This is a genomic window from Pseudarthrobacter sp. SORGH_AS 212, from assembly GCF_030818145.1.
Lineage (GTDB): Bacteria > Actinomycetota > Actinomycetes > Actinomycetales > Micrococcaceae > Arthrobacter.
Genome location: NZ_JAUTAA010000001.1, coordinates 56,776 through 114,446, shown reverse-complemented (window position 1 = coordinate 114,446; position 57,671 = coordinate 56,776). Strand labels below are relative to the sequence as shown.

Here is a 57,671-nt window from a genome sequence, read left to right as displayed (position 1 = left end):
CTGGCTTTGTCGGAAGAACCAAGACCGAGGAAGGCGATGCCTGCCTCGATTCCAATGCCGGCACCTGCCAGCAGTGCGGCTTGAATGATGGTGGGCGTGATGACTACAGGAAGGATGTGGCGGACCATGATGCGGATATCGCTCAAGCCGGAGACCCGGGCTGCGTCCACGTACAACTCTTCCCGCACCGCCCGGACCGAGCCGCGGATGAGCAGGAACACCGAGGGGGCGATCAATATGCCGAAGACCACCAGTGCAAGTGAGGTGCTGCGTCCTACACGGGCCAAAACCACAAGGAGCACAACTATTGCCGGCAGTGACAGCAGGGCGCCGCTGATCCACATGCTGACGCCGTCGATCCAGCCCTGGCGGTAACCCGCCAGGAGCCCGGTCGGTACTCCAATCAGCAGGCTCACCGCAATGACAATCGCGGCACTGGAAAGGCTGGTTTGGGCGCCGTAGACGAGGTTCGCCAGCACGTCGCGGCCCACTCCATCTGCGCCCAGCGGATGTTCAGCCGTGAAAGGCGGTGCGAGGACATCGGCGAGGCGGGTGGCAGTGGGGTCGTAAGAGGAGATCAAGGGTGCGAGGACCGCCACCACAACGAGCAACGCGAGGAACACGAGCGAGATCACTGCCGCCGGTTCACGAAGGAACTTCTTGATCAGTTTGTCGCCTTGGGGTGCGGAGCTAACCACTTCAAGCGACTTGCGGGTGCCGGTGACAAGGTTATCGGTCATGAGACACGAACTTTCGGATTGATCCAGCCTTGCGCCAGATCGACGAGGAGATTCACGACGACGACGAGCACCACCGTGACAAGGACGATTCCGAGCACCACGGGCAGGTCGCCACGGCCGGCTGAGGTATTGGCCTGGGTGCCGATTCCGGGGATATTGAAGACTTTCTCAACGATCACTGAGCTGGAGATGGCCACGATGAACATCAGGGATACCGTTGTGAGGCTTGGTCCGGCGGCGCTGCGCAAGGCATGCTTCACCACGACGCTTCGCTCGGGGAGGCCACGGCTGCGCAGTGTTCGAACAAAGTCCTGCTGCATCACATCGATCATGGACCCCCGGACCTGCAAAGCGATGGAGGCCAGGGAGCCTAATGCCAACGCAATGACCGGGAGTGAGATGGATGCGAGCCACTTGCCGGGAGAAGCCGCGAAAGCAGTGAATCCGGTAGCCGGAAACATGCGCAGTTGGACTGCGAAAACCAAAGCCAGGACCAGGGCTACCAGGAAGCCGGGAATTGCCTGGACCAGGGTGGATACCACCTGCAGGCCACGGTCGAGTCGTCCTCGCCGCAAGGCAGCTGTCACACCGATCAAGGTTCCAAAACAGGCAGCGAGGATCAGTGATCCGATCACCATGGAAAGGGTGGGCGGAAGGGTTTGGGAGAGTAGTTCTCCTACTGGCTGGTTGGTGAACCAGGACCGGCCCAAATCTCCACGAACGGCTGATCCGAGCCACTGGAAGTATTGGGTGATCAACGGTTCATCAAGGCCCAGTTGTTGGCGCTTGGTTTCCACCTGTTCGGCTGAGGCTACGGGACCCAGAACCTGACGGACGGGGTCTTGCCCCGTGAGGTTCAGGAGGAAGAACGTCGCAGTGGAGATAACGAACATGAGCACCAGTCCTGAGGCCAGGCGGCGAAGGATAAACATCAACATGGCAGCTCCTTGGGCTTCGGGAAGATGACGGATGGGTAGGGGAGGCCGGCCCTGGGATGGACCGGCCGCCCATCTACTTCTGCGCGGGAGCCAGGCCCCAGAGAGGCGGCAGAGTGGAGTAGCGCTGCGGAGTAACAGTGATGTCGGCGCTGCTGGCGAAGACGTTGTCAGACTGGATGTAGGGAGCGAACCAGGCTTGATCCACCAGATAGGTGTTCAGCTGACGGAACGTTTCGGTTTGGGCCTCACCGGTTTCGCCTTGGGCCTTGTTGATCAGGTCAACCACAGTGGGGTCGGAGACGTGGAACGGGTTCCAGAGTGATTCGGGAGTGAGCGCGATCTGGGCGAAATCCCAGGGGCGCGGGCTGTTGAGTCCGAAAATCGCTGCGGGATACTTTCCTGCCAACAGATCCGAGATGAAGGTCTGGCCGTTCACCGGCTGGTACTGCGGTGTAATGCCGATAGCCGTCAGGGCTTCAGTCACGGCCGCTTGCTGGTCCGGATAGATGGGTGATACATCCGGCATGGGCAGGATGAAGCCGTTTGCATAACCGGCGTCGGAGAGAAGCTTCTTCGCGCCGTCCACATCGAAGGGGTACTTCTTGTCCAGCTCAGGGATGTAGGCGTCGCTGGTGGAACTGAAGACCTGGCTGGTGGCCTTACCCTTACCGCCGAAGACTTGCGCGTGGATGGCATCGCGATCCAATGCCATGTTGATTGCCTGGCGTACCTTGGGCTCGGCGAGCGCAGGAACCAGGGAACCCTTGCGGTCGAACAAGTAGAGGCCGCTGGTGGTGTAGGCGGGGTTGGACTGGATGTTCAGGCCTGCGGACTTAAGGCTGTTTGAATCCTTGTCGGTGACCACTGCGAAGTCTGTTTCACCGGCCCGCAATGCGTTGAGGATTGCGTTGTTGTCGTTGAAGACCGTGACTTCGACGGTGTCGAACGGGAAGTCTTTGGCGTTCCAGTAGTCCGGATTTCTGGTGTAGGCGTACTTGATGCCGGTCTGGGACTTTGCGGCATCAAGGATATAGGGGCCGGAACCTACGGGAGTGGTGTCCAGTTCCGGGGTTCCCAAGGCCTTCGGGCTGGCAAGGACGCCGGCGGTTCCCCCCAAGTTCGGCACAAGGGACGGGTCCGGAGCGGAGAGCGTTACCGTGAGATTGGTGGCGTCGGTGACAGCTACCTCTGTGATGAAGCGCAGTTGCCCGCCGGCTTCACCAGTACCCTTGCGGGCGGAATCAAGATTGGCTTTCACCGCGGCGGCATCCAGGGGCGTCCCATCGGTAAATTTGACGCCTTCCCTGATCGTGAGCGAAAGCTTGGTCCGGGCGTCGTCGTAAGACCATTTGGTCACGATATTCTCGGCGGGTTCGCCCTCGTTGGTGTTCCGGAAGAGGGAATCGTAGACCGGCTGAAGGAACTGGGTGGTGGGGCCGGTACCGAAATTGCCGGGTGCGAAAGACTCAGGTGTTCCGATAGCTGCGATATCCAATTCCGTGGAGGCGGCGGAACCGCCAGGGGAGGATCCGTTGCAGGCGGTAAGCGCCATGACGGCTGTGACGGCGGCGATGCCGACTAATTTGCGCATGTTTCTCCTAGACAAGGCGTCGAATGCTCAGCTTCGAGTGATCCGACTGTTCTCCGGCGACAACGCTACGGAGATGGATAAGTACTGCGATGAATGGTGGCTTACATGCCTTTGAAAGGCGCCTGGCTTCACAGGAAATCCTTTGGATTCCTTGAATGCATTACTGGCGCAGGGCCGCGGGATGCAGGTGGTGTGCTCCATCTCGGTCTCCCTCGCCATTGAGGTTTATGGTGCTGGTTGAGCGTTTTGTGGCGCCTGTTACAACGATAATCCGGTGACCGGAAGAAGTCAACAACTTCTTCCGGTCTTCGGAATATCAGGCCGAAACACCTTCTTTGGTTTGACTCAGGGGTTGCATCAGCCGCTCCAGGAGCCCGGGAAGGTTGTCTTTGGAGAAGAGCTCGCCCAGAACAAGCTGGGCGGCACCGACGACGCCGCCTACCTGCTCGTCAAGGGCAGATAACTCCACGAGCAGGTCCGGTGCGCCCGTGGAGGGCAGCCGTTCAAGGACGGCTTGCTGTATGGGCTTGAGCACGATGTCTTTGGCACGGGCAATGCCACCGCCGACTACCAGCATGTGAGGAGCGAAGAAACTGACCAAGGTTGCCAGGCTGCTTCCAAGGAGTGCCGCTGTTCGGTGGAGCAGCTCCTTCGCGGCGGCGTCTTGGTGCTCAGCGGCCAGTGTCACGTCGTAGGCGCGGACACGTCCGGTCTCCTTGAGGACTTGTGCGAGGTAGGGGCTGCGTCCCGTTTCAGCCAACATCAAGCCGTCCCGCTCAATCGCCCATCCACTGGTGACCGCCTCAAGGCAGCCTGTGCGCCCGCACCTGCAGGCAACCACTCCGGCCTCCGGGACGGCCACATGGCCAATGGAACCCGCCAGGCCGTGGGAGCCCCGGTAGAGCCTGCCATCGGCGATGAGGGCAGCTCCAACCCCGGCGCCGGCCCCGAAATAGAGCAAGTGCTTTGCCTTGGCAGCCCGCGGATTGCTCTCTATTTCAGCGAGCGCCAGAAGATTAACGCGATTGTCCACCCATGCCGGAACCGGCCAGCGAGCCGCGAACTCTTCCCGTACGGGGTAGTCCTCCCAACCCGGCATGACCGGTACGCCAACGGGAGTGCCGGTATCGAAATTGACCGGACCGGAGAGCCCCACGCCGATCCCCAGCAGGTTGTTGCCCCCTTGCTCCCTGATGACGTCATCGACGATCCCATTGACCTGGCCCAGGATCCGCTCGGGCCCTTCGCTGATCTCGCACAGCTCCCGGTGGCGGGTGCCCAGCAGGGAGCCGGCCAGATCGGAAGCACTGACCACCATTTCATTGGACGCAATGTCCACGCCTATAACGTAGCCGGCCTGGGCGTTGAGGGACAGCAGCTTGGCGGTCCGCCCGCCCGTAGAGGGAGCGCGGCCGGGGGAATGGATAAGCCCGATTTGTTCGAGTTCTGCAACCCGCTCGGCAACAACACTGCGCCCCAGCCCTACGTGATCGGTCAGGCTGGCCTGCGTAATGCCGTCCTGCCAACGGATTGTTTCCAGTACGGACGCGAGTCCGGTATACCGCTCTGTGGCCATTGAATCTCTTCCTGGGTGCTCGCGCCCACTGCGTCAGCGCTGTGGTGATGGATCCTGTCCGTTTTGTGGAACCATCCGGGCACTCACAGGTGCCATCATGCTCCAACTCCACGTCACCAAACAAGAAAAGTCTAGCAACTTTTGCCGGTCATCGGATAAACTCTTCCAAATTCCCACCTAGCAAGGAGATTTTATGCGACGGCCCACGAGCACGAATGACGACGGCGTCCAGTACCGCGACCTGAACGGCAACGGAGTGATGGACCCCTACGAAGATCCGCGCCTGGACTCCGCGAGCCGCGCGAAGGATCTGCTCGAACGCTTGTCGATAGAAGAAAAAGTCGGGCTGCTATTCAACACGGTGATGGTTGTTGGCGAGCCGGGTGACCACGATACTGCGAGTCCGTTCGGGCCGGAGACTCCTCGTGACTTTGTAGTAGGCCAGTCTATTAACCACTTCAATATTGGCCGCTTCCCTTCGGCAGAGCACATGGCGCGTTGGCAGAACTGCATGCAGGAACTCGCCGAGCTTGCTCCCCACGGGATTCCCATCACCTTTGCCACCGATCCCCGCCATGGTTTCGCGCAGAACGATGGCATGGTCTTCGCAACCGGCTCGTTCTCACAGTGGCCCGAGCCCATGGGCCTCGCAGCCATCGGCAATCCTGCGTTAGTGAGTGAATTCGCCGAGACCGCAAGGAGCGAGTATGTCGCCGTCGGACTTCGTGCAGCTATTCACCCGCAGATCGACTTGGCCTCTGATCCGCGCTGGGCGCGTCAATTGCAGAGCTTCAGTTCAAACTCAGCGGTGACGTCAGAGTACGGGTCGCTGTTGATCGAAGGTCTACAGGGCCAGAAGCTGTCATCCACGAGCGTCGCCTGCACGGCAAAGCACTTCCCGGGAGGCGGGGCGCAAGAAGACGGGGAGGATCCCCACTTCCCACAAGGCAAAGCTCAGGTTTATCCAGGGGGCAACTTCGAAGAGCACCTGGCACCGTTCCGAGCAGCTATCGCCGCCGGAACCAGCGCGATCATGCCTTACTACTCACTGGCGAAAGACCTGCTCATTGACGGCGTAGCCGTGGAGGAAGTGGGCTTCGCCTACAACAAATACCTGATCTCGACACTCCTACGCGAAGATCTTGGGTTCACTGGGGTTGTACTTACTGACTGGCAGCTCGTCACAGACCTTGAAGTCTTTGGCTTGCCCTTCCCTGCCAAGGCGTGGGGTGTGGAGCACCTCAGCCGCATTGAGCGTGTTGAGAAGCTCTTCGACGCCGGCGCAGATCAATTCGGGGGCGAGTCCTGCACGGATTTGGTCCTTGAGTTGCTGGCCAGCGGACGGCTCTCCCAGAAGCGCGTGGACGCGTCAGCGCTGAAAGTCTTGCAGGTCAAGTTCGAACTCGGCCTGTTCGACAATCCGTACGTCGACGAGAACGCGGTTGCAACCATTGTGGGTTCCGAGTCTTTCCGGGCTGCTGGGCACCGCGCCCAGGCGGAGGCCGTCACCGTCCTGAAAAACACTGGTGTATTGCCGCTGCGAGCGGACACCCGGGTATACGTCGAAGGCGTCAACCCGGAAGTCGTCGATGATCGGGTCACCCTTGTGGATGACAAGAAGGACGCCGACGTAGCTCTTGTGCGCCTCACTGTCCCCTACGAGCCGCGCAACGAGTATTTCCTGGACGCTATGACGCATCAGGGTAGCCTCGACTTCCCGGACGAGGAGGTCGCACGGGTGCGAGCACTTGCAGCAGAACTCCCCGTGATCCTCGACGTCTATCTTGAACGAGCAGGGATCCTGACCCCGTTCGATGAGCTCGCAGAAGCCGTCACCGTGAACTTCGGCGCTTCTGACGCTGCCTTGCTCGACGCGTTAACAGGAACTATTCCTCCCCGAGGTCGCCTGCCGATCGAGCTGCCTCGCTCCATGGCCGCCGTCGAAGCATCACATCCTGACGTCCCCAACGACACCAAAGATCCGCTCTACCGCTACGGCGCCGGCCTCAGCCTGCCGTCAACTTCGCGGAGGGAATCCAGGATGCTGACGTGACCGGGATGGACAGGAAATCGAGCGAAGTTCTCTGGAGTGAGTTCGTTGATCCACCGGATTCGGCGCGGCCGCGTGCGTGGTAGCACTGGATGGACGGCAACGTGGACCTCGAGGGCATTCGGGCGGATCTTCGTTGGCTCCACTCTGTGGGCGTCCGAGGAGTTCAAGCCTCCGACGGTGCGTTAGCTAATCCGCTTGTAGTGGAGGAAGCTGTGATTCCCGGCAGCGAGCAGTGGCGCGAAGCTATTGCCGTTGCTGTCGCGACGGCCCACGACCTCGGCTTGGACTTCACTGTTGCCACTTCTGCGGGGTGGAGCGCCTCGGGAGCACCGTGGGTTGAAAAGGCCGATGCCATGCGCAAGCTGGTGTGGTCGCAGACTGTGGTCGAAGGTGGCGAACTGACCCAGCTCAACAAGCTCCCTAACGTCGCAGGACCCTCTCAAGACATCCCCACATGGGGTGTCGAGCCGCGGGAAGGCTCAGGCGATGTCAAAGACCTCGTCGCACTGGCCATCCCTTTCCACGGCACTCACGATGCTTTGGAGCCCGCGTTGGTCCGGTCCAGTTCATCGATGTAGCCGATATGGCGCGCGTCAAAATCAATGGCGGGGACGCTGGAGTTTTCTGGACAGCTCCCTACCGGGTGTCCACCAGCGCACTGAGGTCAGGAACGAACCGGATCGAAGTAAGCGTCACCAGTCCGTGGCGCAATCGACTGATTGCTGAGGCCCGCAGCAGCACCGGGACGCTCTACCCGCCAATGACGGGTGTCTTCACCGACGATGCCGAAATCCTGCCTGCAGGTCTACTTGGGCCAATGAGCCTGGTCTACAACCACCGTCCCTGATCTCCGCTAACGAAAGACATGATGCATGAGAAATCAGATAACGCCTCCGGCTGTGAGCCTGGAAGGCCAACGCCGTGCCGACCTCGGCAATGGAACCTACCTGAACCCGGTGTTCGCCGGGGACCACCCGGACCCGGCAATCCTCCGCGACGGGGATGACTACTACCTGACCTTTTCGTCCTTTGAGTCCACGCCCGGCCTCATTATCTGGCACTCGCGTGACCTGTTGAATTGGCAACCGCTGGGGCCTGCCCTTTCCACACCCATCGGCTGCGTGTTTGCCGTCGACATGTGCAAAGTGGACGGCCGGTACTTTATCTACATACCGATCATTCCCACCGCCATCTCGCCGGACCCAACGGCGCCTGTGCTGACCTATGTCATCCACGCCGAGAGCATGGCGGGACCCTGGAGTGAGCCCATCAACCTGGGCATCGAAGGGCATATCGATCCCGGGCACGTGGTGGGAGAGGACGGCAGCCGCTACCTGTTTCTCAGCGGAGTCAGCCGTGTTCGGCTCACCGACGACGGACTGGCTACGAACGGTCCAGTGGAGCACGTCTACGACGGCTGGCGCTATCCCGAGGGCTGGGTGGTTGAAGCCTACGCACTGGAAGGGCCCAAGCTGACACGCCGTGGTGAGTGGTTCTACCTCACGACGGCGGTTGGCGGCACGTCTGGTCCGCCCACCGGTCACATGGTCACGGTCGCCCGCTCCCGCTCCGTCAATGGCCCGTGGGAGGACTGTCCCCGCAATCCCATCATCAGGACATGGAGTGCCGACGAGCCTTGGTGGAGCAAGGGCCATGCCACTTTGTTCGAGGGCCCCAACGGCCAGTGGTGGAGCATCTACCACGGCTACGAAAACGGGTTCGCCACCCTTGGCCGGCAAACGCTTTTGGAACCGATCGAGTGGGACGAGGACGGATGGCCCCGGGCAGTCGGGGGGACCCTTTCTGCGGCACTGCCCGCGCCCCTGCCAACTGTGTCTGCAACCGGCGAACAACCCCACGGATCGCCGTTGTCCGATGATTTCTCCACCGAACGCTTTGGGACACAATGGTCATTTCACGCCCCGTCCAATAACGAGTATCTTCGGGCATTCTTTGACGGCGGCCTGGTTCTGCAAGCCCAGGGGTCAGGCCCGTCAGACAGCTCGGCGCTGACGTGTATCGTCGGCGACCGGCGATACGAGATCACGGTGGAGATGGAAATCGGCGACGGCGCCCAAGGCGGGCTGCTGCTGTACTACAGCGACCGCCTGTTCTGCGGCATGGGCCACGACGGCGGCAGCATGACCAGCTACCGCGCGGGCAGGGCGATTCCGTACTGGCGTGAACCTGCGCCAGCGGCCCGGACCATGCACCTTCGAATAGTCAACGACAACCACATCGTCACCCAGTACTACAGCCTGAACGGGACGGACTGGACCAGGCATGGATTGCGTTTCAACGTGGAGGGTTACAACACAAATACGGCCGACGAACTCCTCAGCCTGCGTCCGGCACTGTTCGCAGTCGGGACAGGGGAAGTGCGGTTCACGAACTTCACTTACCGTGCCTTTTAGGCTGGGCTACAACAAGTCCAGTAGCGCTGGTGGCTCTCCGAACTTCAGGCGAGCGTCCGAACAGCAGGCCGAGCCGGACACCGGTGCCGGGCCGGAAGTTCTCCACCACGATGTCAGCGGTGGCGGCGAGCCTATTGACCGATTCCAGTCCTTGCGCGGTTTTCAGGTCAACGGCGAAGGATCCTGCTGGGATCCGGCACCACGAGCCCTTTAAGGGGCCCTTCTGCCGCTGCCGTGGACGGGTCGGAGCCGGGTTCCGCTGTTGGTGGATGGGGTTGGGTGAGAGTCATGCCTGTGTCGCCATTTCTTTGTTGCCCCCTGAGGCTTCCGACGCGGAGTTGCGCACGAGGGTGTGGATGTGGAACTTTTTCGGTTCGGTGTTGCTGAGGAAAACCCCGCAGTGGTGATCGAGTTCGAGGATGACGACCGGGCTCTGGATGCAGTCGTAGAACGGCTCGTCCTCGCTGTATCCACCGATCCATGAGAACCAGGTGTCCTGGTAGTGGGCGCTGATCTCCCCGCGACGCGCCGCTGCCGGTCCGGCGGGGAGGTATTCGATGAAATCGGCGATGATGACCAGGACGGTGTTGGCGCCATAGGAGCCAACCTCCCGAAGCGGCACGGCCAAGGGGTAGCGTGTGCCCTAGCCGACGAAGGAGTCACGATGAGCTACAAATATCGAACTGTTCGGGTTCGCGGTACCGAGCTAGTTGGAACAATTGCCAGGAAGCACGGGAGTGCGGCTGAAATTTACGAAACCTCCAAAGACCTGAGCACATCAGTCATTCCGGTGTTCTTCGAAGCAACGGGCGAGATCCGTTTCTTCGACAGGTCAGTGCTGGAGGACGTTGTGGCACCCACCACTTAATCCGCCGAGGCATGCCATATGCCAGGGCGACCACGGCGGCCGGCGTGTGGGACCTATTCCACGGCAAATGAGGGTGTGGACACTGTCCGCACTTTCGCCTTCGAAGCGGATCGCATATCGGTTGGACCGGCTCGTATTCCGCATGCTCCCGAGAGTTCCCAGCGTTGGCAAGGCCCGGAAGACAGTTCTAGTCCCAACTCGGGGACGGCATCCCATTCGTTAGAGGGGTTTTTGCTTTAGCGTGTGCGTACAAAGCTTGCGCTGAGGTGCCTCTGACGCTGTGCGTGCAGGCTTGAGCCTGGCTGCCCAGGGGCCGATTCAGGTGTGTGGGTAGCGGGGTCAAGCCCCGGGCTGCTGGGTTTGCGCCTGCTGAGGTCGGGTTAAATGTTCCTCGCTGCCCGTTTCTGTTGGGTTGGCCGGAGATGGCCTACCCCTATTCACATGCCGCGGAAACAGCACGACTTGGCATCGGCGCTATGCCGCGTCCCGGGATGCTGACGCCATGACCGCCTGAGATGGCGGTGTCCCACTCTTTGTCCTACCAAAGAGTGTGTGGACATTGACCGCATCAGTTGCGTGCGCGTTAGCTTTGATTGGAGACCATGCTGGAAGGCTGGGCGGCGGCCGGTTCTGATGAACTCTTGGGGCCGGCCCGATGTCGGGTTGAAGGCCCATCCCGGCGAAGGACGCTACCTCATTCTGATGCCTTGTGAGTCAGGGTTTTTGGGTGCCGGGCGGACGCTTGCGAGTCAAAAGTCGGTATCCCAGGGCAGCCGCAGGCCGATCGAAGCATTTTCATCCGATTGGCCGAGTTCATGTACATCCAGCCGTCGTGAGTTCCACCGGCTATTGACTCAGGCTTACGGTTCCGGTGAGACGATCATCTTGCCCTGGCGAAACACCCTATTGATATTCAAGTCGTGGTCAACGACCACGATGTCGGCCGACATCCCCGTGCGCAGGTCGCCGATATCGGCGGATCGTCCCAACGCTTCCGCCGGTACTGCGGTCGCTGACATCACGGCGTCCTGCAGCGGGACACCTGTAGCTGCCGCAGTACGAACAACGTCCAGTAATGTAGCGGTGCCCCCGGCTATCGCGCCGTTGCTGTCCAGTCGGGCTATTCCTTGCTGCACTGTAACGGCGAGGGTCCCGAGCTGGTAGTGGCCGTTCTGCAGACCGGTGGCAGCCATGGAGTCTGTGACCAGGGCGATGTTTTCTGCCCCGACTGAATCGAAAACCAGCTTCACCGTTTCGGGAGCCAGGTGCACGCCGTCCGCGATGAGTTCCAGGACTGCATTCCCGGCGTGTGCAGCGCTCAGGCTGGCGGCGACCGGGCCCGGGGAGCGGTGGTGCAGGCCGGGCATGGCGTTAAAGAGGTGCGTGACGGTGGGTCGGCGGCGAGCCGAAGACGGGGTCCGTCCAAGACCGGCGGCAGCGTGGACAAGGAATTCGGCCGCGACGGCGCGAGATGCCGCGGTGTGGCCAAGCGATGGGGTGACCCCATGGTCAGCGAGCATGGTCACCAGGTCCGTGGCGCCGGGCAGTTCGGCAGCAAGAGTCACGGACAACAGTGACGGGCCGGCTGCCGTGAGCAGGGAGGCCATCAGCACCGGGTCTGGCTCCAGCAGCAGGGCCGGGTCGTGCGCGCCGCACTGGCCGGCTGCGAGGAACGGGCCCTCCAGATGTGAGCCGGCGACGATGCCTTCGTGGGTTAGCGTGTGAAGCGTTGTGAGGTTGCGGATCAGGTTTTCCGGTGAGGCTGTTACGAGGCTGGCGACCAGGGTGGTGGTACCCCTGCTGTGCAGGTACTGGGCAGCGATCCGGGAACCCCTGGGGGACCCCTCCGAGAAGTCGGAACCGAGCGCTCCATGGCAGTGCATGTCCACCAGCCCCGGAATCAGCAAGCAATCACCTGTTTCAGCTTTGCCGGGGTTGCCGGGGAATTCTGTGGCTGGGCCCGCATAGGAGATTCGGTCACCGATGACGGCAATAACGCCATCGTCAATGTTCATGCTCCCTGTGACCACGTGGCCACGAAGTATCAAATCTTGCCTCATCCAAAGGCCTCCCACTCTCGGCGCCGGTACTTTTCGTTTTGACTGTTGCACCATTGAGCGCCCCTTGATGCCATGTATGCGCGCCGGCTGTAGCCGCGTGAACCGCGGTGAGGCGGGCTCAGGAGCACATGGAGGGGATCAGAGTCCCTGCCAGGCGGGTTTGCGCCCGTAGGTGTCTGAGTAATATTCACGGTGCGCCAACTGCGATGCCGCTGCTTCATCGACTAGAACGGAGACGTGCGGGTGCAGCTGCAACGCCGATGCCGGGCAAATGGCCGCGACCGGGCCCTCTACAGCAGCTGCGACGGCCTCCGCCTTGGCATTCCCGGTTGCCAGCAGCAGCAGGTGCCGGGCTTCGCGGATGGTTCCCAGGCCCTGTGTCAGCACGTGGTTCGGGACTTCGTCGACGTGCGTGAAGAAACGTGCGTTATCTTGCCGGGTCTGATGGGTGAGTGTCTTGATCCTGGTCCGTGAGGACAGTGATGACATGGGCTCGTTGAAGCCCAGATGTCCGTCAGTGCCAATGCCCAGGATCTGTATGTCGACGCCTCCCGCGGCAAGGATGTGGCTTTCATACTCGGAGGCTTCCGCTTCTGCGTTATCTGCCATCCCGTTGAGTCCGTGCACGCTGCCCGGGCGGAAGTCCACTTTGCCGGTAAATTCGGCGCGGATGACCGAGTGGTATGACTGTGGATGGGCGGTGGGGAGACCCACGTATTCATCGAGCAGGAAAGCCTGTGTCTGGCTGAAGCTCAGGCCGTCCTCCCGGTGCCGTTCGATGAGCTCCAGATACGTGTGCAGCGGCGTCGACCCGGTGGCCAGACCGAGCACAGTGGGGCCGCGCCGGACCTGCTGTTCGATGACATCGGCGGCCGTGCGGGCAACGACTGCGGGTGTGGCGAGGATGATGATTTCCAATGGTTTGTGTCTTTCGGTTCCATAGCTCATCAGCTGAGGGCGGGCAGTTGAAGCTTGCTGGTCTGCGCTTGGTTAGGTGACGGCCGAGATTGCGGCACCGACTGCCCCGATGGGCAATCCGGGCGGCACGAGCCGGATGCGTTGCCCCAGGGCAAGTCCGGCAAGGAACGGTGACTGCATTTCGGCGCGCACGAGTTCCTGGCGGAGCCCGCTGAGTAGCGGTTGTCCGAGGGCGTTCAGACCTCCGCCGATGTAGACGGTGGTGGGATCATAGGTGAGCCCGAGGATGCGGATTGCGGCGGCGGCGGCTTGGAAGAATCGGTTTTGGATCACCCTGGCCTGTGGATGTCCGGTGAGTGCCTTTTCGAACAGCGACACTGCCGGCCAAGGGCCCCCGCCGTCCCAATGACGGTCGATACCGGACCCCGAGGCAAGCATTTCCAGGCAGCCTGTCTGACCGCACGGGCATCTATCCGTGTGCAGGCCTATGGGCAGGTGGCCTATCTCGCCGGCCGCCCCTGAAGCGCCTCGGACCAGCGACCCGTTGCTGATAAACCCTGCAGCCAGGCCCGTCCCCAAGTTCAGAAAGGCGCTCGAAAGCCCGCTGGAGTCCGGGCCGGGGGAGAGGAGATAGTGAGAGCCGAGAGCGGCGGCGTTGACGTCGTTTTCGATATGGACTTTGAGTCCGAGCTCACGGTGCGCGAGTAGGCCGAGCTGCAGATTGCTGACGCGGACGTTCACCGCGTTTGAGACGGTCCCTGTAGCTGTGTCGACGGTTCCTGGAATTCCGATGCCCAAGTTGGCCACGGAATACCGTGACAGGCTGCTGGCGCTTCGCAGCTCTTCGATGACCTCGAACAGCGTGCGAAGCACTTCCTGGTTTCCGTGGCGGGTAGGGATGCGCCGGGTGTGCAGAACGTTGTTGTTCCCGTCGATGGCGACGGCTTCCGTTTTGGTCCCGCCGATGTCCACTCCGATTGTCATGGTTGGCAGGTCTGATGATGATGGAGCGCTTGGATGTGACATCAGGAGTCCCTACTTCCTCGGGTGGTCATCAATCCGGACCAGGTTCCGGCCACGCATGGTGTAGAGGTAGCCGTCTTCGTCATTGGTGATGTGGGATCCGCTGTACCAGCCGCCGTCGGTGTCCGCGAGCACAATTGTCACCTCGAACGTCTTGGGGTCGAAGCGGAACACGTTAGTGTCCGAAACGCCATAGATCACGCTGCGGTTGGCCACCAAGGCACCGAATCCGTAGGACAGAGGGCTGATGTCTGCCTGGTGCACGATTTTGCGCGTCGGGACATCCAGTACGAAGATGCAGCCCTTGCGGGTTAGCCCGTAGAGGTTTCGTCCCTGGATGGCCAATGCGGCGATACCGGCTCCCATCCCCGGTTCGATCCGCCAGAGCTCTTTGCCGGCAATGGGGTCGAAGGCGACGATGGTGCCTGGGCCGTCCAAGGTGGGTAGGCCCGCGCCGAGATAGGCAACGCCCTCCCGGGTGGCCACTGCACGCAGGAGCTGGCGGTTGTCGATCGGGTTGGTGAAGCACTGTTTTGCCCCGGTACCGGGGTTGTAGGTCCAGAAGGACCCGCCGCCCTCGGTGTCGGACTGGGCGGCGACCAGCATGAGCCTGTTGACGTCGTCCCAGCAAACATCCAGCGGCCGGTTCTGGGCGGCGGGAAAGTCAGCAGCCTGGTGGATCGGCTGGCCACTGGGCGGGTCGTACTTCCAGATGCCCTGGGAGTTGTACTGACCGGTGTACAGGACCCCGGCAACGACCACAGCGTCCTTTGCTTCGCCCTGGGACTGCAGGTTGACCACTTCTCCGGAGCTCAGGGAGTGGCGGGCGATCACGCCGTTGCCGCCAACGTATGCGAATCCAGACCCGACGGCGATCCCCATGACCGTCTGGGCACTCGCGGAAGCGCCGGCTTCGCCAAGGTCCGTCACGGCCATGCTTGACGTGCGGGGATCGATCTCGGCCACGAAACCGTAACCGGAGGTTGCAAGGAGTGTGTTGTTCCGTGCGTCCACACCCCAGATCTCACCCAGGGACGGGCCGCTGAGGGTCAGTTGGGAAACAGAGTTCGTGGCAGGGGAGTAGACACACAGTCCCGTTTCGTTGGCGAAGTACACCTGGTTGCCGATGCTGGTGAAGTTCTTGGCTGTCTTGCCGATGGAAGTCGCCACAGAGTAAGAGGTGGGATTGCCCAGGTCCAGTAAGGCAATTTTCGACTGTTGGGTGGAGGCAGCGGAGCTGGCCAGGAGCTTGTCGCCAAGGATTGACAGTTCACGGATGCTGGGGTCGGCGAGCATCTCTGGCGGGGTAACCTGCGTGTAGGTCTTCGCGGCACGGTCGTAGGCCCATAGGCACGCCCGGCCCGCGCTTCCGCCGCCGCCAAGGGTGCTGCCGGCACCAAAAAACACTGTGCTGTTAGTGGCGGCGACTGCCCGCGCAAGCGTCGCTCCGGTATCGGGGATTCCGAGGCTGAGGACCTGTCCCGTCGCCGGGTCGTACTCCCACAGGGCTGGTTTGCTGGAGCTTCCGCCACCCACGGCGTACAGGCGGCCGTCTGGCGCCACGCTGAGATCACGCACGTCACGGTCGCCGATGCGGCCGATCGCCGTCGCCGTCGTTGACGGCGTGGCCAGGTCCCAGCGGTAAAGGTTTGCCTGGGCGCCGCCGGCGTTCTGCAGAACACCGGCGTAGAGGTAGCGGCCGGTGGCGTCGGCTGCCAGGGCCTGGATGCTGTATCCGGTCTTCAGTTCGGTCTCGGCGACGATCTTGCCGGTGGGGACGTGGAAAGCAATGATCCGAACCGGATCGAGGTTGCGGGACCCGATATAGACGGTGTCCCCGACCAGGATTGAACTCATCAGCGAGAACTGGACCACTGCCGGTCCGAGGTCGGTGATTTCGGTGGTGCCGGCCTTCGCTGTTGCTGCGGTGGAGGGCCCGGATGCGGTCAGGCCCAATGCTGCGGCCAGGCCGGCTGCGCCGCCCGCCTGGAGGACGGAACGCCTGCTGATATGGCAGATCTGCATTGAACTTCCTTTGATGTGAAGGGGAGGTGAAGGGCAAAGGCGGGGCCGCCGTCGTACTTTTTTGCGCGCCGGAAACAGGGCCGGGGGTACCGGGCATTTTGCGGACGACGGCGGCGGGGCGGGTCAGGCGGTGAAGGCCAGGTCTTCGTCCTGGACGGGGAAGCGCAGCGGCTCACCCCGGGAAATGCGCTGGGCTTCGGCAAGGGCCGTGGCCGCCAGCCGTTCCAGCTCGGTGCCGAGGGACCCGGCGAGGTGCGGGGTGAGCAGGACGTTGGGGTTGCTGTAAAAACGCGAGTCCGGGGGCAGGACCCAGGGTGTGGTGACGTCCAGGACGGCAAAAAGTTCGCCCCGTTCCAACCGTGCCAAAAGGGCTTCCTGGTCCACCAGTTCTCCGCGGGCGGTGTTGATGAACGTGGTTCCGGTGCGCATTCGCGCAATGAGTCCGGCGTTGACCAGGTTCAGGGTGGAAGGCAGCGCGGGAGCATGCAGCGAGACAACATCGCTGGTTTCCATCAGTTCCTCCAATTCAACAGAGGCCACACCGAGGGCTTGGGCGTCCGCCTCCGTCAGGAAGGGGTCTGCCACCACCACTTCGAGTTCAAAGGGTTTGAGCAGGCGGATGACGTGCCTGCCGATTTTGGATGCACCGATGATGCCCACCCGTTTGCCGTAGTTGCCCATGTCCGGAAACAGGCCATCCGGTTCCACCGGTGCCTTCTCGCGGTGCAAGGTGCCGGCGATCTGCAGGACCCGTTTGTTGGCGAGCAGGATCATGGCCAGCGTGTATTCCGCTACGGGGATTGCGTTGGCTTCTGCTGCCGTGCTGACCTGGACACCGCGGGCCCAACAGGCACTGTCAACATGGTTTTTGACCGTGCCGCCGGCATGCAGGATGTGGCGCAGGCGCGGTGCGGCATCCAAAACGGTTGCATCCACCTTTGCGCAGTTCCAGCCGGTGAGGAGGATGTCTGTCTCGGCCAATAACGCCAGCGAACGCCGGGAGCTGAATTCCTCCATCGGGTCATGGTTCAGGAGCCGCAGGCCCGCCGGCAGGGATTCCAGGTGCCCGGCCGAGAAGATCCGGGACGCGACGCCGGGGCCCATGGCCAGGGCGACGTTCAGGGTCTCCCTGCTCATTTGACGGCTCCTGTCGTTAGTCCGGACTTCCAGAAACGCTGCAGCATGATGAAAGCCACCAGCAACGGAATGATGGAGAGCAATGATCCAGTGATCACCATGGGAACAAACTCGGGCTGGGGGACGGCATAGCCCTGCCAGATGGAGATGCCCACGCTGACCGGGAGGAGTTGCTGGTCCTGCAGCATCACCAGGGGAAGCATGAAGTTGTTCCACACGCCCACGAACTGGAATAGGGCGATGGTGATGTAGCCCGGCATCATCATGGGCAGGCCCAGGGCGAAGAAGGACCGGATGGGACCGGCGCCGTCCACCCGTGCTGCCTCCAGCGTTTCCGAGGGAACATAGGAGGAGGCGTAGACACGGGCCAGATACACGCCGAAGGGGTTGCAGAGGACCGGGATCAGGACCGCCCAGATGGTGTTGGTCATGCCCACCACCGAGGCGAGCAGATACATGGGGAGCACTGTCGCCGTATTGGGGATCAGCACACCCACCAGCACAAACCCGAACAGCGAGTCCTTCCAGCGGAAGTTGAACTTGTCGAACGCATAGCCGGCCATCACGGAGATGAGGCTGCCCAGCACGGCGCCGACGCCTGCGTAAAGGATGGAGTTCGCCATCCAGCGGAAGAACACTCCGCCGTCCTGGGCCGCCACGGCGGCGATGTTCTCGAACAGGGCAAAGTTGCCCAGGGCGTAGGCGCTGGTGCCGTACAGGTCCGCAGCGTTTTTGGTGGAGGCGAACAGGAGCCAGAGGACCGGGACCACCATGTAGAGGGCGCCCACCACCAGCAGCCCGTTGACCGTCAGTTTGCTGGCAAAACCTCCGTGGCCTGCCACGGTGTCCTGACGTTGGGCGGGTTTCCTTGGCATGGTCCTGGGCGTGTTGGTCCGGAAGGCGGGAAGGGTCTTTGTGCTCATGATTTGTTCATCCTGGAACTGAAGCGGGTGACCACCAGGGAAAGGAACGCAGCGAGTGCGGCGATGATGATCGAGGCAGCCGCAGCCTGGTTGAGGTTGTGCCGGATGAAGGCCGCGTCGTAGGCCCACATGTTGGGCACCCAGGTGCTGGTGATGGACGGGGTGGCCTTGGCAATGATGGAGGGCTCGGTGAAGAGCTGCAGGGTGCCGATGATGGTGAAGAGCATAATGACGCTCAGCGCGGGCAGGATGAGCGGGAACTTGATGCTCAGGGCGGCCCGGATTTCCCCTGCACCGTCCACCCGGGCGGCTTCCAGGATTTCCCGCGGGACGGCCTGCAGTGCGGTGAAGAGGATGATGACGTTGTAGCCCGTCCACTCCCAGACACCGATATTGACGATCGCCGGCAGGACCATGTGGGCATCGAGGAAGTTGACCTGGATCCCGCCGCCCTGGAGCGCCTGGACCACGGGGCTGATGCCCGGGGTGTACAGGTAGGCCCAGATGAGGGCGGCGATTACGCCGGGTACGGCGTGGGGCAGGAAGACGAGCAGCTGGAACAGCTTCCGTGCCCGCGCCACGGTGGCGTCAAGGAGGAGCGCGAACACAACGGCGCCGCCCACCATGCAGGGAATGTAGATCGCGCAGTACAGGCCAAGCCGGGCAATGCCGGTGACGAAGGACTCGGATTCAAGGACCTGCAGGTAGTTTTCGAAGCCAACGAAAGAGGTTTTGGCTTCCCCGAAGCCAAGTCCGGACTTCTGCTGTGCGTAGAAACTGAGCACGATGGCGTAGATGACCGGGGCCACCATGGCGATGGCAAAGACGGCAAAGAACGGGACGAGGAAGAGGGCTGCTGTCCGCCCGCCCGTGCCGGAGGCAGTACTGCGCCTGCGCTGCGGTGCAGCGGGCTGCGGAACAGCAGTAGGGGCCTGTGTGGCCATGATGATCTCCTAAACTGGCTGGGCTGCCTCCGGAGAGGCAGCCCAGGGGCGAAGCTACTGTTTGACGGAAAGTCCGGCCTGTTCCAGCCCGGCCACGGTGGCCTTCTGGGCGGTATCAAGCGCTGTGGGGACCGTGCCGCCGGTGCCGAGGTTGCCGTAGGCGTCTTTGAGCGCGGTGTTGGTGAGGTCCCAGCTGGGGCCCCACTGCCAGCCCGGGCTGACGGTGGCGTAGGCCTTTTCGAACACGTCGTAGATGTCGTTACCGAAGTAGCTGGCGTCGTAGGCCTGCTGGGCAACCGGCGTCAGGCCGGGATAGGCCAGGAAGGCTGAACCCGTGTTCCCCCGGGCCTTGATGGCTTCCTGGTTGGTGGTGAGGAACTCGACGAACTTGGCTGCAGCTGCCGGGTTCTTGCTGCTTTTGGTGACATTGAAACTGGATCCACCAAAGAAGGCGCCTGCCGGGGTGCCCCAGTTGGGCATTTCGGCGGCGATCCACTGCCCCTTTTGGCCGCTGGCCTCTGTCCGTTTCTGGATCCCGGTGGCGCTCCAGTTGGCACCGATGACGCCCACAACAGTGCTGTTGGCCAGGTCCAGGCTCCATTCGTCGCTGAAGGCCTGGCTGACCTTGACCAGTTTGTTGTCAATGAGCTTCTGCCAGTAGCCGGCCACCTTACGGGTGGCCTCGTCGTTCACCCCCACCTCCCAGCTGTCGTCAGAGGTGCCGAACCACTTCGCACCTGCCTGCCAGGCCAGCCCTGCGGTTGCCGGGACCTGGTTGGGGTTGAAGCTTGCCAGGTAGGAGTCCGGGGCAACGGTTTTCAGCTTCTTTGCTGCATCCTCGAATTCCTGCCAGGTCCTGGGAACCTCCACTCCGGCTTTGACCAGCATGTCCTGGCGGTAGTACATCACCATCGGAGCCGCGTCATACGGCAGGCCGTAGGTCTTATCGCCGAACTGGACCATGCTTCGGATCTTGCCGGCGAGTTTGTCCACGGTGGCTGACTTGTCGATCAGGCCGTCCAGGGGCTGCACCTGCCCGTTGCTGACGAACTGCGGCAGCTGGGGATATTCGATGGTGGAGACATCGGGGCCGTTACCGGCCGTGATGGCGGTGGACAGCTTGGCATAGCCGCCGCTGTCGGCGTTGGGGATCGTTTCGAAGGTGACGTTGATCTTGCTTTGGCTCGCGTTGAACGCTGCGGCCACCTTGTCCATGCCGGCCAGTGATGACCAGAAGGTGATGCTGCCTGACGGGTCGGCAGCGGGTGTGGGGGCAGTGGATGTGCCGGGCCCGGTTCCGCAGGCTGCCAGCAGCAGTGCGCTGCTGGCCAGGCTGGCGGCTCCGACGAGAAGATTGCGACGCTTCATTGTTCTCCTTTGAAATCCACGATGCGAAGGTGGGATGTGGCCGGTGCCACATGGTGTATTCCAATGAAACACGCAAAGTTGAACAAAGCCAACGAACTGAACAGTAGTGAACATTGGTGAAGATTCGCATTTTCGCCGACCAGGATCCTGCGTCCTGATCAGCTCGCCGTGGAGTCCCTGACCACCAGGGTGGGGGAGAGAATGACGCGCTGCAGGGCCAGGCTCGAAGCCCGCCTCGGGCCCAGCCGGTTCAGGCACATCTGCACCCCGTGGTACCCGACGTCGAATTTTGGCGGGGCCACCGCGCTCATGGGGACGCTGCCGAAGGAGGCGATCTCGTCGTCGTACGCCACCAGCGCCAGGTCCCCTGGAACGTGGAGCCCCCGCGCCTCGCACAGGTCAGCAAACATCAGCGCGTCTTCGTCGTTGTGGACGATCGCGGCCGTGGCACCGGCGTCGGTGAAATTGCCAACAATGCTGTCCAGCTCGTGGCGGAGCGTCTCAGGATCGGTGGCCGAGAGGGTGATGGCGCGGGTCATGGCAGGATCGTGCGGCAGGCCCGCAGCCTGCATCGCCTTGCGGTAGCCTTCGCTGACCGGTGGGGACGTGGGGCTGCTTTCGCGAACGCAGAGCGCTATTTCCCGGTGCCCCAGCGACACCAGGTGGTTGACGGCGAGTTCGGCCCCGCGGGCGTGGTCGCTGCGGACTGACTCCAGCCGGCCCTCATCCAACACCCCGTCAATGGAGCGTTCGATGATCACCACGGGCACCTCCGCTGAGGCCAGGAGGTCCAGGGTGGGGGTGCCCGCCAGCGACTCGCCGCTGGGGGTCACCAGAAGCCCGTCCACGCCGCTCTTGAGCAGCCGCTGGATTTGGCGCTGCTCCTCGGCGGCTGAGTAGTTCGAGACGCCCAGAACCAGCCGAACGCCCAGCTCCTGGGCGGCGGCCTCGGCGCCCCTGATGATCCCCGGAAAGTAATACCGGGCGGTGGGCACGATCATGCCGATGGTGGCCAGCGGGCGCTGCTTCGCCGGGATCGGGGTGTTGCGGCCGGCAGGAGCCATGGTCCTTCCCTCGCGGTTTGAGGGGGCGTTGCTTCCCTGACCCTGGTTGGCAGGACTGCGGGCCGGTCCGGCCAAGGCAACAGCCCCGCCGTGGACCCGCTGCAGCAGGCCCTGTCCTTCGAGAAAGGCAAGGTCGCGCCGCACGGTCATTCCGGAGGTCCCCAGCCGCTTGGCAAATTCTGCTGCATTCAAAGATCCCCGGAGTGCCAGCTCGCGGAGGATCTGGTTTTGCCTGTCGTCGGTTAGCACTGGTTCCCCTTTGTCTGCTGTTTACTTCTGTGCATATTGTTCAAACTGAACTACAACCAACATACGATGGACGTCAAGCAGCAGACGAACAGGGGGAAGGTGCCGGATATGACGCTGAGTCCCGGAATGTGCTCGGTGACCCTTCGCGCCCTGGACGTTGACGCCGTGGTGCACACGGCTGCTGCGGCAGGACTCACCGGAATCGAGTGGGGTTCGGATGTGCACGTTGATGACATCGGCGCCGCCGCCAAGGCCCGCAGGGCCACGCTGGCCGCCGGGCTACGCGTCATGTCCCTGGGCTCCTATTACCGCGCCGGATCCTTCGCGAACTTTGAGGACGTCCTTTCCCTCGCCGGAGCACTGGATGCACCCAGGATCCGGATCTGGGCCGGTGATCTGGGTTCTGCCGACGCGACCGCAGCCCAGTGGGACGCCGTGGTCGATGACACGCGGCGTATCGCCGGGCTCGCGGAGGCCCGGGGACGGACCGTCGCTTTCGAGTACCACGGCTCCACGTTGACGGATTCCCCTGGCAGCACCCTCGAACTTCTCCCGCCGCGTGGACCGGCCCATCGTCGGCACGTACTGGCAGCCCGCCGTAGGCCTGACCGACGATCAGGCCCTGGAATCTTTGCAGCAAGTGATCGGGCACGTGATGGGTGTGCATGCTTTCTCCTGGTGGCCGAATACAGAGCGGCTGCCACTTACCGCGCGGAGATACCTTTGGGAGGCGGTCGCGGACGTTCTGCTCGCAAGCGGCAAGCACGTAGACATCATGCTGGAATTCGTAGCCGACGACCTGCCGGTGAACGTCCTTGCCGACGCCTCAGGTCTGAAAGACATAACGCTGGCTTCTGGGCCGGAAGCACTCCAAACCTGAGTCCCAATACGTCGGTGCACCGCCGCCACCAGCATCACGGGGCCAGTTGTATCCATGTTGCCGACCAAAAAGGTGTACAGGACCGACCGGCGTATAGGGCCCGCGTACTGCTCTGGAAACGGCACGTTTGCGCAGGTTCCCTGGCTTTGGAAGTTCTGAACGTCGAGTCCCACCTCGGGCACAGCGTTCCGCGGCTGTTCGCGGCTCGAGGGTAGGCCTTAGGGCGCTGCGCCGCAGGACCTGGCTTGGCAGGTTTGGCATGAGCGCGGTTCCTGCGGATGTACTCAGAACGGTTCGGATCAACCTTGTTCGAGCATGTTCGAGTGCATTGTGGCCCCGGCATCAGGCTCATAGTCTCGGGGTGCCCGGCCTTCCTGAACCGCCCGGCACACAGCACCCGACACCCCGACGATGAGGTCCCTCCATGGCGTTATCAGCACACAGAATCCGAAGGCCAGTCGCCGCCCTGGCAGCAGCCGTGACCGCAGCCGCCGGCTTGGCACTCCTGCCGGCAGCTCCGGCAGCCAAGGCAGCAGACTCAACTGCCGTCACCATTACCCCGAACCCGGCCAGCCGCGGCGAAGCATTTGAAGGTTGGGGCACCAGCCTTGTCTGGTTCGCGAATGCGACCGCGGGATACTCACCGGAGCTGCGCGAACAGCTGTACCAGAAGGTCTTTGGTGAGGACGGCCTGAACCTTAATATTGCCCGCTACAACGTGGGCGGCGGCAATGCCTCGGACGTCAAGGACTACCTCAACGATGGCAGCGCAGTGGAGGGCTGGTGGAAGCCAGTGGCTAAAGCGACACCCGGCCAGCCGGCGTCGGACCTGTATAACCCGGACGGAAGTGTCGATAAGACCCAGGCCAACAAACTCGCCTTCCTCAAGGCCTGGAACCCGGACGATCCTGCGTCCTTCAACCCCGATGCCGATCAGAACCAGCGCTGGTGGGTGGAGCGTTTGGCCCAGGACCAGCAGATCACGCACTGGGAAGCGTTCAGCAACTCGCCGCCGTGGTTCATGACCAAGAGCGGCTACGTGTCCGGGCAGGTCAACACCGCCAAGGGCGAAAATCTGCTGCCCGAAGCGGAAGGCAAGTTCGCCGCCTACATGCGCCACGCCGTCGAACTTCTTGAAAAGGGCAGCGGGATCAAGGTGGACACCATCGATCCCTTTAACGAGCCCAACTCCGGCTACTGGGGCACTGACATCAATGCGGCCACCGGAAAGCCACCCACCACCTACACGCAGAAGCAGGAGGGCGCGCTGATATACCCGGCGGCCCAGGACCGCGTGACCAAACTGCTCGCCGCTGAGCTGGCGAAGGGCAGCACTGACGCGGTTATCTCCGCGATGGACGAGACCGACCCCACCAAGTTCATGACCAACTGGAACGGCTACAGCCAGGACGCCAAAGACGCCGTGGCACAGCTCAACGTCCACACGTATGGGACCAACGATCGCCGCCGTGTCCGGGACCTGGCAAGCTCCACGGACAAGCCGCTCTGGATGAGTGAGGTGGGCGGTTTCTGGACTGGAAACCCCGCTCTGGGTGACTCCACCAGCGGCTGGGACCGCTCCAACATCACCAACGGCCTGGGCATCGCGAGCCGAATGGTCAATGACCTTCGCGAACTCGATCCCAATGCCTGGGTGTTCTGGCAGCCCGTGGAGGACACGTACAAACAGGAGAAGGCAGACAAGGGCTGGGGCTCCATCTACGTCGACTTCGACTGCAACTACGCGGGTCGCGAAGGCTACTCGAACCGCCGCATCAACGATGGCGCCACCCCGGACGCCGCCAAGTGCAAGGTCCTGACCAACCAGAAATACAACACCACCCGGAACTTCACGCACTACATCCGGCCGGGCGACTTCCTCATCCAGAACAACGACCCCAAAACCGCCAGCGCCCTCCGGGCCGACGGCAACGGTGCCACGCTGGTCCACTTCAATGACACCCCGACGCCGGAAAAGGTCACCATAGACCTCAGCCGCTTCGGGAGCATCGCGCCCGGTGCCAAGGTCACGCCTGTGGTCACCACCAAGTCGCCGCTGGACGACATCGAGAAGAACGCCTTGGTCGAGGGCACCCCGGTGGCCGTGGATACCGCGATGAAGTCCGCGACGCTTGAAGTTCCTGCAGCGTCCGTGGTGACGTTCGTCGTCGACGGCGTCAGTGGAGTTTCGGACGACGCCGCACCTGTGCAGGACGGCCACAGCTACCACCTCAGCGGCGAAGCGAGCGGCAAGTACCTGACTGCGGGCTCCGGCACCGGCGCATCGATCCAGGATCTTGGCACGGATGCAGCGGGTGTTTCCCCGCAGATCTGGACCTTCAAAGCAGTGAACTCCGGCAACGAGTTCGCCAACGACCGCCGCTGGGTTGTTACCGGCGCGGACGGGCGGGTTCTTACCGGCAACGGAGGCGTGCTGAACGGCAGCCAGGGCGGGGCGGCTTCGCTTGCTTCCCTGACGCTGGAGCAGGCCCAGGCCACTCCTTCTGCACAGTGGATAGTGACTTCGGAAAACGGCAAGCAGTGGACCCTGGTGAATGCCGCCGCTGCCATTGCCCTTCAGGTTTCTGGGAACCAAACAGCAGCTGGGACACCAGTTGCCCTGGCCTCCTCAACGGGCACCACTGCAACAGCTCTGGCTAGCCCACATCAGGCATGGGCCTTCACGGACATCGCCGATCTGAAGCTGCTGGGTGTCTCGCCCGTTGAGATGAGCACGCCCGTGGGGACAGCTCCCGTTCTGCCCGCCACCGTCACTCCCGTTTATGAGGCCGGACCCGGCAAGCCACTGGCCGTGACGTGGACGCCCGTTGACGCTGCCTCCTGGCAGAAAGCCGGAAAAGTGACGGTATACGGTTCCGGCGTGGACCCGTACGGTCAGACGTTCGAAGCTGTCCTGACCATCACCGTGGGTGCCTACATTGCTACCGATCCCGTCTCGGTGACTGTTGGTGTTGGCGAATCGCCGGCTGCCGTGCAGGCTTCGGCTCCCGCTACTGTTCCTGGCCAGATCGCGGATGGGCCTGCCCGGAACCCGCTGTCCGTCAGCTGGGACTGGTCCTCCGTGGCCGAGTCCTCGCTGCAAGCCCCGGGTAAGGTGACAGTTGCCGGAACCGCCAACGGGCTCCCGGCAACCCTGACCGTGATTGTGGTGGACCGCGTTCCTGTAGCCAACATCTGTAAGGACGACCCCGCCACGACAGCCACAGCTTCCTACACCGAAGGCTCCTACATCGCCAGGAACACCTGCGATGCCAACCCATCCACACGCTGGTCCAACTGGGTGAGCGGCGGCCGTGCAGGTGACTCGTTGAGCTATGGCTTCGCCCGTGAGTACTCCGTCTCGTCTGTGACCGTCACGTCTGCGGAGAAGGCTGCAACAAGCCTCAAGGTCCAGTACCAGGATGCCGCCGGCGCATGGAAGGACACATCGGTGGGGACTGTGAATGGCCTCTCGATCACATCACCCACTACGGTTTCCTTCGATCCCGTGACCACGCGCGGCGTCAGGGTGTCCTTCGTGACCACGGCCTCGTACACCAAGGTCGCCGAGGTGGCCATCGCTGGAACCCGTCTGGCTGACGCCGGGCTCGCCCATCTCGGCAGGCTCCTCGTCAATCAGGCATCAGTGGTTGGCTTTGACCCCGGAACCACCAGCTACCGGTCGCTGACCTCGACGGCGACTCCCGCCGTCGTCGGCTACCCGCTGGACATGAACGCCAAGGTGACGGTTCGGCAGGCAACGGCGGAAAGCCCGACGGCGGTAGTCACCGTGACTGCCCCGGACGGAACCATCAAGGAGTACCGGGTGACGGTGTCCACCGGTAAGGACGCATGCTTCAACGATGGCTGGAAAACGAGCCCGTCGCCCGTGTACAGGAACCAAGGGCAGTGCGTGAGCAGCTTCGCCGCCGGCAAGTAGGACTTTGAACGCAACGGGGCCCCCTCCAAAAGCGACCCGAGGGGGCCTTGCTGCGTCCGAAAATGGTGGGTGAGGCCGGTGTTGCCCACCCCGATCAGGGCAGCCGGAGCGAGTTGCCGAAGGGCCAATCTGTCCGGACGTGGCGGGGCGCAGGCCTGCGCCGGCAGTCGAGGGACCTACGCCTGAGTCCTGCCGGGTCTTTTGATGGATCGTGCAATGGCTTTCACGGAGTGCGCCACGAATGCGACTGTTCCGGCGAGGATCAAAAGAATGCTGACCGCTGCCAGTTGTCCGATGAGCATGAGCAGCGCCACCGTCAGGGTTCCGCCGTACGTCAGCGCGAAACTCAAGGTGTCCGGATCAGAGGGCATTGGGGGCTTTCAAGTCAGGGGGCGTGGGCAAGCCCGGGAGCAGAGGCTCCCCTTGGGGTGCGGGGCTGGCAGGTTGGGGCTATCAGGACAACAAGGGTCTGCTCGTGAGGATGTAGTCCACGGCAGCGGGTCCGGTCATCCTGAGTCCCGGCCAAAAGGTTCCATCGAGGTTTCGTCGGTGTGCACACAGCGGCAACGCGGACATCGCGTGCCAGAAGGGTTCGCTGGGTTGTGGTGTCTGCCGCTGAAGGACGCACCAGCTGACGTATAGCCCATACATCTCATCGTTGGTGAGGCCATAATCAGCGGAATAGTCCACAGTGATGCAGTCCCGGAGAAAGCGGTCCAGGGGCGGGAAATTCCAATCATGACCGGCGGAGACGCTGCCGACGGTTCCTGAAGCCGGCGCGGAAGGCATCACTTACGCCGCAGAACCAGCGAAGTCGGAACCGGCCAGAGCGCCGACATCGCCCCCATGACTTTTGATGAGGCAAACAGCCATCCGTTTGGCGAACACAGCTGCCTCCCGGTCTCCCTCGACTGAGGAGATGATGGAGCCCTTGGTCAAGATGTGGCATGACCGGGCAAAAACGTCCGGCTGGTCGAGGCCCGCTTCCTGGGCGAGTGTCCGCATGAAGGCTCTCACCTCGGCCAAATAGCCGACGGAGGCCTTGCCAAGCGGATGATCGGGACCCATCTCCAGCATTGTGCTGACGAAAGCGCAGGCCTGGAAGCCATCCTGGCGGAACCATCCATCCAGGACATCGAAAATAATCAACAGCTTGGCTGCCGGGTCATCCGATCTGCGGTTGCATTCGGCGATGATTGCCTCGACCGTGAGCTCCTGATGGCAGTGCTCCAGAAACGCGAGGACCAGCTCGTCCTTGGACGCAAAGTGTCCGTAAAAGGTAGCCTTTGCAACCCCGGCGCGCGCGATCAGCTCAGCAATCCCAACATCGCGGATGGCACGCTGCGCGAACAACTCGTAAGCGGCCCCCAAAATGCGGTCACGTGCACCCGCAGAAGACACCGCGTGCTGGGTGGGAGTGGTTGCCGGGCCCGGAAGAGGGCGCTGAAGATGTTCCATCACCAGCACACCTTACCCGACGGCAGACAGACCGGTCGGTACGGCGAGTGCACCTAGGTATTCCGAGGGGCGCGGCGCAGGCTTTCCTCAAGCGCCGCCTCGTACCAGAAGACTGCGCTCGGCGCAGGCTCGTCAGCGTCCAAGTGCCGGTACAGGGCGTCCAACAGCTTGGCCAGTTCGTCGTCCGACAACATGGCGGTGGTTACTTCCGGCCCTCTGGGGTCGCCGATCATCCTGAAAAGCTGCGGGCCTTTCATCACTGCCCGGCCCTCGGGTCCGGCGCTGTGGTTCCGCTCCCATATTCCAGGCACCCGCATCTACATGCGGCCGGCAGCAAGGTCGGGATCGGTATCGGGGTCTGTGGCGGGAGGTTCCCGCTCGGTCAGCGAAGTGGCCGGCTCGGCTTTGGCCGCCTGCCGGGAACGCCATATCGCGACGCCGCCTCCCGCCAGGACAGCCAACCCAATGCTCCACCACAGCATTGCGAAAGGTGAACGGGTCTTCACGGGGGCGGTTTCCACGACCTGGTTCGAGGTGCCCGTTCGCAGGTGTTTCAACTGTTCCTGCACCCGTGGCGTCAAAGTTTCCACCCCGTCGGCCAGTTCGTCTGCAAGGTGCCGCAACAGCGCCTGCAGCCTGGGGGAGGCGGAGTCGATGCCAGCGTCCAGCCCTGCCACGGCCCGCTGAAGTGCAACCTGCACTCCAGGAGTGGCCCACTCCTTGCCTTTAGCCACTTGATGTAGGAAGGGTTCCGCCAGATGGTGAACCTGTTCCGCTTCAACTGCCGGCTTTAGTGTGCGCAAGGGTGCCTCCTACGTCCGATGGTTGTGGACAGCGTACGACTGCCACGCCCACAAAAACAGGGACCTTTGGACGATTCAAGCTTTGGATGCGTCCGCTTAACATCACCGGAACGGCCGGGGTGGGTCTGCGTGTGCCCGGCCGGGTATCGCTCCACCTGGCTGTTCGCCGGCTGGCAACCCTGGCACCACAGAATACACACAGCAGGGGAGCGGCCCGTCGGTGAGGGACGGCCGCTCCCTTTCTGAGCTGGGTTTTGCTTAGGCGGTCTGGGCCGGGAAACGGTCCCAGACCCGGTGGGCTGCCAGGAGTCCGCTGAGCTCCGTAACCAGGGCTTCGGCGTCGTCGCTGGCAACGATTCCCGGAGCGTCCTGCGGTATGCCGGCGGCGGTCAGCGCTGCTGAGCCCTCACCCAGGGCCGCGATGGCCTTGGCGTGCCTGAACGCTTCGGTCAACAGGAGCGTGGCCCGCGGATCCACTCGGCCGCCCGGAGCGCCGGCCTTCGCATCGAGCCCGGGTGCGGCGACGGGCGCCGGGGCTGCTGCCGAGGCGACGATGACGGCGTCGAACTCCGTGGAGCGTGCGGTGAGGTACGTCCGCTGTACGGGGACCCCGCCGTCGTCCTCCTGTCCGATGAATCCGCCGGCCGGCGCGATGACGAGCGGGACGATGCCTTGGGCGTCCAGGGCCTGGCGTGCCGTGTTCACAGCAGCGAGGTCACTGCTCTCGTCGGCCAGGATCCCGACCACGCGGCCGGCAACGGGCCAGGTCTTGCCGATCTGGGAGAGCGCAGGGCTGGCCTCGGACGAAGACACCTGTACCGTCGCCTCCGGAGCGGGGAGGCCGAGGCCTTTGGCCACGGCGGCGCAAAGTCCGGCGTCGATGTTGGCAAGGGCTGCGAGCTGCCGTTCCCGGATGGATTTCTCGTAGCACTTGCCGAGTTCGAACGTGTACGCCTGGATGACGTGGTCCTGCTCCACCGGGCTCAGGCTGCGGAAGAACAGGCCTGCCTGGCTGTAGTGGTCATCAAAGGAGGCGGGGTTCCGGCGTTCCTTGATGGCGGCGGCCACTTCCTCGGGCACGTCGATGAAAGCCCCGACATCTTCTCCGGCGAGGAACGGGCATCCGCCGTCCAGCGAGTTGGGCCGGTACGGGGCGACTCCGGCGTGGACGGCCTGCTGGTGCATCCCGTCGCGGAGCATGTCGTTGACCGGGGCCTGGGGCCGGTTGATGGGGATCTGGCCGAAGTTGGGTCCGCCGAGGCGGGAGATCTGGGTGTCCAGGTAGGAGAAAAGCCGGACCTGCAGCAGCGGGTCATTCGTAACGTCGATGCCCGGAACCAAGTGGCCCGGGTGGAAGGCCACCTGCTCCGTCTCAGCGAAGTAGTTGGTGGGGTTGGCGTTGAGCGTCATGACGCCGATCGGCTGGACGGGTGCCAGTTCCTCGGGGACGAACTTGGTGGGATCAAGCAAGTCGATGCCTTCGAACATCTGGTCTTCAGTGTCCGGGAAGGTCTGGACGCCGAGTTCCCACTCGGGGTAGGCGCCAGCCTCAATGGCATCGGCGAGGTCCCGGCGGTGGAAATCGGGATCCATGCCGTTAATGATCTGCGCTTCCTCCCACACCAGGGAATGGACGCCCTGTTTGGGCTTCCAGTGGAACTTCACCAGCGTGGTGCGGCCTTCGGTATTGACGAACCGGAAGGTGTGGACGCCGAACCCTTCCATCGTCCGGTAGGACCGGGGGATGCCGCGGTCTGACATGTTCCACATGGTGTGTGCCTGTGCCTCGGTGTGCAGGGAAACGAAGTCCCAGAAGGTGTCATGGGCACTTTGAGCCTGGGGGATTTCCCGGTCCGGGTGCGGCTTGGCAGCATGGACAACGTCCGGGAACTTGATTCCGTCCTGGATGAAGAAGACGGGAATGTTGTTGCCCACCAGGTCGTAGGTGCCCTCGTCCGTGTAGAACTTGGTCGAGAATCCGCGCGTATCGCGGACGGTGTCGGCAGAACCCCGGGAGCCGAGCACGGTGGAAAATCGGACGAAAACCGGGGTCTCCGCGTCCTTGGCCAGGAAGCCCGCGCGGGTGATGTTCGCCGCGGTGCCGTAGGAACGGAAGACGCCGTGGGCACCGGCGCCGCGGGCGTGGACGACGCGCTCGGGAATGCGTTCGTGGTCAAAGTGGGTGATCTTTTCGCGCAGGTGGTGGTCCTGCAGCAGGATGGGACCGCGGGAGCCTGCCTTGAGCGAGTGATCGGTATCGCGGAGGCGAAGACCTTGGGCGGTGGTCAGGTACTGGCCCGACTGGGCGCGTGCCGTCTCCGGCGCCCCGGTGGGGCTTCCCGTGGGCGAAACCGCCTCAGGTCCCCGCTGGTCCGGTTTCGGCGGCAGGGGCTCCCGCGGAGTTGTGGGTTCTTCCAGGCCGGCCGGTTCGCTTGCCGGGACGCCGGGAATATTGGTGCTTGCTTCTTCTGGCACGGTGCTTCTCCTTTGGGTGGGCAAACCTAGCAGTCCTCCGCCGAAACTGGATACTAAGTGTGCTTAGTACCCTAGCAAGGTTTCGCCGCACCACAAGTTCTGGGAAGGACCCACACGTGCCTCTGGTTGCCTTCCGGTATGAAGGCATGAGCGGGAAGCCGTGGTGGTCCAACCATTCAAGGACTGATTCCAGCCGGAACACCGCCATTACTCAAAAAAAGGTCTCGCTGCGTGCGGGCACTGTTGAAGTGAGCGGGCAGATACAGTCCAAGGCGCCAACCAAATTCAAAATTCTTCTACCGCGGCCGGAACCTGGTATGCGCTACGTCCCCCGTGGCCCTTATCTCAATCGGCATCAGGAAGAATGGACGCCGTGAGCATCCCAGACGCCGTCCCGCCGCCAAAACGCCAGACCTTCCTGGCCCGTTTGGGAGGCTTCGCGTTCGTCACGATATTGCTCCTGACGGGACCGACGCTGATCGGGATCGGCTCCTCGATGGCCGGTTCGGATGAGGAACTCGCGCGCACCGGCATTCACGCCACCGGCTCCATTGTGGACTTTGACGACGTCCGGAAAGCGTCGAACCGGAAAATCACTGTGGAGTACATTGCGGCTGACGGCACCGGCTACTCGACCTTCGCTTCCGTGGACCATGACCAGCACCCCACGGTCGGCGGGGACGTTACCGTGATCTACAGTGAATCGAATCCCGGTAAGGCCGTCGTTGTGGGCTACGACAGCAGCGGCGTTTCCGTCCGCGGAATCGGTGCCCTCTTCCTGCTGATATTCACCATTCCCCTTGGCCTGGTCCTTATCATCAAAAGACTCCGGAGGAACCGCAGGCAGCGAACTGCCTAGCCTGCGCCCGAGTATGAGCTGAGCGCCCGGCGCGCCCGGCGCCCCAGGTGGCGGCCAGGTCCGGCAGTATTCAAACGTGGTCAGGCCAGCAGCCAGCGCCACCACCGAGGCCGCTCCGGCTCCGGCGCCAGTTCCGGTTCGGGTTCCGGTTCTTCGCCCAAAGCCAGCGCGGCCTGGACGATGTCGTCCACGGTAAGTGTCATGACTGCCTCACGGTCGAGCGCGTCGAGGCTTTGTTCCTCATCGAGGGAGAGCCGCAGTGCCTGGCGGTTGATTGCCTGCTCGAACAGCGTGCGGGCGAACCGAGCATTGCCGGAGTCCTCGCTCGCGTGGAGTCCTGTGAAGATGCGGCGCAGCATCTGGTCCGCGCCCGGTTCCAGGGTGTACTCGTGCTGGGCCAGCATCTGGTGGAAGATCGTCTGCAGAGCGTCGACGGAGTAGTCGGGGAAGGTAATTTCGCGGGCGAACCGGGAGCGCAGTCCGGGGTTCGAGAGCAGGAAGGACTCCATCAGCCTGGGGTACCCGGCCACGATCACCACCAGCCGGTGGCGGTGGTCCTCCATCCGCTTAAGCAGGATCTCAATCGCCTCGGGACCGAAGTCCATCCGGCCGTCCTCCGGTGCCAACGCATACGCCTCGTCGATGAACAGGACGCCGTCCAGCGCACGCCGGATCACCCGGTCCGTCTTGATGGCGGTCTGGCCGACATACTGCCCGATCAGGCCCGAACGGTCCACCTCCACCAGGTGGCCTTTCTGCAGCAGCCCGACGGCCCGGTACATCTCGGCCAGGAGCCGGGCCACTGTGGTTTTGCCCGTGCCCGGATTTCCCAGGAAGACCAAATGCTGTGAGGTGGCCACTTCCGGCAGGCCGTGCGCCTTGCGGCGGGCCTGGACCTGGAGTAGTGCGACGAGGGCGCGTACCTGTTCCTTTACGGTCTCCAGTCCGACCAGTGCGTCGAGCTCGGCCTGCAGTTCGGCCAGCGGACGGGCTGGCCCAGGCTTGGAGCCCATCAGGTCACCCATCAGGTCGTCAACGCGTTCCGAACCGGGCAGCTTGAGCTGATCGGTCAGGTGGGCGATGGTTTCGCGCAGGTCGTCGAGCGGATTGCGGCTGAGAGCCATGCATCAACTGTAGACCCCGATTCCCGCCCGCAGAGGGGCAGGGGAGGTCCCGGGTGGCAAGGTCGCCAGATTTCCCGTCTCCGGATTGCTTCCCACCGCTGGCAGCGGCGCACCCGGGGTGGGATAATTCTGGTCATCCTTTGAATGAGGGGGGCCATCATGGCCAGCCTTGGTGTTCTTCAACCTGGCCGCCGCTCCCGGGCATCCATGCCCCGGCTCCTGGCGGTTTTGCTGGTGCTCGCCTTCGGGGTGCTGTTCGCTCCGCCTGCCCGGGCAGTCGACTATGGACATGACATCTCGTGGCCGCAGTGCCCCGGCGGGCTGCCGATGCCGCCTGAGAACACTGAGTTCGTAGTGGTGGGGCTGACGCGCGGGCTCGCCTTTACCGAAAATCCCTGCCTGCAGCAGCAGTACCAGTGGGTGCTGGACCGGGGCGTCAGGGCCCAGGCGTACGCCATGGCCACGTTCCCCACCACCGCCCAATACGACACGTATGGCGGCGGCGGACCGTACCCCGTAACCAACCGGCCGGACCGGTTGCGCAACGTCGGGTACGCGGAGGGGCGCGCGGCCCTCGCGTCGCTCGCCAGGGTGGGATGGCGGCCGGAGCGGATCTGGGTGGATGTCGAGCCCCGCCCGCAGCAGCCGTGGCCCAGTACTTCGCCAGCCGAGCGGCAGGAGAACCGGTACGTCATCTCCGGTCTCTTGGTCGCACTGGCGGACGCTGGGTTCCCACACGGCTTCTACTCCTATCAAAGCGCGTGGGAGGCCATCACCGGATCGTGGCAGCTTCCCGATGTGCCCGTATGGTCACCGGCCGGGCGCCTCGACTTCGCCAGTGAAGCTTCCGACCTTTGCGTGAATCCCAGCTTCTCCGGCGGCACCGTCCACCTCACGCAATGGACGGACGGCACCTACGACTACGACATGACCTGCACGGGCGTCTACCAGGCCCACGTCGCCGGCATCGGCTGGCAGCCCAGCGTTTCCGACGGCGGCACGGCAGGGACCATCGGCCGGTCACTGCCGCTGGAGGCACTGCGCCTGTCCGTGGCAGGGGACCGCCTGTCCGGCGACATTCTGTGGCGCGGGCATGTGCAGAACATGGGCTGGCAGCCATGGACGACGGCGGCGTCCCCCTTAGGGACCACCGGTCTTGGTCTGCGGTTGGAGGCTTTGGAATTGCGGCTGACGGGGGATCTCGCCACGCAGTACAGCATCAGGTACCGCGCCCACGTGCAGAACGTCGGCTGGCAGCCTTACGCCGTTGACGGAGCCACGGCCGGCACCGTCGGGCAGGGCCTGCGGGTGGAAGCGGTAACCATCGATCTGGTTCCAAAGATGGCCCCGGCGTTCACTGCCGTGTATGCCGCACACGTGCAGAACATCGGATGGACGACGAACGTCTCCGATGGCACGGTGGCCGGGACCACAGGCCAGGCGCTTCGGGTTGAGGCGCTGCGTCTTACCGTGGCCAGCGCGGCTTACGCCGGAGGCATCCAGTGGCGGGGACATGTGCAGGACATCGGCTGGCAGCCGTGGACCACATCGGCCAATCCCATCGGCACCACCGGGCAGGGGCGACGGTTGGAAGCTTTTGAAGTCAGGCTCACCGGTGAGCTGGCGAACCACTACACCGTTTACTACCGCGCCCACGTGCAGGACGAGGGCTGGCAGTCATTTGCAGCCGACGGCGGTACGGCGGGAACCACGGGTCTGGGCAGGCGGATCGAGGCGGTACAGATCCTCCTGGCCCCCAGAACCGGCAGTTAGGTCGGCAGCCCTGGTCCAGCCGCGGTTCGTGGCCCTGCGATGTCCACGGTTGTCTCCGGACGTCAGTCCCGCGGGTCCCGGCCCGGGAGCATCCGTGTCGACTTCGAGTGGTCCACCACCGTCTCGACTGGGCGCATGTTCGTACTGCTCCAGCTGGTTAGGAACGCGAGCTGTTCCTGGGCGTGGCTGCCTGGTTCCGCGGTGTAGGCGATGATTGCCAGGCCGTCTCCGGGGAGTTCGAGTGAGTCGCCGGTGAGCTCGATGTCGCCGACGAGCGGATTATGGAGTGTTTTGCGGGCTGAGCGGTGAAAGCGGACGTTGTGGCGTGCCCAGCGGGCGGAGAATTCGGTGCTTCCTGCGGCGAGATCACCGATGAGGCTGTTCAGGGCGCGGTCGCGCGGGTTTCGTCCCGATTCAGTGCGCAGGGCGGCGGCGAGGTCATCGGCGATGGTTTCCCATTTCACGAAAAAGTCCTGTGAGCGGGGGTCAAGGAACATGAACCGGGCGAGGTTCAGCGGCAGCGTGTCGGGGCTGAGGATGCCGGAGTAGAGGGCGAAGCAGAGGTTGTTGGCGGCGACGATGTCCATGCGGGAGTTCCGGACGTATGCGGGTGTGCCGGTCATTCCGGCCAGGATCCCCTGGATGCTGGGACGCACGTCTGCCCGGGCTTTGCGGGTCCCTGCTGACCGTGGGGGCGCGGCGGCTTTGGCGAGGTCGAGCAGGTGGGCGCGTTCGGCTTCGTCGAGCTGGAGGGCGGCAGCGAGTGCTTCGAGGACGCTGTCGGAGACTCCGCGAAGGTTCCCGCGTTCGAGCCGGGCGTAGTATTCGGTACTTACTCCGGCAAGCATGGCGACTTCCTCGCGCTTGAGACCGGCGACCCTTCGCGTCCCGCCGTAGGCCGGCAGCCCGGCCTGGGCAGGGGTGATGCGCGCCCGGCGGCTCATGAGGAACTCCCGGACGTCCTGACTGTTTTCCATGACCCCTACGGTACGGCGGCGCCGGGTCGGCGTAACAGGAACTGGCAGTACACCGCACAACAGGTACTCCCGCGCACGGGAAGGAACTGGTGTTCTTGAATGAGTTCGCTCTTCCCGTTACCTGAAAGCACTCATGTCTTCCTCTGCTGTCAGCCCTCCGAGCATTACGGCCCGGCCCCGCGCTTCCCTCGCCGTGGCCATGCTCGGCTTCTTCGTGGTGGCCCTCGATGCCCAGATCGTCAACGTCGCCCTGCCCGCGATCCGGAACGACCTGGGCGGCGGCTTGTCCGGCCTGCAGTGGATTGTCACCGGCTACACCCTGATGTTCTCGGCCCTGCAACTGTTCGCCGGAACCTTCTCGGACCGGGCCGGGGCCCGCCGTGCCTACGGACTGGGCATGATCCTGTTCACCGTCGCCTCGGCAGCATGCGCGCTCAGTCCAAGCCTTGCCTTCCTCATCGCCGGCCGCATCCTGCAAGGCATCGGCGCGGCCATGATCACGCCCAGCTCCCTTGCGCTCATTCGGGAGGCCTACCATGACGCGGCCCAGCGTGGCCGGGCGATCGTGTACTGGGGCCTGGGTGGCTCCGTCGCCGCCGCCGCCGGTCCCGTGCTCCGCGGCGTCCTCACCCAGATCGACTGGCGCCTTATCTTCTTCGTCAACCTTCCCGTGGGCGCGGCCGCAATGTTCGTCCTCTCACGCGTCGCTCCCTCGCCCCGGCGACCCATGCCCTTTGACTGGCTGGGCCAGATCACCGCCGTGCTGGCCCTGGCCAGCCTGACCTACGGCATCATCGAAGGCGCCGAAGCCGGCTACGGCAGCCCGGAAATCCTCACCCTGTTCGCTGCCTTCGCTGCATCGACGATGGCCTTCCTAGTGGCGCAGGCCCGCGGCCGGCACCCGATGGTGCCGCTGGACCTGTTCCGTTCCCGGACGGTCTCGACTACGCTGGCCATCGCGGTGGTCACGATGGCCGCGTTTTACGGCGTCGTCTTCCTCCAAAGCCTCTATTTCCAGCAACTCCGCGGCGAGTCAGCCCTGCAGACAGGGCTGCTTTTCCTCCCGATGACCGGGCTGGTCGCGCTCCTCAACCCACTCGCGGCCCGGCTCATGACCCGGTACGGCAGCGTCGCCATGATCGCTGCCGGCCAACTGCTCATGGCCGTTGGCCTGGCCGGCCTGTGGCTGCTGCCAGCCGACGCGCCGACGCTGCTCGTGGCACTGGCAATGGTGCCCGTCGGCGTCGGCGGATCCTTCACGGTCCCCCCGATCATCGCCCTCGTCATGGATCATGTCCCGGCGGAACGTGCGGGGACGGCCAGCGGCGTGATCAACACCGCCCGGCAGGTCGGCGGCTCCCTCGGCGTCGCGATCTATGGCGCCCTGCTCGCCGGGCACGACTTCATGGCCGGGCTCCGCATCGGGCTCGGGACCACCGCCATCGTCCTCCTCGTCCTCATCGCCGCGTCCATCCCGCTCCGAAATGTGGACCAGCCGCAACACCAATAGCCCGACAGGCAACCGGCCCCGGCGGCCGCTCGCACCACTACTCACCCCGCTCGAGGAGGCAGAATGCAACACATACCCCCGGCACCTACGGCCAAGGCGCCAAAGGAAAGATTTACGGGAGAGGTTTACCTCAGTCCGCTGCATACCGGGCAAGCGCCCTCACGGCTCGTCGCCGCGCTGGTCCACTTCACCCCCGGCGCCCGCACCAACTGGCACTCCCACCCCCTGGGCCAAACCCTGCACTGCACCTCCGGCACCGGCCTGGTCGTAAGCCGGGACGGTACCGTCATCCACCTGCGCCCCGGAGACACGGTCCACACCCCGCCAGGTGAGGAACACTGGCACGGCGCCACCGAGGACAGCATGATGTGCCACCTCGCCCTTGTCGAGCACGACAACGGGCACAGCGCCACTTGGCACGAACCCGTCACTGACCCCGACTACGAAACCGCCCACACCAAAACAAAGGAAACCCGATGAAGAATGTAACCCTGAACAACGGCGTCGAAATGCCCATCCTGGGCTTCGGTGTCTTCCAGATCCCCGAGGAGGAAACCCAGGCTGCCGTCGAAGCCGCCATCGCGGCCGGTTACCGGCACCTGGACACTGCAGCCTCCTACGGCAACGAGGCAGCAGTCGGCTCGGCCATCAAGGCCAGCGGCATCGGCCGCGGCGAGCTGTTCATCACCACCAAACTCTGGATCCAGCACGCACCCACCGGCAGCGTCGAGGACGACACCAGGCGTTCCTTCCACAATTCCCTGGAGCGGCTCGGACTGGAGTACCTCGACCTGTACCTGATCCACCAGCCGCTCGGTGACTACTACAGCGAGTGGCGGGCCATGCAGCAGCTCAACAAAGAAGGCCTCGCCCGGGCGATCGGCGTCTCGAACTTCCACCCCGACCGGCTCGTGGACCTGATCGAGCACAACGAAATTGTCCCCGCGGTGAACCAGATCGAGACCCACCCCTTCCACCAGCGCGCCGCCGACCAGGAGCTCATGCGCGGGCGCGGCGTGCAGATAGAATCCTGGGGCCCGTTCGCCGAAGGCCGCAACAACCTCTTCACCGACCCGCTGCTGAGCGAAATCGCCGAGGCCCACGGGAAGTCGGTGGCGCAGGTGGTGCTGCGCTGGCTCATCCAGCGCGACGTCGTCGTCATTCCCAAGTCCGTCCGGCCCGAGCGGATGGCGCAGAACCTCGACGTTTTCGGCTTCACCCTGACCGAGGAACAGATGGGCCGGATCGCCACCCTGAACACCGGTGCCAGCCTCTTCTTCGACCACCGAGACCCCGACATGGTGGCCTGGCTTGGCGGACGCCGGTACAGCTGACCCCGGGTCATCCATGACCACCAACATGCCACGCATCAGCCGGCGGACCGCCCTTCGCGGGGCGGCCGCCGGCCTGACCGGAGCACTGCTGGCCGCTGGGACAACAGGCTGCACACCGGAAGGAACAACTACAGTGGCCTCACCACCCGCGAGCCCTTCCCGAGGCGCCGCCAGCGCCGGCCCGAACGGCCGGCGCGTCCTGCTCGCCTACTTCTCCCGTGCCGGGGAAGACTACTACTACGGAGGGCGTACCAACCTGGACATCGGCAACACCGAGGTCCTGGCCGGCATGATCAGCGATGCCATTAGCTGCGACGTCCACCGCGTCGAAGCCGCCGACCCCTATCCGGCGAGTTATGACGACACCGTGGCCCGGAACGTCCGCGAACAAAACACCGACGCCCGCCCGGCCATCGCCAACCCCCTGCCCGGCATCGGGCAGTACGACACCGTGCTCCTGGCCAGCGGCATCTGGAACGTCCGGGCACCGATGATCATGACGGCCTTCACCGAAAGCCACGACTTCACCGGCAAAACAATCCACCCCATCACCACCCACGCCATGAGCGGGCTCGGCAACACCGAACGTGACTACACCAGGTCCTGCCCGGGCGCAGTGATGGGCCAGGGCCTGGCGGTGAAGGGCGAGGAAGTCCGGGATGCCGGACCTGACCTCCACGCCTGGCTGCAAGCCACCGGTCTCCTCAGCAATTAGCCAACCCCAACGTGCTCCACCCAACCCCAAGGACTGAACAAATGAACGAACCGAATCAGACCCGCGCCCAGCAGCTCATTGGCGACTTCGCGCCCAAACTCGTCGACCTCACCGACAACGTGCTCTTCGGAGACATCTGGGAACGCCCGGAACTGTCCCCGCGGGACCGGAGCCTGGTCACGGTTGCCAGCCTGGTCACCAGCGGCAGCACCGAACAACTCCGTGGACATCTGGCCCGGGCCAAGGACAACGGCCTCACGGAAACCGAACTCAAGGAAGCCATCATCCACCTGGCTTTCTACGCCGGTTGGCCAAAAGCCATGTCCGCCATCACCGTCGCCAAGGAAATCTTCGCCGCCTAAAGGTCAGCGAAGTGCGCCGCAGTCTTCGATGACGAGTGCCGCCCAGCTTGTCATTGGATCCCGCCTGGCCTGCCTGACCGACCGGACGGCCCTTCGGGACGCACCCCGGCATTATCGGCGCGCGAGCAGGCTGACTTGCACCTCTATGTCCTGCAGAATCGCCGAGGTGGTCGAAGACGCGTTCACGCTTGCGGCCATGGAGACGAACATGACTGACGAGACAATCCGAGCCGTCGTTGCGGCGTTGCCGGCACTCATGCGGCCAGGGCGGCCGAGGACAGCAGCGATGGCCTCCTCGGTCCGGGCAACGATGGAGAGGGCCTGGCCATGGTGCGGCTCCGTCGGATCGCCGAACACCATTTCCCGCAAATAGAAGCGTCCGTTGTCGACCTGGACGCGGTTACACTCCACGATTTCCCGCACGATGGTCATCACCGCATCCAGAACGTCCGGAATGGTGTCGGCCTCGGCCCGGCCCCGTTCCAGCGCTTCGGCGTAGTGGGTGTTCTGAACGAGGAGGAGGAGTTCGCCCTTGTTCCTGGCATAAAGAAACAGGGTACCGGTGCCGATGTCAGCCTTGTCGGCAATTTGCTGGGTGGTGACATCGTCTACCCCGTACTCGGCGAACAGTTCAGTGGCCGCGGCCGTAATGCGGTCCAGCTTCTCCCGCTTGTTCCGTTCCCGCCGTCCCAGCGGTGGAGGTGTAACAGGCATCGGGTTCCTCTGTACTCAAACTGACTGGACTCAATATTGAGTATATCGAACCAGGCGTGGTTCTCCTTGGGCATGAAGTCGGGATGCGCGTGATGAGGTAGGGCCGGCTCAGTTGGTGACGGTGACTACAGCTTTACCCCGGAAGCCCCCTGCGGCCAGGGACTCCAGTGCCGCAGGGGTTTCGTCGAAGCCGGAAACCTTCCCGACGACGGGGCGCAACACGCCCGCGTCCACCAGGGCGCTGATCTGGCGCAGTTGGTCCCCGCTGGCCTGCATGAAAAGGAACTCGTAGCTGACGCCGAGCTTCCGTGCTTGCCTGCGGACCCTGGTGCTGAGGCCTGCAATAGCCAGGCGCAGTACGGGGTTCAGCCGGGCTTCGCGCGCAAAGCCGGGATCCGGCGGCCCGGATATTCCGATCGCCTTGCCGCCAGGTTTGAGAATACGCAGTGACTTTTCCAGGGTTTTCCCGCCGAGGCTGTCCAGCACGAGGTCGTAGCCGCTGAGGAGTTGCTCAAAATCCTGGCTGCGGTAGTCGATCACGATGTCGGCCCCGAGGTCCCGTAGGAAGGCGGCGTTGGGGTGGCTCGCGGTGGTTGCAACTGTCGCGCCCAGGTGCTTGGCGAGCTGGACAGCGATGGAACCGACCCCGCCGGCGCCGGCATGAATGAGGACCTTCTGCCCGGGGCGCACATTTCCCCGCTCCACGAGGGCTTGCCACGCGGTGAGCGCCACGAGCGGCAGTGATCCCGCCTCCACCATGCTGACCGAAGCCGGTTTCAGCGCCAAGTCTCCCTCTGCAATGGCAATCCGCTCAGCAAACGAGCCGATACGGTCTTGCCGGGGACGGGCGTACACTTCATCCCCCGGTTTGAACCCGCGGACGGCTGCCCCCACTGAGAGCACAGTGCCGGCAACATCGTTGCCAAGCACCAGTGGAAGCTTGTAGGGGAGGATCTGTTTGAACTCACCCGTGCGGATCTTCTCGTCCAGCTGGTTGAGGCCGGCTGCCTGGACTTTCACCAGCACATCCCCTTCGCCAACTATCGGCTCGGCAACCTCAGCTTCGCTGAGTGGTTCCTTGTAACTGTTGATAACAAAAGCCCGCATCCGGGTTGCTCCTTCGGGGTGGGTGTTCATAGGGCTGACGTGGGCCACGGCAGCATCGCGGCCCACGGCCGTGCGGCTGTATCTAGGACTTGCTGCGCGCAAGTTGCGGGTAGACCGCCTCGATGGGGGCACTGAGCCCGGCCTTGAGCTGCACAGACGTCTGGCCGGCGAGGACCTCGTACTCGCCGGCTTCCACGGCATCCAGCACCGTGGTGACCAGATCAACCGGGTCCATCTTGGGATCGGTGGAGTGCGCCGCCATCGACGTGTCGACATAGCCGACATGGACGCCCACCACGTGCACCCCTTCGGGTGCCAGCTCCAGGCGCAGCGAGTTGGTGACCGACCATAGTGCTGCCTTGGTGGGACTGTATATGCCGCCAACGGCGTACCAGCTCATCGCGGAGTGGATGTCGATCATCGCGGATTTCTCCTTCGCTGTCAGGACCGGTGCGAAAGCGCGGGCCAGAAACAGGGGGCCGAGGAAGTTCGTCTCGACGTTGTTACGGATTTCCGCGTCCGAATGGGTGAGGATGCCCGGGGTAGCGACGCTGGCTCCAGCATTGTTGATCAACACGGTGACGTCATCCGCGGCCTTCACGGCAGCCTGGATTGAGTCCGGGTCCGTGATATCGAGGGCAAGCGGGACGATGCGCTCATTATCCCAGCTGCGCGGGGTGCGGGCGGTGGCGTAAAACCTTGCTGGCGCCGCGGGCCAGGGCGCTGTGAACGAATTGTGTGCCGATGCCGCCGTTGGCACCGGTAACGAGGACGACTGCTCCATTGAGTGGGTACATAGTGGAAACCTTCCTGGGCTGTTTGCCGTGCGCGCCGGTTGGAGCGAACGGTGCGGGGACCGGACGACCCCCGCTCACCACCCGGCATTTCGTCAGGGTGACTACACTCATAACTGAGTGCGCTCAGTATATATTCCCAACGTCTAAAGAAGGCAACGGGGCTGCCGCGGTATCAGCGTTGCGCGATCCACCCGGCAGGGATTTGCCGTGAACGTACCTGGGCAGGGGGAAGCGAGATCCACGACCGTCAGGCTGCCGGCAGCGGCGGCAGCAAATCAGCCAGAGACAGCCTGGTGAGTGTCGTGGGCGCGGCCACGGAGAGCGCGGCGGCGTATCCCGGAGGGGCAGGAAGGAAGACCGCAGTCAGTCCGTGCACCTGCGGATGGGCGGGGCTGTCGGCCCGGAGGACGGGGCAATTGCCCTCGGCGGCAGAACTGCCGGCCAGATGGACTCCGGCCGGAGGTACGCTGAGGCCGAGCCCGGCCGCCTTGAGTACTGCTTCCTTAGCCACCCACAGGCGGAGCCGCGCCGGTATGTCACCGGGGGCAAGCGCCTCACGCTCGGCCGCGGACGCCACGTAATGGTCGAATCCGCTGTGCAGGGTGTCGGGAATGTGTTCGATATCCGTGCCGACCGGGGTGCCCTCAGGCCCTGCGGCCACCATCACGGCGCCGTTGCTCCGGGACAGGCTGAGGCTGGCCCCCGCGACTGCGGGCTTGCCGTGGCCGGTGCTCCCGCAGCCGGCGCATCGCCGGGTGACTTCCAGCTGCGGCGCTTCGGCGAAGCCGCGCCCCAGCCGGTGCGCAGCCAGCAGCCGGAACAACGCATGGGATGCCATGTAGTCCAGGCGGTCTCCGGGGCGGGTAAAGCGACGGGCGGATTGTGCTTCGGCAGGGCTGAAGTGGGCCGCCAAACCGCCCGTCTGCGCGCAGGCAGCCTCGAGATCTGCAGAGAAAACAGTGAGGAAAACCGTGCCGGCAGGAGGGTTTCGGCTGTTCATCGCCGGCTGATGCGCCGGTACTGGGTGATGGCCAGCGGCGCGAACACGGCAATGATCCCGACGCTGCAGAGCACCGAGTAGAGCACTGCGTTATCCGCCGCCCAGCCGCCCGGAACGCCGAATCCGGCGGGGGCCGTGTTCCCGAACAGTTCGCGCGCCGCAGTGGCGACGGCGGTCACGGGGTTCCATTCGGCGATGGTCCGCAGCGGACCGGGCAGGGTATCCACCGAGACAAATGCCCCGGAGATGAACGTGACGGGGAACAGCCACACGAGGCCCAGGCTTTGCGCTACTTCGACGCTGCGTGCGGTCAGCGCGATCACTGCACCGATCCAGGACACCGCGAAGGCGAAGAGCAGCAGCAGGGCCAGCGCCGCGAGGGCGGCGCCGGGGCCATTGGTGATCCGCCACCCGATGGCCAGCCCGCACAGCATGGTGGCCGCTACGGACAGTACGCTGGTGGCGAGGTCGGAGGTGGTGCGGCCCAGGATGACAGCGCCACGGGACATCGGCAGGGACCGGAACCTGTCGATGAGCCCCAGTTGCAGGTCCTTGGCGAGGTACACGGCCGTGAAGGAGGCGTTGAAGGTGAGCGTCTGCGCCAGGATTCCGCCGATCAGGAAGCTTCGGTACTGGTCGCCGCCGAGGGTGCCGCCGAATACGAAGCCGAGCAGCAGCACGAACATGATGGGCTGCACGAGGCCGGTCACCAGGGCGCCGGGTGTCCGGAGGACATTGAGGAGGTTGCGGCGGGCAATGACGGAGCTGTCCCTCGCGGCTGCGGTAATGGCGGTCATACGGTCACTTCCTCCTTATCGGCGTCCCTCACGGACGCGTCGGTGGCGTGGCCGGTCAGTTTAAGGAATACATCGTCCAGGGTGGGCCTGCGGAGCGAGGCCTCTTCCACTGGCAGGGCCCGAGCGTCCAGTTCGGTCAGGATGCGCACCAGGGTGCGGTGGCCTTGCGGGGCGGCGATGGACACGCCCAGGTTCTGCGGATCCAGCACGGGCCGGACGTCCGGGCCGGCCGCGGCATGGAGCACGGCGGCTGCAGCAGGCAGGTCGGCAGCATGGCGCATTACGACGCCGATGCGTTCAGTTCCGGCGTTTTGCTTCAGTTCGGCGGCCGTCCCCTCGGCGATGACCTTGCCGTGGTTGATGACGGCAATGTTGTCAGCCAGCCGGTCCGCTTCTTCCAGGTACTGGGTAGTCAGGAGCACCGTGGTGCCGTCGGCGACGAGCCGGGAGACGACGTCCCACGTGTCCAGGCGGCCGCGCGGGTCCAACCCTGTGGTGGGTTCGTCGAGGACTACCACCTTCGGCCGGGCCACGATTGCACCCGCAAGGTCCAGTCGGCGCCGCATTCCACCGGAGAAGGTTCCGGACCGTTTGGCTGCCACATCGGTGAGCCTGAAATTCTCAAGCAGCTCCGACGCCCTGGCGGACGCCGTACGCCGGTTCATGCCGTACAAACGCCCCACCATGTGCAGGTTCTCGAACGCAGTGAGTTTTTCGTCTACGGCCGCATACTGCCCGGACAAGCCCAGGTTCCGCCGCACCAGGTCCGGGGCTGCCAGCACGGAGTGCCCTGCCACCCGGGCGTCCCCGCTGTCCGGAGCCAGCAGCGTGGTGAGAATCTTGACGGTGGTGGTCTTCCCGGAACCGTTCGGCCCCAGGAGCCCCAGTACGGTTCCTTCGCCCGCCTTCAGGGTCAAGCCGTCGAGGGCTTTGAAGTTGCCGAAACTCTTGCTGACGTTCTCTACGCGGATCACTGCGAAGCGGCGAGCTCGGAAACCTTGCGCGGAGCCATGTCCGTCCACGTCTGCGACACGTACTCAAGGCACGCTTCCCGGCTGTCGGGCCCGAACATGGTTACCCACCCCTCGGGGACGGCAGCGAAGACCGGCCAGAGGGAATGCTGCTGGTACTCGTTGACCAGTACGGAGAAGGTTGCGGACTTGTCATCGAACGGGTTCGTCATTATGACCTTTCCTGGCGTTTTTGGATGTGTGCGGGGCCCCAGGCGTCACAGGAGCATCATCTGTTATTCGGTTCCGCCGCCCAGGTGGATGGCCAGGGAAGGCATGATTGTCCTGAGAGCCCGGTCACTGAGCAGCTGGGAGTGCCGCTCACCAACGGGAACATCGGTGATGGCTCCGGTGACGAACGGTGACCAAGCAGCGCTGCCGGGAGTGCCCGGCGGGACCTGCTCAGTGGCTCTGAAGAACAGCAGGTCACCGGTGAACAGTTGGGGCCGTTCGTCCCGGATCAGGCGGGCCAGCACCGGGAAGTTCCGGGCCATGGCCTCCACCGAATCTGTGGGGACCGTTCCTACCGGGTTGTGGTTGGCGCGCAGGATCTCCTGGGCGCGGTGCACGTCCACGCCTGCCAGGTCTTCCCCGGTGAGGTCGTAGCCCTGCGCTTCCAGGTAGCTCGCCCACAGCGACTGGCCTTCGCCGGGCGCGGTATTGCCTTCCTGGTTGTCCGGGAAGGCGTCCAAGATGGCCAGGAACGCCACCTCGTGGCCGCGTTCCTGCAGCCTGGTGGCCAGCCGGTGGGCCAGATAGCCGCCGAAGGACCAGCCCAGCAGGTGGTACGGCCCCTCGGGCTGGACGCTGCGGATCCGGGCAATGTAGTCATCAGCCAGTTCCGTCAGGGTTGCCGCCGCCACCGGAGAGGTCCGCCCCGGCTCCATGCCTGGCATCTGCAGCCCAATCAGGGGGCGTTCGGGGTCCAGTTGCCCCAGCATGGACGCAAAACCCCAACCGATGCCCGACGCCGGGTGCACGGCAAACAGCGGCGCTTTCGACCCGGCCGCCCGGAGGGGCAGCACCTGCCGCAGGCTGTCAGCGACGCTGGCACGTGAGCCGTTGGCCGCTTCCAGCAGCAGCCCTTCCACGGTGGGCGCCCGGAAGAGCGACTGGACCTGCAGGTCTGTGCCCAGGGCAGCATTGACCTTCGCGACCAGCGGCTGCGCCAGGAAGGAATGGCCTCCAAGTTCGAAGAACGACTCGTCAACGCCCACCCGGTCAAGGGACAGCACCTCGGCGAAGATGCCGGCTACCGTCTTCTCCTGCGGGGACCGCGGCGCGCGGCCTCCGGAGCGTGCCGCGGCGGAGGCATCGGGGAGTGCGTTGGCATCCACCTTGCCGTGCGGCGTCAGCGGCACTTCCGGGATCACCATGACCACTGAGGGGACCATGTAGTCCGGCAGTGCCGCCTGCGCGTGGCGGCGCACTGCGTCGGGCAGGTCTTCCGCGGCGTCACCGGACGCGACGACGTAACCCACCAGCCGGGCGGCGCTGCCTTCACCCACTGCCCGGACCACTGCGGCCCGGACACCGGGGGCAGCCCTCAGCGCTGACTCCACTTCGCCGGGTTCCACCCGGAAACCACGGATTTTCAGCTGCCCGTCGTTGCGGCCGGCGAAGACCAGCCGCCCGTCCGGGTGGCGGTAGACCACGTCACCGGTACGGTACATCCGTTCGCCGCCGCCGTGGAAGGGGTCCGGCACAAACCGTTCGGCGGTAAGGTCCGGACGTCCGCGGTAGCCCCGGGCCAACTGCGCGCCGGCGATATACAGTTCGCCGGCTGCGCCCGGGAGGGCGTGCTGCAACCGGTCGTCCAGGACGTAGAGCCGGGTTCGCGGCGTGGGCCGGCCCAACACGGGCGCTTCACTGTCGGCCACTGCTGCCACGACGGTGTCCACGGTGGCTTCGGTGGGGCCGTAGAGGTTCCAGGCCCGGACGCCGGGAAGCGCCGCCACGGACGTCCACAGGCCGGCGTCGAACGCTTCACCGCCCAGGGCGAGGCTGAAGGCCTCCCGGCCGCCCGGGTGGTTGGCCAGGTAGGCGGCGAACCCGGGTTCGGCCAGGAGTTGGCGCAGGTAACCCGGAGTTGTCTCCCAGGCACTGATGCCCTGGCGGACGAAGTACCCGGCGAGGGCTCCTGGGTCCCGGCGGAGGTCGTCGGAGAGCAGGTGCAGTTCATGACCGGCCGCCAGCCAGAGGATGGGATCCCATGATGCATCGAAGCCGACGCCCGTCGTGTGGGCCACCTTCCGCCTGCTGATGCCGGCAAGCAGCGTCTCCCGGTGGGAGGCCAGCAGTGCGGCCAGGGCACCGTGGCTGACCTCCACACCCTTGGGCCGGCCTGTGGAGCCGGAGGTGAACATCACCGACGCCAGCTCACGAGGGTCCCTGACCCGGTGGCGTACCGGCGCCGGCTCAGTGGTGCGGGCCAGGTCCTCGATCAGGAGCACGCGGGGTTCGACATCCAGCCCGGCCAGGATGCCGGAGAGCCTGGGCGCCACCGCGGAACTGGTGAGCACTGCCTCGGGCGCGGCATCCTCAAGGATGGCGGCCACGCGCTCGTCCGGATACGCGGTATCGATGGGGTTGTAGACGCTGTCCGCCAGCAACACCCCAAGCAGGGCCTCGACCGTGCCGGCGGACCTGGGCAGCATGACGGACACCAGGCCGTCGCCAGCGCCTGCCGCGGTGAGTCCGGCGGCGACGCGTTCCGCAGACGCTGCAAGGTCCGCAAAACTGAGCGGACCGGCGTCGGACACGAGTGCCACGGCATCCGGTGTGGCACGGACTGCTGCGGCGAAGGCCGCCGGAATGTCCTGGTCGGCCTGCGCCGGGGCTTGTCCGGCTACCTGCCCGGCCCCGGGGGCGGCCGCTCCGGCGAGGGAGCCCGCCGTTGCAGCAACCAGGGCATCCGCCTCGTGCTCTTCCAGCAGCGGCAGCTCCGACAATGGCACGTCCGGAGCGGAGGCGGCCTGGTCCAGCAGCCGCGTGAACCCGGCCGCCAGGCGCCTGGCGGTGCCCGGTTCGAACATGGCGGAGTTGTAGTCCAGCGTTCCGGCAAGGCCCCCTTCGGCATCCGGCCGAAGCGTGAAGGACAGATCGAACTTGGCCTCTCCCGTTCCGGCCTCCGGCTCGGGAACCACCGTGACGCCGGGAAGCTGGGGGACCGCCGGCACGTCACTGTCCACCGTGAGCATGGTCTGGAACAGGGGATGGCGGCCCAGTTCGCGTTCCGGTGCCGCTGCCTCCACGAGGCGTTCGAAGGGCACGTCGTCATGGTCGAAGGCATCCAGGATGCTGGCCCTGGACCGGTCCAGCAGTGTGCGCAGGCCAGGGTCGCCGGCGGCGTTGACGCGCAGCGGCAGGGTGTTCACGAAGAAGCCCACCATCGGAGCGAGCAGCGGATCGGCACGGCCGGCGGTGGGCGAGCCGATCACCAGGTCCTCACCTGCACCGGTCCGGAGCAGGTACCCGGCAAGGCCGGCGTGCAGTGCCATGAACAGGCTGGCGTTCGACGACGACGCGAGGCTTGAGAGCGCTGCGACACTTTCAGTGGACACGCTGAAGCCCACCTGGCCGCCCGGTTGGCGTGCGGTGCGGGGCCGCTGGTGGTCAGCGGGCAGCATCAATTCGGGCGGGATCCCAGCGAGGGCCTCCCGCCAGTGGCCAACCTTTTCAGCCAGGGCGGGCCCGGCCAGTTGCTGCCGCTGCCAGGAGCTGAAATCGGCGTACTGCAGGGGCAGGGGAGCCAGTGCTTGTGTGGCCGGCGCTCCGTCTGTGGCCGCGAGCGCGGCGGAGTACGCCGCGGAAAGGTCCCGTGCCAGCGGTGCCAGGGAGGCGCCGTCGCCGGCGATGTGGTGGATGACCAGCTGCAGTACCCATTGCGGTCCAGCCTCCCGTGGTGATTCGCCCTCCTCGGAGTGGACCCGGATGAGCCCGGCCCGCAGCGGCACCTCGGTGCGGACATCGAAGCCGCGGCTTGCCTGTGCCTGCAGCTGGTCGCGGAGGTTGTCCTCGGATGTGGCGGTGCTGATGGCAAGGTTCATCCAGGAAGCGTGGCCGGTGGCGCCGGTGGCGAGGATGTGCTGGCCGGGGACGCCGCCGGTCTCCGGATATACCGTCCGGAGGACCTCATGACGGTGGAACAGCGCCTTCACGGCGGAGGCCATGGCCTGCTCGTCGAGGGTGCCGGTCAGCCGCACTGCCAGGGAAATGTTGTAGTCGGCTGCGCCTGGATCAAGGTGGTTGAGGAACCACATGCGTGCCTGCGCGTGGGACAGTTCCAGGTGCTCGGGCCGGGTGGCTCCGGCGTTGTCCAGCCATTCGCCAAGCGGCATGACCGTGGTGCCGGCCGTACCCGTGTTCGCGGCCCTGCCGGGCCCGTCAGTGTCTGACGCTGTGACGGTGTCCGTCCCGGCGCCTGCCGTGCCGGGCCGCAGCGCGGCCAGCAGGCCGGCGGGGGTGGGGGCGTCGAACAGGGTGCGCAGGGGAAGTTCCCGGCCGAAGGCCGTCCGGATCCTGCCCATCAAGTCGATGGCCAGCAGTGAATGCCCGCCCAGGGCGAAGAAGTCGTCACCCATGGAGACGTTGTCCACGGCCAGGACGGCGGCAAAAACGGCGGCCATGGCGTGCTCGTCGGGCGTCCGGGGTGCTGCCCCCACCCCGGCTGCTGACGCTGCGGGAGCGGGCAGGGCTTTGCGGTCCAGCTTGCCGTGCGGTGTCAGCGGAACTTCCGGGATGGGCATGAGGATGGCCGGGACCATGTAGTCCGGCAACCGTTCCGCCGCGTGGGCCCGGACGTCCTCCGGTGCAGCGGCTCCGGTGTAGTAGGCGATCAGCCGGTGTGCCGGTTCGCCGTCGGGAAGAACCACGGCCCGGTCCACCTGTGCGTGGGCCGCAAGGGCAGCCTCGATCTCGCCGGGTTCCACCCGGAATCCGCGGACCTTCACTTGCTCGTCGTTGCGGGCAATGAATTCGAGCGTCCCGTCGCCGGTTCGCCGCACCAGGTCGCCGGTGCGGTACATGCGGGTGCCGTCGGTGGCGTAAGGGTTGGCCACGAACCGGGCCGCTGTTTCCCCGGGGCGCTGGTGGTAGCCCTGGGCCATTCCGGGTCCGGCCAGGTACAGCTCTCCCGGGACACCCAGGGGTACCAGGGCCAGGTGCTGGTCCAAGACCAGGGTGCCGGTGTTGGCGATTCCTGTGCCGATGGTGGGCCGGGGGCCTTGGATCTGCGCGGCGGCGGAATCAACGGTGAATTCCGTGGGCCCGTAGAAGTTCCAGGCGTCCACGCCGGTCATATCGGACAGGTCTGCCCACAGCCCTGCCGGCACAGCTTCCCCGCCCAGCAGCAACAGCAGCGGCAGTGACCGCCCGGTACCTTCGGCTGGGGAAGCCGGCTCCGCACCGAGGCCGAACTGCAGGAGCTGGCCCGCGTAGGAGGGGGTGGTTTCCAGAACTCCGATGGCGTGCTCCTGGCAGTAGGAGGCCAGCGCCTGGGCATCGGTGCGCACGGCATCGGCCACGATGTGAAGTTCGGCGCCGGCCACCAGCCACAGCATGGGGTCCCAGGCCGCATCGAATCCGAGCCCTGCGATGTGGGCCACGGACACCGTTGCACCCCGGGCTGCCTCGAACCGCGGGGAATAGAGGGTCCGGAGGTGGTGCGAGTAGAGGTTTGCCAATGCACTGTGGGATACGGCGACACCTTTCGGCCGGCCGGTCGATCCCGAGGTGAAGAGGACGTACGCGAGGTCTTCCGGAGCGGGCCGCCGCCCGGCCAGGTCTGTGTCAGTGATGCCGGTTCCGGCGGCGATCAGCATCTCCAGGGTTGCTGTCCGGGCGGCCGGAACAGGGCCCGCCCGGCCCGGTGTCCCGGGTGCGGTGAGCACCAGGGCGGGGCCGCCGTCGTCGAGGATCATGGCGATCCGTTCCGCGGGGTAGGTGAGGTCCACGGGGATGTACACCGCGCCCGCAGCAAGGACCGCCAGTGCGGCCGTGGCCACATCTGCCGTGCGCGGAAGGGCCACAGCCACCCTGTCGCCGGGCTGGACCCCCAGCGCGACCAGGCCCCTGGCCACGGAGTCCACACGCTGCCGCAGCCGGCCAAAATTGAGGCCTCCGGCCGGGCCGCCCGCATCCACCACGGCGGACGCGGATGGGGTCCTGGCGGCGGTGGCCAGGAAGGCATCCACTACCGTTTGGCCTGTCCCGTCCACAGTGCTGCCGGTGCTGTGCGCCAGGACCAGGGCCTGCTGTTCAGGCGACTGGATCCGCAGCCGGTCCAAGGTGACGGTGGGGTCCGCGGCGAACTGGTCCACAACGGCCAGGAAGCCGTCGGCCAGCAGTTGAGCGGTGCCGGCGTTGAAGAGGGCAGGGTCGTAGGCCAGGGATCCGGTGAGGCCGCCGGACCTTTCGGCGAGGTCCAGGAGCAGGTCGAATTTGGCGCCGGCGGCCTCGCGGGCCTGGTCCGCGGTGGCTTCCAGGCCGTCCATGGCCACCTGGGTGGTGGCGGTGTTCTGAAGGGTCAGCATGACCTGGAACAGGGGGTGCCGGTGCTGCGAGCGGGAAGGGTTGAGCTCCTCCACTACCCGCTCAAAGGGCGCATCCTGGTTGGCATAGGCATGCAGGTTGGTATAGCGGACGCTCTCCACAAGTTCACCGGCGGTGGGGTTGCCGGAGGTGTTCGTCCGCAGGACCAGCGTGTTGACGAAGAAGCCCACCAGGCTGTCCAGCTGGGTGTCCGTTCGGCCGGCCACCGGCGTACCCAAGGGAATGTCGTCACCGGCGCCGGCCTTGGTGAGCAGTGCTGCAAAGGCAGCCTGCAGCACCATGAACAGGCTTGCGTTGTGCTCCCGGGCCAGGGCGTTGAGCCGCTCAGCCGTTTCGCTGCCAATGTTCAGGGCAACGGACGACGCCGGACCGCCATCCGGGTGCGCAGCGTCACCGCGGGTGCCGCGGGCGTGGTCAAACGGCAGCAGCAGCTCCTCCGGGGCGCCACGCAGTTCGCGTGCCCAGAACTCCAACTGCCGCGAGATGGGGCTCTCCGGATCCGACTCACTGCCCAGTTCGGAGCGCTGCCAGAGCGTGTAATCGGCGTACTGTACGGGCATCGGCGGCAGGTCCACGTCCCTGCCTGCGGCGAGGTGGTTGTACGCGGCCGACAAATCCCGGGCCAGGGGTGCCAGGGACCAGCCGTCGGCGGCGATGTGGTGCAGGGTGACGGCGAGGACGTGGTGGTCCGGTGCCAGCTGGAACAGCACACCGCGCAGCGGCAGGTCCCGGCCCAGGTCGAACCCGCGCCCCGTCTCCGCGGCCAGCGCGGCCGGCAGCCCGGCGGCGGAGCATTCCACGGCCACCAAGGATGGCCGCCCCTCTGCCGGCGGCAGGATGTGCTGGGCGGGTTCGCCGTCTATCAGGGGGAACACCGTGCGGAGCGTCTCGTGCCGGGCGGTGACCTCGCCGAGGGCCGCAGCCAGGGCTTTGACGTCCAGTGTCCCGCGCAGGTCCAGGACCACCGGGATGTTGTACGTCCCGGCCGCGGGATCCAGCCGGTTCAGGAACCACAGCCGGCGCTGGGCGAAGGACAGCGGCAGGACTGCAGGCCGGGCGGCGGCAGTCAACGGCCGGGCCGGGGCCGTATCCAGGTCCAGGGTTTCGGCGAGGGCCGCCACGGTTGTCTTTTCGAACACGGTGCGGAGCGCGGGAGCCGTGCCGGTGCGGTCCCGCAGCAGGGCCACCAGCCGGGTGGCCAGCAGTGAGTGCCCGCCCAGGTCGAAAAAGTCGTCCTCCAGCCCCACCGAGTCGAGGCCTAGAACGTCCCGGAACGCTCCGGCCACGATCCGTTCGGGCTCGTTGCGCGGGGTGGTGGCGGAGGTGTCCTGTTCCGGTACAGGCAGGGCCTGGACGTCGAGCTTTCCGTTGGGTGTCAGGGGCAGGACGGCAATGCTGGTGACGGTGGCGGGCACCATGTAGTCGGGCAGGTGGCGCCGTGCCTGCCGCCGAAGGTCGGCGGTGTCCAGCGGATGCTGCGGCCCGCCGTCGGCCGTGGCGGCCGGCGTGACGTACGCCAGGAGCTGGTCGTATCCGGCCCGGTTGGTACCTACGGTGATGGCTGCCTGGTCTACGCCCGGCAGGCCGCGCAGCACCTGTTCGATCTCGGCGAGTTCAATGCGGAATCCCCGGATCTTGACCTGGGCATCCAGCCGCCCCCGGAATTCAAGGGTGCCGTCGTCCTGGCGGCGCACAATGTCTCCGGTGCGGTACATCCGCGAGCCGTCCAGCGCGAAAGGGTCCGCCACAAAGCGTTCGGAGCTGAGCCCGGGCTGGTCCAGGTAACCGCGGGCAAGGTTGATCCCGGCAACGTAGAGCTCGCCCACGGCATTGTCCGGAACCGGGTTCAGGCCGGAGTCCAGGATGTAATGGCGGGTGTTTGCCACCGAACCGCCCAGGGTGGGTGCGGTGCCAACTTCCATGACCGCTGTGAGCGAGTCCACGGTAGTTTCGGTGGGGCCGTAGAAGTTGTAGGCCACAACGCCGCCGCGCCCCGCCAGGTCTTCCCACAACTGGGTGTCCACGGCCTCGCCGCCGAGGGCCACCACGGACGGATGCCGTTCCTGGTCGAACAGCCCGCCGGCTACCAGTACCTTGGCGAAGGAGGGCGTGGTCTCGATGGAGTCGATGCCGGCCTCGGCCAGATAGGCACTGAGGGCCTCAGGATCCCGGCGGGTCCGGTTGTCCACGAGGTGAAGTTCATGGCCTGCCACCAGCCACAGGATGGGGTCCCAGGACGCGTCAAAGGACAGCCCCGCGGTGTGCGCCACCCTCAGCTTGCGGCCCAGCCGCGCCTCCGCCGGGGCGAAGATGGAGTCCCGGTGGGAGGTGTAGAGGTTCAGCAGGGCCAGGTGTTCAACACCAACGCCCTTGGGCCGTCCTGTGGAGCCGGACGTGAAAATGACGTACGCGAGGTCCTGCTGGCCGGCGACGGGCGGGAGAGCTGACCCATCCTTGCCGGCGAGGCAGGCCTCCATCAGTGCGGAGTCCAGGACCGTGACCGGGACGTCCGTGGCCAACTCATCGTGTCCGGATGCCGGCGGGTTTCCCGCCCCGGACCCTGCCGCCGTAAACGCTGCTGAGGTGAGGAGCCGTAGGGGTGCGGCGTCGTCGAGCATTCCCTCCACGCGGCCTGCGGGGTAGTCCGGATCCAGCGGAAGATAGGCGGCGCCGCACTTGAGGATGGCCATGAGCGCTATGGGCAGCAACAGGCCACGGTCCAGCCGCACCGCCACCGTGCTGCCGGGTCCTGCGCCGTGCCCGGCCAAAAACCGGGCCAGCTGGTTCGAACGGGACTCCAGTTCAGCGAACGTGAGAGTGCCCTCCTGGGCCACAACGGCCGTCTGATCCGGCCGGGCCGCCGCGTTCTGCTGGAATTCTTCCACGATGGTGTGGCCCGGCAACTGCCGGCCGTGCGCCTGGCCCGCGGCCAGCAGCTGCTGTTCCTCGGCCGGGGTGGTTACCGCCAGGTCAGCCACCACAGCGTCGGGGCGGGTGGCCACGTGTTCCAGCAGGCGTACGAAGCGGTCAAGGTGGCCGGTAAGTACGTCCTGCGTGTACATCGCCGCGTTGGCCTCGAACTGTACCGTGGGCGGCGGTGCTGCACCGCCGGCGCCGAGGCCGTGGACCACGATGGAGAGGTCGTCGACGGGCCCGGTAGAGAGGATGTTCATCGCGCCCCGGGCCTCGCCGAAGGCGATCGCGTCCAGGACGGGCAGGATGTTGACCGAAGGGCCGAGGTAACCGCCCCCGGTGTCCAGGTCCTCATAGCGGAAGCGCTGGTGGACCAGTGCGCCACGCAGGCTGCGTCCCACGGCAGCGGCGGTAGCGGCAACGGTCTCGCCGGGGTCGACGGCCAGCTTGACGGGAACGATGTTCGACAGCATTGACGGCGTTGATTTGGCCAAATGTCCACGCCGGGCCGTGACGGGCAGTGCCACCGAGACGGTGCGCTCACCGGTGATCCGGTGCATGTACAGTGACGCGGCCGTCAGGACCAGCGCCGGCGCGCTCGCCGGCGCGCCCTCGAGGGCCATGGCCGCGGCGGCCGGGAGGGCCACCGAAGCCCGGATCAGTGCGCCCGCGGCAGCGTTCGGCCGCCCTGCAAGGCCGGTGGCAGGAGGCGCCTTGGCAAGCTCGGCATCCCAAAAGGCACGGTCTGCCGCGGCGCCGTCGGACCCCGCATAACCGGCCTCAGCCGCCAGGAGGTCCGTGAACCGCGGAAAACCCGGACCCTCCCCGGTGGCCCGCCCGCCGCCGTCGTCCGCCAGGAGGGTGTTGTAGAGCTCAGCCACCCGGCGCAGGACCAGGACCGCGGAGTAGCCATCCAGCAGGAGGTGGTGCACGCGCTGGTAGAAGAAGTGCCGTTCGGGGGCGAGGCGGATGAGCTCCGTGTGGAGCAGGTGGTCCGACGAAGGATCCCGGGGGAGCGCCAGGTCGGCGTCCATGAGGGCCCGGGCCTGTGCTTCCGGATCGGCAGCGCCGGAAAGGTCTGTGACTTCAAGGACGGCAGGCCGCGGGAGCGGATGCTGGAACGGGCCGTCTTTGTCCTCGCTGAAAGCCATGGTGAGGGCCTCGGTGCCCGCAACCCCCTGCTGCAGGGCGGCCGCCAGGACATCGTGGTTAAGGGGTCCGGTGATCTCAACAAACTGACCGATCTGGAACATCGGATTCTCCGGTGCCAGCTTCTGCGCGTACCAGATGCCGCGTTGGGCCTGGGTCAGGTCCAGCCGCGGAGAAGCGGTGCGGGCGGGGGAGTTCGGTGCGTCGTGGGACATGTTCCTTCTCGGGATCTCGGGGCCGGCTGGCACATCGGGGGCATGGCAAAGCCCCGCTGCCCGGCGTGGAAGCCGGGGGCAGCGGTTGGTCAGGCAGGGAAGGTTACTGGAACTGGCCGAACTGGAAGGGGCCGGTGCCGCCCAGGTCCACCAGTGGGCCATCCACTACGGGACCGTTGATGACGCCGCCGTTCAGGATTCCGCCGGCGAGTATGTTGCCCAGCAGCGGTGAACCGCTGCCGGTAGCCTGCTGTGTCACTTCAGTTACGGGGCCGGACGCTGTGGCGGCCTGCGCGGGGAGGGTGGTTCCGGCGAAACCGGTCAGGGCCAGCAGGGAAGCGGCGGCGGTCCGGGTAATGGTCTTGGCACTCTGGTTCACGATCATCTCCAGTCAGGTAGCAAACAGTTTCCACACTCGTTCAGGTGTCATAAGGGCATTCGGACCTGACGGAGGACCGGATGGGCGGCAACATCATGCCAGCGCACGAAACCCCGGAGCCAGGGCTCCCGGGGGCGGTCGTCCCGGCCGAAGTCGCCGTGCCACGACACGTATGGCCCGGCGGAAGTTTCCGCCGGGCCATACGTGTCGTGGGTTGTGACTGCTTAGAGCGCCGTGACCTTGATCAGCACCGCGTGTTCCGGGTTGAGCATCGGCATCGGCAGGCCGACTTCGCCAAGGAACTGGCCGCTGGCTGTTGCGCCGTCAGTGAGCCAGGCCGGCGGCTGCACCTGGGTGAACGTGTGTCCGTAGTCGGCGTCGCCGGGGGCCGGGAAGATGGGCTCCACCCGGTAGGTCCGGTCCGGGTGGAGCCCGGGCAGGCCCATCCGTCCCGGCTGCTCGGCACCCGAGGTGCGGGCACAGACGAAGGCGAACAGCGCCGCCGTCGTACCGTCCGCAGCAGGTTCCGCCGCCGCCACGCCGTGCAGCTGGTATGCCTCATCAGTGATGTCCGCGTGGACCGGGCGGCCGCTGTGGATCAGGCCCCGGTGCTCCTTGTAGAGCCCGACGACGCGCCGCAGCTCCTCCCGCTCGGCACCCTGGACGCCGCGGACATCCCATTCCATCCCGAAGTGGCCGAAGAAGGCCGTGATGGCACGGAAGGACAGGTCATGCGTGCGTGCGGTGGTGTGCGATGTGGTGGGGCCGATGTGGCTGCCCACGAGCTCCGGCGGAACCACGGCGCCGGTCCATCGCTGGATGGCCTGCCGTTCCAGGGCGTCGTTGCAGTCCGATGCCCAGACCCGCCCGGTCCGCTCCAGGATTCCCAGGTCAACACGTCCGCCGCCGGAGGAGCAGCTTTCAATTTCGACGCCGG

Annotated in this window: 45 protein-coding genes and 2 pseudogenes (2 of these 47 only partly in view); 15 read left to right on the top strand and 32 right to left on the bottom strand. The window is 65.0% G+C overall.

The annotated features are described in order from the left end of the window. From QE394_RS00495 to QE394_RS00480, 4 genes are all read right to left on the bottom strand, one after another. Positions 1-740, bottom strand: the 5' portion of a protein-coding gene (locus QE394_RS00495) for a dipeptide/oligopeptide/nickel ABC transporter permease/ATP-binding protein (RefSeq protein WP_056078679.1). Its footprint begins 1,096 nt before the window's first position; the window shows 740 of its 1,836 coding nt (coding positions 1-740); it begins with the start codon at positions 738-740; its stop codon lies beyond the left edge, outside the window. After that, the gene (locus tag QE394_RS00490) at positions 737-1,678 is read right to left on the bottom strand and encodes an ABC transporter permease (RefSeq protein ID WP_056078680.1); all 942 of its coding nucleotides are present in this window, start codon (positions 1,676-1,678) and stop codon (positions 737-739) included. Before QE394_RS00490 ends, QE394_RS00495 begins: the two co-directional genes overlap by 4 nt. A gap of 73 nt (positions 1,679-1,751) precedes the next feature. Beyond that, positions 1,752-3,269 (bottom strand): ABC transporter substrate-binding protein, encoded by a 1,518-nt coding sequence (locus QE394_RS00485; protein ID WP_349033484.1) that lies wholly within the window; start codon positions 3,267-3,269, stop codon positions 1,752-1,754. Positions 3,270-3,585: 316 nt separating this feature from the next. Continuing rightward, positions 3,586-4,845: an ROK family transcriptional regulator gene (locus tag QE394_RS00480; protein WP_349033483.1), complete on the bottom strand. Its 1,260-nt coding sequence runs from the start codon at positions 4,843-4,845 to the stop codon at positions 3,586-3,588. Positions 4,846-5,038: 193 nt separating this feature from the next. Here QE394_RS00480 and QE394_RS00475 point away from each other — a divergent pair, with 193 nt between their 5' ends. The 4 genes from QE394_RS00475 to QE394_RS00460 all read left to right on the top strand — a co-directional run bounded on the left by QE394_RS00475 (position 5,039) and on the right by QE394_RS00460 (position 9,312). Then, positions 5,039-6,898 (top strand): glycoside hydrolase family 3 N-terminal domain-containing protein, encoded by a 1,860-nt coding sequence (locus QE394_RS00475; RefSeq protein ID WP_349033482.1) that lies wholly within the window; start codon positions 5,039-5,041, stop codon positions 6,896-6,898. Positions 6,899-6,987: 89 nt separating this feature from the next. Further along, a complete protein-coding gene (locus tag QE394_RS00470; RefSeq protein ID WP_349033481.1) occupies positions 6,988-7,476 on the top strand; it encodes a glycosyl hydrolase in 489 nt (162 codons plus the stop codon). 5 nt (positions 7,477-7,481) lie between these two features. Then, positions 7,482-7,745, top strand: coding sequence for a glycosylhydrolase-like jelly roll fold domain-containing protein (locus QE394_RS00465; protein ID WP_349033480.1), 264 nt, complete (start codon positions 7,482-7,484; stop codon positions 7,743-7,745). A 25-nt stretch (positions 7,746-7,770) separates the two neighbouring features. Continuing rightward, positions 7,771-9,312: a family 43 glycosylhydrolase gene (locus QE394_RS00460; RefSeq protein WP_349033479.1), complete on the top strand. Its 1,542-nt coding sequence runs from the start codon at positions 7,771-7,773 to the stop codon at positions 9,310-9,312. Here QE394_RS00460 and QE394_RS00455 read toward each other — a convergent pair. Next, entirely contained in the window at positions 9,293-9,505 is a 213-nt protein-coding gene (locus QE394_RS00455; RefSeq protein WP_349035354.1) for a CoA transferase, read from the bottom strand. The two genes, QE394_RS00460 and QE394_RS00455, sit on opposite strands and share 20 nt — an antisense overlap. A 93-nt stretch (positions 9,506-9,598) precedes the next feature. Next, positions 9,599-9,934: a DUF3500 domain-containing protein gene (locus QE394_RS00450; RefSeq protein WP_349033478.1), complete on the bottom strand. Its 336-nt coding sequence runs from the start codon at positions 9,932-9,934 to the stop codon at positions 9,599-9,601. A 42-nt stretch (positions 9,935-9,976) separates the two neighbouring features. On the opposite strand from QE394_RS00450, the gene QE394_RS00445 reads away from it, so the two are divergent. After that, positions 9,977-10,180, top strand: coding sequence for a hypothetical protein (locus QE394_RS00445; protein WP_056078700.1), 204 nt, complete (start codon positions 9,977-9,979; stop codon positions 10,178-10,180). Between the two features lie 860 nt (positions 10,181-11,040). Here QE394_RS00445 and QE394_RS00440 read toward each other — a convergent pair. The 9 genes from QE394_RS00440 to QE394_RS00400 all read right to left on the bottom strand — a co-directional run bounded on the left by QE394_RS00440 (position 11,041) and on the right by QE394_RS00400 (position 21,891). Beyond that, positions 11,041-12,195 carry an amidohydrolase family protein gene (locus QE394_RS00440; protein ID WP_349033477.1) on the bottom strand — a complete coding sequence of 385 codons (1,155 nt, stop codon included), beginning with the start codon at positions 12,193-12,195 and terminating at the stop codon, positions 11,041-11,043. A 183-nt stretch (positions 12,196-12,378) separates the two neighbouring features. Continuing rightward, positions 12,379-13,158: a glucosamine-6-phosphate deaminase gene (gene nagB, locus QE394_RS00435; RefSeq protein WP_349033476.1), complete on the bottom strand. Its 780-nt coding sequence runs from the start codon at positions 13,156-13,158 to the stop codon at positions 12,379-12,381. Between the two features lie 72 nt (positions 13,159-13,230). After that, on the bottom strand, positions 13,231-14,142 hold the full coding sequence (locus QE394_RS00430; RefSeq protein WP_349033475.1) for an ROK family protein: 912 nt from the start codon (positions 14,140-14,142) through the stop codon (positions 13,231-13,233). Positions 14,143-14,193: 51 nt separating this feature from the next. Next, positions 14,194-16,206: a PQQ-binding-like beta-propeller repeat protein gene (locus QE394_RS00425; RefSeq protein ID WP_349033474.1), complete on the bottom strand. Its 2,013-nt coding sequence runs from the start codon at positions 16,204-16,206 to the stop codon at positions 14,194-14,196. 123 nt (positions 16,207-16,329) lie between these two features. After that, a complete protein-coding gene (locus QE394_RS00420) occupies positions 16,330-17,343 on the bottom strand; it encodes a hydroxyacid dehydrogenase (RefSeq protein ID WP_349033473.1) in 1,014 nt (337 codons plus the stop codon). Further along, complete coding sequence (locus tag QE394_RS00415) at positions 17,340-18,266, bottom strand: carbohydrate ABC transporter permease (protein WP_349033472.1); 927 nt, start codon at positions 18,264-18,266, stop codon at positions 17,340-17,342. Before QE394_RS00415 ends, QE394_RS00420 begins: the two co-directional genes overlap by 4 nt. Continuing rightward, positions 18,263-19,210 carry a sugar ABC transporter permease gene (locus QE394_RS00410; RefSeq protein WP_349033471.1) on the bottom strand — a complete coding sequence of 316 codons (948 nt, stop codon included), beginning with the start codon at positions 19,208-19,210 and terminating at the stop codon, positions 18,263-18,265. The genes QE394_RS00415 and QE394_RS00410 overlap by 4 nt, the downstream gene beginning before the upstream one ends. A gap of 54 nt (positions 19,211-19,264) precedes the next feature. Beyond that, positions 19,265-20,578, bottom strand: coding sequence for a sugar ABC transporter substrate-binding protein (locus QE394_RS00405; RefSeq protein ID WP_349033470.1), 1,314 nt, complete (start codon positions 20,576-20,578; stop codon positions 19,265-19,267). Between the two features lie 158 nt (positions 20,579-20,736). After that, entirely contained in the window at positions 20,737-21,891 is a 1,155-nt protein-coding gene (locus QE394_RS00400) for a substrate-binding domain-containing protein (RefSeq protein WP_349033469.1), read from the bottom strand. A gap of 66 nt (positions 21,892-21,957) precedes the next feature. Between QE394_RS00400 and QE394_RS00395 the strand changes: the two are divergent. The 3 genes and pseudogenes from QE394_RS00395 to QE394_RS00385 all read left to right on the top strand — a co-directional run. Next, positions 21,958-22,374, top strand: a pseudogene (locus tag QE394_RS00395) (sugar phosphate isomerase/epimerase); the annotation flags it as partial. Positions 22,375-22,450: 76 nt separating this feature from the next. Continuing rightward, a complete protein-coding gene (locus tag QE394_RS00390) occupies positions 22,451-22,771 on the top strand; it encodes a hypothetical protein (RefSeq protein ID WP_349035444.1) in 321 nt (106 codons plus the stop codon). 424 nt (positions 22,772-23,195) lie between these two features. Further along, entirely contained in the window at positions 23,196-26,711 is a 3,516-nt protein-coding gene (locus tag QE394_RS00385; RefSeq protein WP_349033468.1) for an Ig-like domain-containing protein, read from the top strand. A gap of 176 nt (positions 26,712-26,887) precedes the next feature. Here the strand turns inward: QE394_RS00385 and QE394_RS00380 are convergent, their stop codons facing one another. The 5 genes from QE394_RS00380 to QE394_RS00360 all read right to left on the bottom strand — a co-directional run bounded on the left by QE394_RS00380 (position 26,888) and on the right by QE394_RS00360 (position 31,447). Further along, complete coding sequence (locus QE394_RS00380; RefSeq protein ID WP_261620388.1) at positions 26,888-27,082, bottom strand: hypothetical protein; 195 nt, start codon at positions 27,080-27,082, stop codon at positions 26,888-26,890. 421 nt (positions 27,083-27,503) lie between these two features. Continuing rightward, complete coding sequence (locus QE394_RS00375) at positions 27,504-28,169, bottom strand: TetR/AcrR family transcriptional regulator (RefSeq protein ID WP_349035353.1); 666 nt, start codon at positions 28,167-28,169, stop codon at positions 27,504-27,506. Between the two features lie 53 nt (positions 28,170-28,222). Further along, complete coding sequence (locus QE394_RS00370; RefSeq protein WP_235501483.1) at positions 28,223-28,402, bottom strand: hypothetical protein; 180 nt, start codon at positions 28,400-28,402, stop codon at positions 28,223-28,225. A gap of 84 nt (positions 28,403-28,486) precedes the next feature. Beyond that, a complete protein-coding gene (locus QE394_RS00365; RefSeq protein ID WP_235501484.1) occupies positions 28,487-28,870 on the bottom strand; it encodes a hypothetical protein in 384 nt (127 codons plus the stop codon). 360 nt (positions 28,871-29,230) lie between these two features. Further along, positions 29,231-31,447, bottom strand: a complete 2,217-nt coding sequence (locus tag QE394_RS00360) for a catalase (RefSeq protein ID WP_349033467.1) — start codon at positions 31,445-31,447, stop codon at positions 29,231-29,233. Positions 31,448-31,820: 373 nt separating this feature from the next. Here QE394_RS00360 and QE394_RS00355 point away from each other — a divergent pair, with 373 nt between their 5' ends. After that, the gene (locus QE394_RS00355; RefSeq protein ID WP_349033466.1) at positions 31,821-32,306 is read left to right on the top strand and encodes a DUF3592 domain-containing protein; all 486 of its coding nucleotides are present in this window, start codon (positions 31,821-31,823) and stop codon (positions 32,304-32,306) included. 80 nt (positions 32,307-32,386) lie between these two features. Here QE394_RS00355 and QE394_RS00350 read toward each other — a convergent pair whose 3' ends face one another. Beyond that, positions 32,387-33,430 carry an AAA family ATPase gene (locus QE394_RS00350; protein WP_056078719.1) on the bottom strand — a complete coding sequence of 348 codons (1,044 nt, stop codon included), beginning with the start codon at positions 33,428-33,430 and terminating at the stop codon, positions 32,387-32,389. A 159-nt stretch (positions 33,431-33,589) separates the two neighbouring features. Between QE394_RS00350 and QE394_RS00345 the strand changes: the two genes are divergently transcribed. Then, positions 33,590-35,203, top strand: a complete 1,614-nt coding sequence (locus QE394_RS00345; RefSeq protein WP_349033465.1) for a hypothetical protein — start codon at positions 33,590-33,592, stop codon at positions 35,201-35,203. Between the two features lie 62 nt (positions 35,204-35,265). Here the strand turns inward: QE394_RS00345 and QE394_RS00340 are convergent, their stop codons facing one another. Beyond that, on the bottom strand, positions 35,266-36,180 hold the full coding sequence (locus tag QE394_RS00340) for a helix-turn-helix domain-containing protein (protein ID WP_349033464.1): 915 nt from the start codon (positions 36,178-36,180) through the stop codon (positions 35,266-35,268). A gap of 133 nt (positions 36,181-36,313) precedes the next feature. On the opposite strand from QE394_RS00340, the gene QE394_RS00335 reads away from it, so the two are divergent. From QE394_RS00335 to QE394_RS00315, 5 genes are all read left to right on the top strand, one after another. Beyond that, a complete protein-coding gene (locus QE394_RS00335) occupies positions 36,314-37,690 on the top strand; it encodes an MFS transporter (RefSeq protein WP_349033463.1) in 1,377 nt (458 codons plus the stop codon). A gap of 63 nt (positions 37,691-37,753) precedes the next feature. Continuing rightward, entirely contained in the window at positions 37,754-38,170 is a 417-nt protein-coding gene (locus QE394_RS00330) for a cupin domain-containing protein (RefSeq protein ID WP_349033462.1), read from the top strand. Beyond that, a complete protein-coding gene (locus tag QE394_RS00325; RefSeq protein ID WP_349033461.1) occupies positions 38,167-39,024 on the top strand; it encodes an aldo/keto reductase in 858 nt (285 codons plus the stop codon). The genes QE394_RS00330 and QE394_RS00325 overlap by 4 nt, the downstream gene beginning before the upstream one ends. 133 nt (positions 39,025-39,157) lie before the next feature. Further along, complete coding sequence (locus tag QE394_RS00320; RefSeq protein WP_349033460.1) at positions 39,158-39,739, top strand: flavodoxin; 582 nt, start codon at positions 39,158-39,160, stop codon at positions 39,737-39,739. A gap of 41 nt (positions 39,740-39,780) precedes the next feature. Beyond that, the gene (locus tag QE394_RS00315) at positions 39,781-40,101 is read left to right on the top strand and encodes a carboxymuconolactone decarboxylase family protein (protein ID WP_261620400.1); all 321 of its coding nucleotides are present in this window, start codon (positions 39,781-39,783) and stop codon (positions 40,099-40,101) included. 111 nt (positions 40,102-40,212) lie between these two features. Here the strand turns inward: QE394_RS00315 and QE394_RS00310 are convergent, their stop codons facing one another. From QE394_RS00310 to QE394_RS00265, 10 genes and pseudogenes are all read right to left on the bottom strand, one after another. Then, positions 40,213-40,815 carry a TetR/AcrR family transcriptional regulator gene (locus QE394_RS00310; protein WP_261620401.1) on the bottom strand — a complete coding sequence of 201 codons (603 nt, stop codon included), beginning with the start codon at positions 40,813-40,815 and terminating at the stop codon, positions 40,213-40,215. 108 nt (positions 40,816-40,923) lie between these two features. Continuing rightward, a complete protein-coding gene (locus tag QE394_RS00305) occupies positions 40,924-41,922 on the bottom strand; it encodes an NADP-dependent oxidoreductase (RefSeq protein ID WP_349033459.1) in 999 nt (332 codons plus the stop codon). Between the two features lie 82 nt (positions 41,923-42,004). Further along, positions 42,005-42,719 (bottom strand): annotated as a pseudogene (locus QE394_RS00300) (SDR family oxidoreductase). Between the two features lie 247 nt (positions 42,720-42,966). Continuing rightward, a complete protein-coding gene (locus QE394_RS00295) occupies positions 42,967-43,719 on the bottom strand; it encodes a 4'-phosphopantetheinyl transferase superfamily protein (protein WP_349033458.1) in 753 nt (250 codons plus the stop codon). After that, positions 43,716-44,516 carry an ABC transporter permease gene (locus QE394_RS00290; RefSeq protein ID WP_261620404.1) on the bottom strand — a complete coding sequence of 267 codons (801 nt, stop codon included), beginning with the start codon at positions 44,514-44,516 and terminating at the stop codon, positions 43,716-43,718. Before QE394_RS00290 ends, QE394_RS00295 begins: the two co-directional genes overlap by 4 nt. Then, entirely contained in the window at positions 44,513-45,490 is a 978-nt protein-coding gene (locus QE394_RS00285) for an ATP-binding cassette domain-containing protein (protein WP_261620405.1), read from the bottom strand. Before QE394_RS00285 ends, QE394_RS00290 begins: the two co-directional genes overlap by 4 nt. Beyond that, on the bottom strand, positions 45,487-45,699 hold the full coding sequence (locus tag QE394_RS00280; protein WP_056078755.1) for an MbtH family protein: 213 nt from the start codon (positions 45,697-45,699) through the stop codon (positions 45,487-45,489). The genes QE394_RS00285 and QE394_RS00280 overlap by 4 nt, the downstream gene beginning before the upstream one ends. A gap of 63 nt (positions 45,700-45,762) precedes the next feature. Continuing rightward, positions 45,763-56,355, bottom strand: coding sequence for an amino acid adenylation domain-containing protein (locus tag QE394_RS00275; protein WP_349033457.1), 10,593 nt, complete (start codon positions 56,353-56,355; stop codon positions 45,763-45,765). A gap of 103 nt (positions 56,356-56,458) precedes the next feature. Further along, positions 56,459-56,734, bottom strand: coding sequence for a hypothetical protein (locus tag QE394_RS00270; protein WP_349033456.1), 276 nt, complete (start codon positions 56,732-56,734; stop codon positions 56,459-56,461). Positions 56,735-56,958: 224 nt separating this feature from the next. Next, positions 56,959-57,671 carry the final stretch of an alpha-galactosidase gene (locus QE394_RS00265; protein WP_349033455.1) on the bottom strand. It continues 1,483 nt past the right edge of the window, so the window shows 713 of its 2,196 coding nt (coding positions 1,484-2,196); the start codon falls outside the window, past its right edge — the gene reads right to left on this strand; its stop codon occupies positions 56,959-56,961.

Coding starts and splice junctions, on each gene's coding strand:
- QE394_RS00490 (WP_056078680.1), bottom strand. CDS start 1,678: ATGTTGATGTTTATCCTTCGCCGCCTGGCCTCAGGACTGGTGCTCATG.
- QE394_RS00485 (WP_349033484.1), bottom strand. CDS start 3,269: ATGCGCAAATTAGTCGGCATCGCCGCCGTCACAGCCGTCATGGCGCTT.
- QE394_RS00480 (WP_349033483.1), bottom strand. CDS start 4,845: ATGGCCACAGAGCGGTATACCGGACTCGCGTCCGTACTGGAAACAATC.
- QE394_RS00475 (WP_349033482.1), top strand. CDS start 5,039: ATGCGACGGCCCACGAGCACGAATGACGACGGCGTCCAGTACCGCGAC.
- QE394_RS00470 (WP_349033481.1), top strand. CDS start 6,988: ATGGACGGCAACGTGGACCTCGAGGGCATTCGGGCGGATCTTCGTTGG.
- QE394_RS00465 (WP_349033480.1), top strand. CDS start 7,482: ATGGCGCGCGTCAAAATCAATGGCGGGGACGCTGGAGTTTTCTGGACA.
- QE394_RS00460 (WP_349033479.1), top strand. CDS start 7,771: ATGAGAAATCAGATAACGCCTCCGGCTGTGAGCCTGGAAGGCCAACGC.
- QE394_RS00445 (WP_056078700.1), top strand. CDS start 9,977: ATGAGCTACAAATATCGAACTGTTCGGGTTCGCGGTACCGAGCTAGTT.
- QE394_RS00440 (WP_349033477.1), bottom strand. CDS start 12,195: ATGAACATTGACGATGGCGTTATTGCCGTCATCGGTGACCGAATCTCC.
- QE394_RS00430 (WP_349033475.1), bottom strand. CDS start 14,142: ATGACAATCGGAGTGGACATCGGCGGGACCAAAACGGAAGCCGTCGCC.
- QE394_RS00425 (WP_349033474.1), bottom strand. CDS start 16,206: ATGCAGATCTGCCATATCAGCAGGCGTTCCGTCCTCCAGGCGGGCGGC.
- QE394_RS00420 (WP_349033473.1), bottom strand. CDS start 17,343: ATGAGCAGGGAGACCCTGAACGTCGCCCTGGCCATGGGCCCCGGCGTC.
- QE394_RS00415 (WP_349033472.1), bottom strand. CDS start 18,266: ATGAGCACAAAGACCCTTCCCGCCTTCCGGACCAACACGCCCAGGACC.
- QE394_RS00410 (WP_349033471.1), bottom strand. CDS start 19,210: ATGGCCACACAGGCCCCTACTGCTGTTCCGCAGCCCGCTGCACCGCAG.
- QE394_RS00405 (WP_349033470.1), bottom strand. CDS start 20,578: ATGAAGCGTCGCAATCTTCTCGTCGGAGCCGCCAGCCTGGCCAGCAGC.
- QE394_RS00385 (WP_349033468.1), top strand. CDS start 23,196: ATGGCGTTATCAGCACACAGAATCCGAAGGCCAGTCGCCGCCCTGGCA.
- QE394_RS00380 (WP_261620388.1), bottom strand. CDS start 27,082: ATGCCCTCTGATCCGGACACCTTGAGTTTCGCGCTGACGTACGGCGGA.
- QE394_RS00375 (WP_349035353.1), bottom strand. CDS start 28,169: ATGGAACATCTTCAGCGCCCTCTTCCGGGCCCGGCAACCACTCCCACC.
- QE394_RS00370 (WP_235501483.1), bottom strand. CDS start 28,402: ATGATCGGCGACCCCAGAGGGCCGGAAGTAACCACCGCCATGTTGTCG.
- QE394_RS00350 (WP_056078719.1), bottom strand. CDS start 33,430: ATGGCTCTCAGCCGCAATCCGCTCGACGACCTGCGCGAAACCATCGCC.
- QE394_RS00345 (WP_349033465.1), top strand. CDS start 33,590: ATGGCCAGCCTTGGTGTTCTTCAACCTGGCCGCCGCTCCCGGGCATCC.
- QE394_RS00340 (WP_349033464.1), bottom strand. CDS start 36,180: ATGGAAAACAGTCAGGACGTCCGGGAGTTCCTCATGAGCCGCCGGGCG.
- QE394_RS00335 (WP_349033463.1), top strand. CDS start 36,314: ATGTCTTCCTCTGCTGTCAGCCCTCCGAGCATTACGGCCCGGCCCCGC.
- QE394_RS00330 (WP_349033462.1), top strand. CDS start 37,754: ATGCAACACATACCCCCGGCACCTACGGCCAAGGCGCCAAAGGAAAGA.
- QE394_RS00325 (WP_349033461.1), top strand. CDS start 38,167: ATGAAGAATGTAACCCTGAACAACGGCGTCGAAATGCCCATCCTGGGC.
- QE394_RS00315 (WP_261620400.1), top strand. CDS start 39,781: ATGAACGAACCGAATCAGACCCGCGCCCAGCAGCTCATTGGCGACTTC.
- QE394_RS00310 (WP_261620401.1), bottom strand. CDS start 40,815: ATGCCTGTTACACCTCCACCGCTGGGACGGCGGGAACGGAACAAGCGG.
- QE394_RS00305 (WP_349033459.1), bottom strand. CDS start 41,922: ATGCGGGCTTTTGTTATCAACAGTTACAAGGAACCACTCAGCGAAGCT.
- QE394_RS00295 (WP_349033458.1), bottom strand. CDS start 43,719: ATGAACAGCCGAAACCCTCCTGCCGGCACGGTTTTCCTCACTGTTTTC.
- QE394_RS00290 (WP_261620404.1), bottom strand. CDS start 44,516: ATGACCGCCATTACCGCAGCCGCGAGGGACAGCTCCGTCATTGCCCGC.
- QE394_RS00280 (WP_056078755.1), bottom strand. CDS start 45,699: ATGACGAACCCGTTCGATGACAAGTCCGCAACCTTCTCCGTACTGGTC.
- QE394_RS00275 (WP_349033457.1), bottom strand. CDS start 56,355: ATGTCCCACGACGCACCGAACTCCCCCGCCCGCACCGCTTCTCCGCGG.